The 55,584-nt window shown below is 36.3% G+C and carries 66 protein-coding genes and 1 tRNA gene (2 of these 67 running past the window's edge); 37 read left to right on the plus strand and 30 right to left on the minus strand.

The window, feature by feature from the left end:
• From LQV47_RS05805 to LQV47_RS05815, 3 genes are all read left to right on the plus strand, one after another.
• Window positions 1-1,819 carry the 3' portion of a TonB-dependent receptor gene (locus LQV47_RS05805; protein ID WP_230034801.1) on the plus strand. The gene continues 350 nt to the left of window position 1, outside the view, so 1,819 of the gene's 2,169 nt are visible here — the last part of the coding sequence; the start codon falls outside the window, past its left edge; it ends in the stop codon at window positions 1,817-1,819.
• Window positions 1,820-2,010: 191 nt separating this feature from the next.
• Complete coding sequence (locus LQV47_RS05810) at window positions 2,011-3,285, plus strand: PepSY-associated TM helix domain-containing protein (RefSeq protein ID WP_230034803.1); 1,275 nt, start codon at window positions 2,011-2,013, stop codon at window positions 3,283-3,285.
• Window positions 3,269-4,327 (plus strand): alpha/beta hydrolase-fold protein, encoded by a 1,059-nt coding sequence (locus tag LQV47_RS05815; RefSeq protein ID WP_230034805.1) that lies wholly within the window; start codon window positions 3,269-3,271, stop codon window positions 4,325-4,327. The genes LQV47_RS05810 and LQV47_RS05815 overlap by 17 nt, the downstream gene beginning before the upstream one ends.
• 308 nt (window positions 4,328-4,635) lie before the next feature.
• Here LQV47_RS05815 and LQV47_RS05820 read toward each other — a convergent pair whose 3' ends face one another.
• Window positions 4,636-5,658 (minus strand): hypothetical protein, encoded by a 1,023-nt coding sequence (locus LQV47_RS05820; protein WP_230034807.1) that lies wholly within the window; start codon window positions 5,656-5,658, stop codon window positions 4,636-4,638.
• 295 nt (window positions 5,659-5,953) lie between these two features.
• Window positions 5,954-6,808 carry a hypothetical protein gene (locus LQV47_RS05825; RefSeq protein ID WP_202269563.1) on the minus strand — a complete coding sequence of 285 codons (855 nt, stop codon included), beginning with the start codon at window positions 6,806-6,808 and terminating at the stop codon, window positions 5,954-5,956.
• A gap of 70 nt (window positions 6,809-6,878) precedes the next feature.
• Here LQV47_RS05825 and LQV47_RS05830 point away from each other — a divergent pair, with 70 nt between their 5' ends.
• The 9 genes from LQV47_RS05830 (at window position 6,879) to LQV47_RS05875 (ending at window position 12,583) form a co-directional block, all read left to right on the plus strand.
• On the plus strand, window positions 6,879-7,397 hold the full coding sequence (locus LQV47_RS05830) for a Crp/Fnr family transcriptional regulator (protein ID WP_230034809.1): 519 nt from the start codon (window positions 6,879-6,881) through the stop codon (window positions 7,395-7,397).
• 55 nt (window positions 7,398-7,452) lie between these two features.
• Window positions 7,453-8,001 carry a DinB family protein gene (locus tag LQV47_RS05835; RefSeq protein WP_230034811.1) on the plus strand — a complete coding sequence of 183 codons (549 nt, stop codon included), beginning with the start codon at window positions 7,453-7,455 and terminating at the stop codon, window positions 7,999-8,001.
• 43 nt (window positions 8,002-8,044) lie between these two features.
• Window positions 8,045-8,557, plus strand: coding sequence for a methylated-DNA--[protein]-cysteine S-methyltransferase (locus LQV47_RS05840; RefSeq protein ID WP_230034813.1), 513 nt, complete (start codon window positions 8,045-8,047; stop codon window positions 8,555-8,557).
• 143 nt (window positions 8,558-8,700) lie between these two features.
• Window positions 8,701-9,465, plus strand: a complete 765-nt coding sequence (locus tag LQV47_RS05845) for an isocitrate lyase/phosphoenolpyruvate mutase family protein (RefSeq protein WP_230034815.1) — start codon at window positions 8,701-8,703, stop codon at window positions 9,463-9,465.
• Between the two features lie 2 nt (window positions 9,466-9,467).
• Window positions 9,468-10,511, plus strand: a complete 1,044-nt coding sequence (locus tag LQV47_RS22535; RefSeq protein ID WP_354960383.1) for a methylated-DNA--[protein]-cysteine S-methyltransferase — start codon at window positions 9,468-9,470, stop codon at window positions 10,509-10,511.
• A 29-nt stretch (window positions 10,512-10,540) separates the two neighbouring features.
• Entirely contained in the window at window positions 10,541-11,143 is a 603-nt protein-coding gene (locus LQV47_RS05860) for a DUF2911 domain-containing protein (RefSeq protein ID WP_047485699.1), read from the plus strand.
• 3 nt (window positions 11,144-11,146) lie between these two features.
• A complete protein-coding gene (locus tag LQV47_RS05865; RefSeq protein ID WP_230034816.1) occupies window positions 11,147-11,674 on the plus strand; it encodes a GNAT family N-acetyltransferase in 528 nt (175 codons plus the stop codon).
• Entirely contained in the window at window positions 11,671-12,042 is a 372-nt protein-coding gene (locus LQV47_RS05870) for a cupin domain-containing protein (protein ID WP_230034818.1), read from the plus strand. Before LQV47_RS05865 ends, LQV47_RS05870 begins: the two co-directional genes overlap by 4 nt.
• Before the next feature lie 160 nt (window positions 12,043-12,202).
• Window positions 12,203-12,583, plus strand: a complete 381-nt coding sequence (locus LQV47_RS05875) for a PEGA domain-containing protein (protein WP_230034820.1) — start codon at window positions 12,203-12,205, stop codon at window positions 12,581-12,583.
• A gap of 91 nt (window positions 12,584-12,674) precedes the next feature.
• Here LQV47_RS05875 and LQV47_RS05880 read toward each other — a convergent pair whose 3' ends face one another.
• From LQV47_RS05880 to LQV47_RS05890, 3 genes are all read right to left on the minus strand, one after another.
• Window positions 12,675-13,418: a dienelactone hydrolase family protein gene (locus LQV47_RS05880; RefSeq protein WP_230034822.1), complete on the minus strand. Its 744-nt coding sequence runs from the start codon at window positions 13,416-13,418 to the stop codon at window positions 12,675-12,677.
• Between the two features lie 156 nt (window positions 13,419-13,574).
• On the minus strand, window positions 13,575-14,186 hold the full coding sequence (locus tag LQV47_RS05885) for an HAD family phosphatase (protein ID WP_230034824.1): 612 nt from the start codon (window positions 14,184-14,186) through the stop codon (window positions 13,575-13,577).
• Window positions 14,187-14,324: 138 nt separating this feature from the next.
• Window positions 14,325-14,756 carry a type I restriction enzyme HsdR N-terminal domain-containing protein gene (locus LQV47_RS05890; protein ID WP_230034826.1) on the minus strand — a complete coding sequence of 144 codons (432 nt, stop codon included), beginning with the start codon at window positions 14,754-14,756 and terminating at the stop codon, window positions 14,325-14,327.
• Between the two features lie 7 nt (window positions 14,757-14,763).
• Between LQV47_RS05890 and holA the strand changes: the two genes are divergently transcribed.
• From holA to LQV47_RS05920, 6 genes are all read left to right on the plus strand, one after another.
• Window positions 14,764-15,801, plus strand: a complete 1,038-nt coding sequence (gene holA / locus LQV47_RS05895; protein WP_230034828.1) for a DNA polymerase III subunit delta — start codon at window positions 14,764-14,766, stop codon at window positions 15,799-15,801.
• Window positions 15,802-15,863: 62 nt separating this feature from the next.
• On the plus strand, window positions 15,864-16,754 hold the full coding sequence (locus LQV47_RS05900) for a hypothetical protein (RefSeq protein WP_230034830.1): 891 nt from the start codon (window positions 15,864-15,866) through the stop codon (window positions 16,752-16,754).
• A 268-nt stretch (window positions 16,755-17,022) separates the two neighbouring features.
• A complete protein-coding gene (gene trxB / locus LQV47_RS05905) occupies window positions 17,023-17,964 on the plus strand; it encodes a thioredoxin-disulfide reductase (RefSeq protein WP_230034832.1) in 942 nt (313 codons plus the stop codon).
• Between the two features lie 279 nt (window positions 17,965-18,243).
• Window positions 18,244-18,621, plus strand: coding sequence for a VOC family protein (locus LQV47_RS05910; RefSeq protein WP_230034834.1), 378 nt, complete (start codon window positions 18,244-18,246; stop codon window positions 18,619-18,621).
• A 215-nt stretch (window positions 18,622-18,836) separates the two neighbouring features.
• Window positions 18,837-19,049, plus strand: coding sequence for a glyceraldehyde-3-phosphate dehydrogenase (locus LQV47_RS05915; RefSeq protein WP_230034836.1), 213 nt, complete (start codon window positions 18,837-18,839; stop codon window positions 19,047-19,049).
• A 217-nt stretch (window positions 19,050-19,266) separates the two neighbouring features.
• Window positions 19,267-19,351, plus strand: a tRNA-Ser gene (locus tag LQV47_RS05920).
• 426 nt (window positions 19,352-19,777) lie between these two features.
• On the opposite strand, the gene LQV47_RS05925 is transcribed toward LQV47_RS05920, so the two are convergent.
• A complete protein-coding gene (locus LQV47_RS05925; protein ID WP_230034947.1) occupies window positions 19,778-20,728 on the minus strand; it encodes a transposase in 951 nt (316 codons plus the stop codon).
• 19 nt (window positions 20,729-20,747) lie between these two features.
• The gene (locus tag LQV47_RS05930; protein ID WP_230034838.1) at window positions 20,748-21,101 is read right to left on the minus strand and encodes a transposase; all 354 of its coding nucleotides are present in this window, start codon (window positions 21,099-21,101) and stop codon (window positions 20,748-20,750) included.
• 625 nt (window positions 21,102-21,726) lie between these two features.
• Here LQV47_RS05930 and LQV47_RS05935 point away from each other — a divergent pair.
• The 3 genes from LQV47_RS05935 (at window position 21,727) to LQV47_RS05945 (ending at window position 23,571) form a co-directional block, all read left to right on the plus strand.
• Window positions 21,727-22,629, plus strand: coding sequence for an alpha/beta hydrolase (locus LQV47_RS05935; RefSeq protein WP_230034840.1), 903 nt, complete (start codon window positions 21,727-21,729; stop codon window positions 22,627-22,629).
• Window positions 22,630-22,803: 174 nt separating this feature from the next.
• Entirely contained in the window at window positions 22,804-23,124 is a 321-nt protein-coding gene (locus LQV47_RS05940) for a hypothetical protein (protein ID WP_230034842.1), read from the plus strand.
• Window positions 23,125-23,433: 309 nt separating this feature from the next.
• Window positions 23,434-23,571: a hypothetical protein gene (locus tag LQV47_RS05945; RefSeq protein ID WP_230034844.1), complete on the plus strand. Its 138-nt coding sequence runs from the start codon at window positions 23,434-23,436 to the stop codon at window positions 23,569-23,571.
• On the opposite strand, the gene LQV47_RS05950 is transcribed toward LQV47_RS05945, so the two are convergent.
• Complete coding sequence (locus LQV47_RS05950) at window positions 23,561-23,857, minus strand: hypothetical protein (protein ID WP_230034846.1); 297 nt, start codon at window positions 23,855-23,857, stop codon at window positions 23,561-23,563. The genes LQV47_RS05945 and LQV47_RS05950 overlap by 11 nt on opposite strands.
• A gap of 142 nt (window positions 23,858-23,999) precedes the next feature.
• Here LQV47_RS05950 and LQV47_RS05955 point away from each other — a divergent pair, with 142 nt between their 5' ends.
• The 4 genes from LQV47_RS05955 to LQV47_RS05970 all read left to right on the plus strand — a co-directional run bounded on the left by LQV47_RS05955 (window position 24,000) and on the right by LQV47_RS05970 (window position 27,854).
• A complete protein-coding gene (locus tag LQV47_RS05955; protein WP_230034848.1) occupies window positions 24,000-24,806 on the plus strand; it encodes an AraC family transcriptional regulator in 807 nt (268 codons plus the stop codon).
• Window positions 24,807-24,995: 189 nt separating this feature from the next.
• Window positions 24,996-25,406 (plus strand): hypothetical protein, encoded by a 411-nt coding sequence (locus LQV47_RS05960; protein ID WP_230034850.1) that lies wholly within the window; start codon window positions 24,996-24,998, stop codon window positions 25,404-25,406.
• A 530-nt stretch (window positions 25,407-25,936) separates the two neighbouring features.
• A complete protein-coding gene (locus tag LQV47_RS05965; RefSeq protein ID WP_230034852.1) occupies window positions 25,937-26,695 on the plus strand; it encodes a helix-turn-helix transcriptional regulator in 759 nt (252 codons plus the stop codon).
• 121 nt (window positions 26,696-26,816) lie between these two features.
• Entirely contained in the window at window positions 26,817-27,854 is a 1,038-nt protein-coding gene (locus LQV47_RS05970) for a L,D-transpeptidase (protein ID WP_230034949.1), read from the plus strand.
• Here LQV47_RS05970 and LQV47_RS05975 read toward each other — a convergent pair.
• From LQV47_RS05975 to LQV47_RS05990, 4 genes are all read right to left on the minus strand, one after another.
• Window positions 27,847-28,374, minus strand: coding sequence for a hypothetical protein (locus LQV47_RS05975; protein WP_230034854.1), 528 nt, complete (start codon window positions 28,372-28,374; stop codon window positions 27,847-27,849). The two genes, LQV47_RS05970 and LQV47_RS05975, sit on opposite strands and share 8 nt — an antisense overlap.
• Before the next feature lies 1 nt (window position 28,375).
• Window positions 28,376-29,698, minus strand: coding sequence for a PDZ domain-containing protein (locus LQV47_RS05980; protein ID WP_230034857.1), 1,323 nt, complete (start codon window positions 29,696-29,698; stop codon window positions 28,376-28,378).
• Window positions 29,699-29,938: 240 nt separating this feature from the next.
• Complete coding sequence (locus LQV47_RS05985; protein ID WP_230034859.1) at window positions 29,939-31,261, minus strand: PDZ domain-containing protein; 1,323 nt, start codon at window positions 31,259-31,261, stop codon at window positions 29,939-29,941.
• 114 nt (window positions 31,262-31,375) lie between these two features.
• Window positions 31,376-32,020: an alpha/beta fold hydrolase gene (locus LQV47_RS05990; protein WP_230034861.1), complete on the minus strand. Its 645-nt coding sequence runs from the start codon at window positions 32,018-32,020 to the stop codon at window positions 31,376-31,378.
• 248 nt (window positions 32,021-32,268) lie between these two features.
• Here LQV47_RS05990 and LQV47_RS05995 point away from each other — a divergent pair, with 248 nt between their 5' ends.
• A complete protein-coding gene (locus tag LQV47_RS05995; protein WP_230034863.1) occupies window positions 32,269-32,688 on the plus strand; it encodes a hypothetical protein in 420 nt (139 codons plus the stop codon).
• 53 nt (window positions 32,689-32,741) lie between these two features.
• Here the strand turns inward: LQV47_RS05995 and LQV47_RS06000 are convergent, their stop codons facing one another.
• On the minus strand, window positions 32,742-33,374 hold the full coding sequence (locus LQV47_RS06000) for a response regulator transcription factor (protein WP_230034865.1): 633 nt from the start codon (window positions 33,372-33,374) through the stop codon (window positions 32,742-32,744).
• Window positions 33,364-35,337 (minus strand): ATP-binding protein, encoded by a 1,974-nt coding sequence (locus tag LQV47_RS06005; protein WP_230034866.1) that lies wholly within the window; start codon window positions 35,335-35,337, stop codon window positions 33,364-33,366. Before LQV47_RS06005 ends, LQV47_RS06000 begins: the two co-directional genes overlap by 11 nt.
• 200 nt (window positions 35,338-35,537) lie before the next feature.
• Between LQV47_RS06005 and LQV47_RS06010 the strand changes: the two genes are divergently transcribed.
• Window positions 35,538-35,957 (plus strand): hypothetical protein, encoded by a 420-nt coding sequence (locus tag LQV47_RS06010; RefSeq protein WP_230034868.1) that lies wholly within the window; start codon window positions 35,538-35,540, stop codon window positions 35,955-35,957.
• A gap of 71 nt (window positions 35,958-36,028) precedes the next feature.
• Here the strand turns inward: LQV47_RS06010 and tyrS are convergent, their stop codons facing one another.
• A complete protein-coding gene (gene tyrS / locus LQV47_RS06015) occupies window positions 36,029-37,324 on the minus strand; it encodes a tyrosine--tRNA ligase (RefSeq protein WP_230034870.1) in 1,296 nt (431 codons plus the stop codon).
• A gap of 149 nt (window positions 37,325-37,473) precedes the next feature.
• On the opposite strand from tyrS, the gene LQV47_RS06020 reads away from it, so the two are divergent.
• The 5 genes from LQV47_RS06020 to LQV47_RS06040 all read left to right on the plus strand — a co-directional run bounded on the left by LQV47_RS06020 (window position 37,474) and on the right by LQV47_RS06040 (window position 42,715).
• On the plus strand, window positions 37,474-38,034 hold the full coding sequence (locus LQV47_RS06020; protein ID WP_230034872.1) for an RNA polymerase sigma factor: 561 nt from the start codon (window positions 37,474-37,476) through the stop codon (window positions 38,032-38,034).
• 281 nt (window positions 38,035-38,315) lie between these two features.
• A complete protein-coding gene (locus LQV47_RS06025) occupies window positions 38,316-40,085 on the plus strand; it encodes an aminopeptidase P family protein (protein ID WP_230034874.1) in 1,770 nt (589 codons plus the stop codon).
• Between the two features lie 409 nt (window positions 40,086-40,494).
• Window positions 40,495-41,061 (plus strand): Crp/Fnr family transcriptional regulator, encoded by a 567-nt coding sequence (locus LQV47_RS06030; RefSeq protein ID WP_230034876.1) that lies wholly within the window; start codon window positions 40,495-40,497, stop codon window positions 41,059-41,061.
• 53 nt (window positions 41,062-41,114) lie between these two features.
• Window positions 41,115-42,140 carry a saccharopine dehydrogenase gene (locus LQV47_RS06035; RefSeq protein ID WP_230034878.1) on the plus strand — a complete coding sequence of 342 codons (1,026 nt, stop codon included), beginning with the start codon at window positions 41,115-41,117 and terminating at the stop codon, window positions 42,138-42,140.
• Window positions 42,137-42,715 (plus strand): NAD(P)H-dependent oxidoreductase, encoded by a 579-nt coding sequence (locus LQV47_RS06040; RefSeq protein ID WP_230034880.1) that lies wholly within the window; start codon window positions 42,137-42,139, stop codon window positions 42,713-42,715. The genes LQV47_RS06035 and LQV47_RS06040 overlap by 4 nt, the downstream gene beginning before the upstream one ends.
• A gap of 80 nt (window positions 42,716-42,795) precedes the next feature.
• On the opposite strand, the gene LQV47_RS06045 is transcribed toward LQV47_RS06040, so the two are convergent.
• The 3 genes from LQV47_RS06045 to LQV47_RS06055 form a co-directional block, all read right to left on the minus strand.
• Window positions 42,796-43,518, minus strand: coding sequence for an FAD-binding oxidoreductase (locus tag LQV47_RS06045; protein WP_230034882.1), 723 nt, complete (start codon window positions 43,516-43,518; stop codon window positions 42,796-42,798).
• 82 nt (window positions 43,519-43,600) lie between these two features.
• Window positions 43,601-44,473, minus strand: coding sequence for an AraC family transcriptional regulator (locus tag LQV47_RS06050; protein ID WP_230034884.1), 873 nt, complete (start codon window positions 44,471-44,473; stop codon window positions 43,601-43,603).
• 3 nt (window positions 44,474-44,476) lie between these two features.
• On the minus strand, window positions 44,477-45,112 hold the full coding sequence (locus LQV47_RS06055; RefSeq protein WP_115918461.1) for a LysE family translocator: 636 nt from the start codon (window positions 45,110-45,112) through the stop codon (window positions 44,477-44,479).
• Between the two features lie 207 nt (window positions 45,113-45,319).
• Between LQV47_RS06055 and LQV47_RS06060 the strand changes: the two genes are divergently transcribed.
• From LQV47_RS06060 to LQV47_RS06075, 4 genes are read left to right on the plus strand one after another with little or no spacing between them, the layout of a single operon-like run.
• Complete coding sequence (locus LQV47_RS06060) at window positions 45,320-46,027, plus strand: hypothetical protein (protein WP_230034889.1); 708 nt, start codon at window positions 45,320-45,322, stop codon at window positions 46,025-46,027.
• Between the two features lie 25 nt (window positions 46,028-46,052).
• Entirely contained in the window at window positions 46,053-46,658 is a 606-nt protein-coding gene (locus tag LQV47_RS06065; RefSeq protein WP_230034890.1) for a hypothetical protein, read from the plus strand.
• Complete coding sequence (locus LQV47_RS06070; RefSeq protein ID WP_230034891.1) at window positions 46,628-47,377, plus strand: ATP-binding protein; 750 nt, start codon at window positions 46,628-46,630, stop codon at window positions 47,375-47,377. Before LQV47_RS06065 ends, LQV47_RS06070 begins: the two co-directional genes overlap by 31 nt.
• Window positions 47,378-47,387: 10 nt before the next feature.
• Window positions 47,388-48,068, plus strand: a complete 681-nt coding sequence (locus tag LQV47_RS06075; RefSeq protein WP_230034892.1) for a response regulator transcription factor — start codon at window positions 47,388-47,390, stop codon at window positions 48,066-48,068.
• 63 nt (window positions 48,069-48,131) lie between these two features.
• Here LQV47_RS06075 and LQV47_RS06080 read toward each other — a convergent pair whose 3' ends face one another.
• From LQV47_RS06080 to LQV47_RS06130, 11 genes are all read right to left on the minus strand, one after another.
• On the minus strand, window positions 48,132-48,395 hold the full coding sequence (locus tag LQV47_RS06080) for a RebB family R body protein (protein WP_034697228.1): 264 nt from the start codon (window positions 48,393-48,395) through the stop codon (window positions 48,132-48,134).
• 83 nt (window positions 48,396-48,478) lie between these two features.
• A complete protein-coding gene (locus LQV47_RS06085; protein WP_047433898.1) occupies window positions 48,479-48,736 on the minus strand; it encodes a RebB family R body protein in 258 nt (85 codons plus the stop codon).
• Between the two features lie 84 nt (window positions 48,737-48,820).
• Window positions 48,821-49,078: a RebB family R body protein gene (locus LQV47_RS06090; RefSeq protein ID WP_228451196.1), complete on the minus strand. Its 258-nt coding sequence runs from the start codon at window positions 49,076-49,078 to the stop codon at window positions 48,821-48,823.
• A gap of 81 nt (window positions 49,079-49,159) precedes the next feature.
• Window positions 49,160-49,417 carry a RebB family R body protein gene (locus LQV47_RS06095; protein WP_230034893.1) on the minus strand — a complete coding sequence of 86 codons (258 nt, stop codon included), beginning with the start codon at window positions 49,415-49,417 and terminating at the stop codon, window positions 49,160-49,162.
• Window positions 49,418-49,495: 78 nt separating this feature from the next.
• Window positions 49,496-49,753 carry a RebB family R body protein gene (locus LQV47_RS06100; protein WP_034697220.1) on the minus strand — a complete coding sequence of 86 codons (258 nt, stop codon included), beginning with the start codon at window positions 49,751-49,753 and terminating at the stop codon, window positions 49,496-49,498.
• A gap of 462 nt (window positions 49,754-50,215) precedes the next feature.
• Window positions 50,216-50,443: a RebB family R body protein gene (locus LQV47_RS06105; protein ID WP_230034894.1), complete on the minus strand. Its 228-nt coding sequence runs from the start codon at window positions 50,441-50,443 to the stop codon at window positions 50,216-50,218.
• A 24-nt stretch (window positions 50,444-50,467) separates the two neighbouring features.
• Complete coding sequence (locus LQV47_RS06110; RefSeq protein WP_230034895.1) at window positions 50,468-50,851, minus strand: hypothetical protein; 384 nt, start codon at window positions 50,849-50,851, stop codon at window positions 50,468-50,470.
• Window positions 50,852-50,885: 34 nt separating this feature from the next.
• Window positions 50,886-51,698, minus strand: a complete 813-nt coding sequence (locus LQV47_RS06115) for a hypothetical protein (RefSeq protein ID WP_230034896.1) — start codon at window positions 51,696-51,698, stop codon at window positions 50,886-50,888.
• On the minus strand, window positions 51,695-51,883 hold the full coding sequence (locus LQV47_RS06120) for a hypothetical protein (protein WP_230034897.1): 189 nt from the start codon (window positions 51,881-51,883) through the stop codon (window positions 51,695-51,697). Before LQV47_RS06120 ends, LQV47_RS06115 begins: the two co-directional genes overlap by 4 nt.
• A 38-nt stretch (window positions 51,884-51,921) precedes the next feature.
• Window positions 51,922-52,437 carry a hypothetical protein gene (locus tag LQV47_RS06125; protein WP_230034898.1) on the minus strand — a complete coding sequence of 172 codons (516 nt, stop codon included), beginning with the start codon at window positions 52,435-52,437 and terminating at the stop codon, window positions 51,922-51,924.
• A 17-nt stretch (window positions 52,438-52,454) separates the two neighbouring features.
• The gene (locus LQV47_RS06130) at window positions 52,455-52,670 is read right to left on the minus strand and encodes a RebB family R body protein (RefSeq protein WP_047400697.1); all 216 of its coding nucleotides are present in this window, start codon (window positions 52,668-52,670) and stop codon (window positions 52,455-52,457) included.
• Window positions 52,671-53,184: 514 nt separating this feature from the next.
• Here LQV47_RS06130 and LQV47_RS06135 point away from each other — a divergent pair.
• Entirely contained in the window at window positions 53,185-54,672 is a 1,488-nt protein-coding gene (locus LQV47_RS06135) for a hypothetical protein (protein WP_230034899.1), read from the plus strand.
• A gap of 372 nt (window positions 54,673-55,044) precedes the next feature.
• Here the strand turns inward: LQV47_RS06135 and LQV47_RS06140 are convergent, their stop codons facing one another.
• Window positions 55,045-55,584, minus strand: the 3' portion of a protein-coding gene (locus LQV47_RS06140) for a type II CAAX endopeptidase family protein (protein ID WP_230034900.1). It continues 366 nt past the right edge of the window; only the last 540 of its 906 coding nucleotides appear in the window; the start codon falls outside the window, past its right edge; the stop codon is at window positions 55,045-55,047.

A 55,584-nucleotide genomic window follows, 5' to 3' on the forward strand; every position in this document is an offset into this window, starting at 1 on the left:
CCAAAACCTGAGAGTACAGTCTGAAATTGCTAATATAGAAAGAATAGAAGTAATCAAAGGACCTTCAGGAACGCTGTTTGGAGGAACATTAGCTAATTATGGAGGAGTAGTAAATGTAGTGACTAAAAAGCCACAGGAAAATTTTGGTGGAATCATCAACTATACTACCGGAAGCTGGGGAATGAACAGAATCACTGCAGACATCAATACTCCGTTGAATAAAGAGAAAACAGCTTTAGCAAGATTTAATGTGGCTGCCTATTCTCAGGACTCTTTCCAGGATGCAGGGTACAATAAAGGATTGTTTTTCTCAGGAAGTATTTTATATAAAGTAAGTGATAAAACTACCGTAACATTGGATACCGAATTCCATTCGCCGGAGAAAACACTGAATGCCTACGTGAGGCAGTCTGAAAAGCTGACCTTTCACTCTATGAAAGACCTTGCAGCCATTCATGGCAGATCATTTACAAGCAATGACATAGGATCAAAAAGAACCAATTTTGTTACCATGGCTGAAGTTACCCATAAATTTAATGATCAGTGGACTTCCAGAACCTCTTACCAGAGAGGAGAAGCTAACGAAAACGAATCTATATTTTTAGTATTGAACTATTTAAATGACAATTCTGTAAGCAGAAGTATCCGCCCTTTTGATAATTATAAAATTACCACAGATAATATTCAGCAGAACTTTATTGGAGACTTTAAAATAGGAAAACTGAGAAACCGTCTGGTTGTAGGATTTGATTATTTCCACCAGAATAGTAAAAATCAGTATCCTATTTATAAAGTGGGTAAAAATGATTCTTCCGTATTCGTTCCGTATCCTTTAAACGGAGTCATTGTAGACAAAGATCAGCCTCAGCCTACAGACGTCGTTTTACTGAATGGAACTTCTGACTGGACTTCAATTTCCCGGGATGTAGTGAAGGCACTTCCAAGAAATGGCACCAAATACGAGATATCACAATACAGTACGTACAGTGCCTATGTTTCCGATGTTTTAAATATTACAGATAACTTCCTTGTAATGGCAAGCTTAAGAATGGATCATTACAAAAATGATGATAGTAAAAGAAACGGGGTTCCCGGAAATGACGGGTACAATCAGACCCAGTTTTCCCCGAAATTTGGGTTAGTCTATGAAATCAAAAAAAATGAAATTTCGTTCTTTGCCAACTACGTAAATGGTTTTAAAAATATAGCCCCTTCACCCAACCAGGATGGAGTCCTTACAAAATGGAATCCTGAGCAGGGAAATCAGTTTGAAGCCGGTTTTAAACTGGATTTATTCGGTAAGAAATTACTTTCAACCATTACCTATTACAATATGAAGGTTAAAAACAGGGTGATTGCTGATCCAGGCGGTTTGGGAAGCAGGCAGGACGGAAATATCAAAAACCAGGGGTTTGAAATGGACGTGGTCATAAACCCGGTGAAAGGATGGAATATCGTAGGAGGATACGGGTATAACGATAACCGTTATGATGACAGAGGTAAAGATGCCGGAAAAAGAATTGCGTGGACACCTAAACATGTAGCCAATTTATGGACCAGTTATAAAATTATGGATGGTGCTTATGAAGGCTTAGGTTTCGGAGCCGGGTTCAATTTTGTAGATAAAACTTATATCAATATTACCAACCATTTTATGGCACCTTCATACACTTCTGTAGGTGCTACTATTTTCTATGATAAGAAGAAATACAGAATTGGTCTGAAAATGAATAATGCCCTGAATGAGACTTATTGGAACTTTTATGGCCAGCCACAGAAGCCAAGAGAAGTTCTTGCCAACTTCGCATTTAAATTTTAATTAAAAATAAAAATTATTTAAAAAAGATATAGTTTGTTGGAAAACGCAACGGCGGTTTTCTATAGGAGATGGAATTATGTATTCTTCAAGGAAATCTTGATTTTCAGGCGTCTTAAAAGCTGTATGCATGGTAACCCCTGCGTCTTTTCGTTTTCCAACAATTATAATTATAGAAAACAGGATAATTAGATATGGATAATAAAAAAACTAACCCCAAGAAAAAACAGGGAAAATCCCTGACCAAACGAATCACAGGCTGGCTGCATCTCTGGCTGGGACTTGTTTCCGGAATTATTGTAATGACTGTAACACTTTCAGGAACAGTATTCGTCTTTTGTGACGAAATTATAGATCTGTGTGGTGGAAGTGCCAAATATGTTCAGGTTCCTGCCGATGCAAAGAAAAAGTCTCCTGAAGAACTCCTTGCCCAATTTCATCAGCAGGTTCCGGACCGCAATGCATTTTATTTTGATACCTATAAAGAAGCAGACCGAAGCTTTAGAGTGGCTTCTGCCACCAAACCTCCTAAAGATAAAAATACAGAAAAAGCAGGAAAACCAAAAGGAAAGGGCCGTGGTCCCAGAGGAGTATTCGCCTATCATTACCTTGATCCTTATACCGGAAAAGTGATGGGCTCTACAAAGAGCTATGAGTTTTTCTATGTTGTTGCCCACATCCATGCTCAGCTATTGGCCGGAAAGTTCGGGAAAACGGTGGTAGGAATTGCTTCTATTATATTTTTTATCCAGCTTATCGGTGGGCTTATCCTTTGGTGGCCCAAAAAATGGAATAAAACCACCAGGACAACTGCATTTAAAATAAAATCAGGAACAAAATGGCGCAGGAAAAATTATGATTTCCACAACGTATTCGGTTTTTATTCATTGCTCCCGGCAGTATTTATCACAATCACAGGGCTTATTATGGCTTATAAAGTGCTTGCAGATCTTACACAAACCGTTTTTGGAGGCGTAGCTGATGCCCATAAAATTGCTGAAAAATTTGATCCTAAGTTTGATCCTGAAAAAAAAGCATTGCCTTTTACGGTGTTTATAGATAGAAATTTTAAAGAAATTCCTGAAGCAAAACAGATCAGGATGAGTGTTCCAAGAAATGACTCAGCGACTGTTTATAATGTAGTGGCAGCCCAATTTATCGGCTTAAAAAGTATTACAAACGGTAAAAGCAGGGAAATCAATAAATATACAGGAAATGAAATCATCTATCCGAAAGAAGTTCTGATGCATGAAGCGATTGAACATATGAATTTTGACCTGCATGTCGGCTATTGGGGCGGAATGTTTGGGAAAATCTTCACTTTCGTTATCGGAATCATCTGTACAAGCCTTCCGGTAACGGGATTCCTGATCTGGTGGGGAAGGAAAAATAAATCAGCGAAAAAAACAAAGGAAATCAAAACTATTCATCAACACACAAAAGACGAACATCATGAACAACTGGTTTAAATTTTTATGCCTTTCCCTATTTTTAATTCTTACTTCAAAGGCCAATGCCCAGGAAAAAGTAATAGTGGGAGAGAAGCAGGTTTTATTTTCAAAAATTTTAAATGAAAACAGAGAAGTTTGGATTCATCTTCCTAAAACCTATGACGACATCACAATTAATCCTGCAAAATATCCTGTAATCTATCTTTTAGATGGTGAAATTAATTTTGAATATTATGTCGGGATGACTGATTTTTTAGCCCGGACACCTTATGCTGATATTCCGGAATGTATTGTGGTAGGAATTAAAAATACAGAACGCACAAGAGATCTTACCCCTACAAAAGCGCAAAAGAAAAGTCCGGTAAACCCTAATCTTACCCTTTTTGCCGACAGTGGAGGAAGTGAGAATTTTGTGAAATTCATGCAGGAAGAACTGAAACCTTTTATCAGTAAGAATTACAGAACTCAGGAGTATTCTTTGCTGGTAGGCCATTCTTTTGGAGGACTGTTCGCCATTAATACTTTTCTTACCCATCCCGATTATTTCAATGCCTATGTTGCCAACGATCCCAGCTTATGGTGGGATAATAAGGTGTTGATCTCCAGAACTAAAGATTATATTGAAAAGCATAAGAAATTTCCGGCGAAGAAGTCTCTGTTTGTATCCCAGGCAGATAATGAGGAACAGCAGAAAAACTGGAACTCCGATATGACCCAGGCCATAGAAGAGTTTAAAATAATAGTGGAAAACAATGGTTCGCTGAATTATAAACACCGTTTTTTTGAAGGAGAAGTACATGGCACCGTTTCTTATCCTGCAAATTATGAAGCCCTGAAGTTTATATTTAGAGGCTTCAGAACAGATATTAAACAGCTTGCCAAAAATCCGGAATTGTTGGAAAAAGACTATAAAAAGCTGTCTGACAAAACAGGAACAGACTTCATACCATCAGAATCTTATCTGAATGTAGTGCTTAAATTTATGAAAAGTAATGAGTTCAAAGAATCTGAAACGTATTTTATAGATCTGAGAAGCAGGCTTTATCCTAAAGTAAAATAATGCTGGGCGGATAAGGAATTGAGTTTAAATAATTGTAAAAATAAAAGAGGCCGTCTCACAACTCGTGAAAACGGCCTTTTTTATGAAATTTTCCTGTACCCCTATATGAGAAGGGTTTTCGTTTAAATTATTCTCAACCCACATCGTTTAGTTGTGAGACAGCTTCTTTTGTCATTATTAGATAATTATAATAAGTTTTGGCTAAAGCCGATGGATGATTAATAAAATATAAAACGGGCTAAAGCCCGTTCCAATTGATAAATATGCTGTAATGACAGAATTTCTCATAAATACTGCTGAGTAAATTACTAATGTCTGTTATCACAATTTATTGTAAAATCTTTCTGATTTTTATCTAAAAATGTAATGGAAGGGCAGCCAAAAGACTGTGCAATAAATCCAAAAATTACAGGAGGTTTCTCTTTGAACAGATAGCCGGTCCATTGAGAAGTATTGCCTTCATCATTACTGATTCCATTAAGGGGAGTAAATTCTGCCCCGTCACCACCGGCTGTGGTAATCGTTTTTTCAAATGTTTTTTCATTGCGGGCATTGACTACTACCAATTTGCGCTCCTGAACCATTTCATCCTGAAGATAGTCCTGCAGATAATAGGTGAGATCCTCATATTTCGCCTGATAGGTATCTCCGGGTGTAAGCTTGGAAGGCGTAAAGTATTTCTTTGAAATGTCCGCACTTGCTTTCTTCCATTGAACAGGCTTCATTTTATGCTCAACAAAAGGGTTTTTATTCCCGAAATAGGCAACAGCATTCTCATATTTATTTCTAATATCCGGTTCTTTGTGAGCTTCAATCTGAAATCCTACCATGTATGAAGTACCATCTACTTCTTCACCTTCCATAGAATAGAAATCTAAATAAGCAACTGCTTTAAGCTTGTTTAATGGAAGTTTTTCCAGTTTGTTGAATTGATAATTGTAAAGGTAAAGTGAATCATTCTCTGTAAGATGAAGCCCTTTCAGTATTTTATTTCTGTGCTTTGAATCAAGCTCAATATACTGAAGCTGCTCAGGAGAAACATTTTTCTGATTGCTTAAAGCCTCTTTCTGTATAGCTTGGGGATCGGTATAAATATCTGATACAGAAATAAAAATATCTGACAGCGCATCTTTCTGTCCGGAGGAAATTACAGTGACACTGTAAATATTAAAATTTTTATAATCTATTTTTTCTTCCGTTGCTTTTGGAGTTTTTACAGAATCATTAGTAGCAGTAATTGCTGTTTCGGTGGGCTTCTTTTCATCCTTCTTGCAGCTGATAACCGCCAGTTGGGAAAATAAAAGTGCTGCGAAAATCCTAATCTTCTTCATAATTTTTTATTTGTAATGTTTTAGATCCTGTTTACATTTTATTCAGGAATTCTTATATATTTTGTTGACAAGACTCAATAGGTCAGTTTGAAATTATTTTTTGATTAAAAAGATGAACGCAAAGTTTATGAATAATTTCGCTTTATTTTAAGTGGGCAAAGTGATGCGACTTCGTCGCTGATGAAGATGTATGCTTATCCATACGCTTCGACGAATCAACGAAGTTGATTCTATCCTTTGCTCCCTAAAAATATAGATAATGAAGCTAAAGCTTTGCGTTAGAAAAACACATGTTTTAATTTATTTTATAATAAGGTTCTGAATAATACTTACTTGGCTTGATATAAGCTGTATTTCTGTCTGCGTCAAAGATCCATATAAATCTGCGCAGCATATCAGCACCAAAATAGCTGACATTTTGTGTTTTAAGATTTCCTGAGAAAAAAGCCACGGAAATATCTTTGAAAACAAAGTCTCCTAATTTTAAAAAAGGAAGAATTCCCTGTTTGATAGCTAAATTTTGTGCATTGGAATTTTTAAGTGTTTTTTCTCCTATTATTTTTAATTTTTTTTCCAGTTCTTTCTCTTCAGTAAACTCATTACTATATAATACCCCGCCTGAGTATCCGGATTGAAGAGCAAAATAAGACTCCTGTTGTTTCTCACCATCAACCACATTATCGGCAGCCACGATGAATACACCCTGATCCAGCATAATTTTAAGAGGTTGATAACCTGTAAGATCAGGGTTTTTGTCATAGATTACAAATTGACTGTTGTCATAATCAATTTTAAAAGTCTTTCCTTCAAATAGACTGGTTCCTATTTTTCCGTCCGATTCATAGCCTGAGAGCTGGTTGTCAAAAAATCGGACATCTTTCAGGGTTACCGGGCCAATATCCACCGTATTATGATCACTTATTTCTTCTTTATTGAAAATAATATGGTCTGCTTTTCTCTGCCGTTCCGGAGAAATAGAGCCATCTTTCATGGCAATCTGAAACATCAGGTCCAGTGAGTCTTTTTTGTTGACTTGGGACTTTACAATGATATTATTGTATTTTGTAATTCTGAAAGGGATGGTCTGCTGTGCCTGAATGCCAAGATAGCCGGCAAAAAGAAATAATAGGAGATTTGTTTTTTTGAGCATTGTTAGTAGTGATTGGTGTTAAAACTTTAAATTTACCCATTATCTTTGGATCGGCAAATAATATTGTGAAATGGTTGAAAAATTACTTCAAAGCGGACTTCACTGGGAAAAGAAAGAATTCAGGAGGAATGAGTTCCTGAAAATTGCAGGAAGTACAGATACCCATATCTATTATATAGAAAATGGGAGTGTCCGGATCTTTATGACAGATGAAAATGAAGAAAGGATCATCCGTTTCGGATATACCAGTAATATTATTGTTTCCCTGGATTCTTTTCTTTCCGGAAAGCCATCCGACTTTTATATTCAGGCCCTTAAAAAGACTAAGGTGAAACGAGCCTCAAAACAAGATTTTTATGAAGTTATTCAGTCGGATGAAGAGCATATGAAGATGTGGATACAGGTCCTGGAAGAGCTGGTTTTGCAACAGCTGGAAAGAGAAAAGGATCTGCTGATTAGTTCTCCGCGGGAACGTTATGAAAGAGTTTTAAGAAGAAGCCCCAAGCTGTTCCAGGAGATTCCCAATAAATATATTGCAAACTATCTCAGGATGTCGCCGGAAACATTATCCAGGCTTAAAAAATCTTGAGTTCAATCAAGATTTAAGAACCCAACGATCTGGATATTTGCATAAAAAAATGACTATGAAAATTTCAACTTCACAATTGTTGAATGAATTGAAAAATAAGACCCAACAACATCTTCAGTATGCAGAAATGCTCTTACGGAAAACTGAAGATGAGTTAAATTTCAGGATATCAGCAGATAGCTGGAGTGTCCTTGAATGCCTGGAACATCTCAACCGCTATGGAGAATTCTATATTCCGGAAATCAGTCGTAAAATTTCTTCCTCTGTCACTTCTTCCCAATTAACTTTTAAGCCGGGTATTTTAGGAAATTATTTTGCTAAAACGATGCTTCCTAAAGAAAAAATCAATAAGATGAAAACACTTAAAGCGATGAATCCCATTCATAGTCAGTTGAATAAAAGTGTTATTGACGAGTTTATCAGGCAGCAAAAACAGATGCTTGAACTTTTGGAAAAAGCCGGACATATTGATCTGGAGAAAACAAAAACAGGAATCAGTATTTCAAAATGGATCAGCCTGAAATTAGGGGATACCTTTCGATTTGTTATTTATCATAACGAAAGACATATAATGCAGGCCGGAAAAGTTTTGAAGAACATTTGAAACATTGATTGATGAATTCTAAAAAAGTAGTAATTTTAAACTAATGGAAATCATCTGTCAAAAAACCATACAAACTCCGCTTGGAGAAATGATAGCCTGCGCAGTAGATCAGGGGATCTGTTTACTTGAATTCACAGACCGGAAGAATATTGAAAAGCAGTTTAAATCTCTGTCAAAAGTCCTGAATGCTGAAATAGTAGAAAAGGAACACTTCCATTTCATACAGCTGGAGAAAGAGCTTAAAGAATACTTTGATGGAAAAAGACTGCACTTTGAAGTTCCACTATTCATCACAGGAACGGAATTTCAGGAAAAAGTATGGCAGCTCCTCCGTGAAATTCCAATGGGAGAAATAAGAACCTATAAACAGCAATCCGAATTTTTAGGAAATCCGAAGGCCATCCGTGCAGTAGGAACAGCCAATGGTATCAATAAAATTGCCATTTTAATTCCGTGTCACCGCGTGATTGGCTCTAATGGCGATCTGGTAGGCTATGCGGGAGGAATCTGGAGAAAACAGAAATTATTGGAACTGGAGAAAGCTATTTTGTTTTAAGAATAAAGAATAAAAATGGTTAATAATACTGAGATTTCCTGCTTAGCACTAGTCTTCACATATTTTCTTTGCTTCAAAAATACTTGTTCATTTTTCGGTTGCATACCGCCTGGCAATATTGATACATTTGAAGAAAAATAATAATGATCAGTTTTAAAGAGTTACATCAGGGTGAAGAACCGTTGTTATTAGGCAATGTATGGAATGTACAAAGTGCCGGAATATATGAAAAATCAGGCTGTAAAGCATTGGCGACCTCAAGTTCGGCAATGGCTCTGAGCTTAGGATATGAAGACGGGGAGGAGATGAGCTTCGAAGAGTACTTTTATATCATTAAAAGAATAAAAGAGTCGGTTTCTATTCCTTTATCTGTGGATCTTGAATCCGGATACGGAAATACAGAGGAGATCATTGTATCTAATATAATAAGGCTTCTGGAAATAGGAATTGCAGGAATTAATCTGGAAGATACCTATGTGGTGGATGGTAGAAGACAGCTTTTGAATAGAGAAGTATTTGCAGAAAAACTGAAGAATATTTTCTCAACACTGAAAGATAGAAGGAGTGACGTTTTTATCAATATAAGAACTGATCCTTTTTTGTTGGGAATGGAAAATGCATTGGAAGAAACTTTAAAGAGAGTGAAGCTCTTCGAAGAGCTTAAAGCTGACGGAGTCTTTGTACCATGCATTAGTAATGAAAATGATATAAAGGCAGTGGTAAGCGCTACCCAGCTTCCTGTAAATGTTATGGCAGTACCAGGACTCCCGGATTTTAGTGTCCTTAAAAAACTAGGGGTAAAAAGAATTACTTCCGGAGCTTTTTTAAACAGATACGTTTACCAACAGCTGGAAATAATGAGTGAAAATATTAAGAACAATAAAAGCTTTGCTACTCTTTTTGCTTAATCATGGAAATAACTGATCAAATAATGTATGAGGCTTCTTTTCATAAAGACTCTTCATTTGAAGGGATCTTCTGGATGGCGGTAAAGACCACTGGAATTTTCTGCCGGCCAACCTGTACGGCACGCAAACCCAAATTTGAAAATGTAGAGTTTTTTACCAATACAAAAGACGCTATATTAAAAGGATACCGTCCGTGTAAAGTATGTAAACCACTGGAAAATCCTGATGTAACCCCTGAGCATATAAAAAAACTGTTACAGGAAATTTCTGAGGATCCATCGTTAAAACTTAAAGATTATGATCTGGTGAAAAGAGGGTTGGAGCCTGCAACTGTTCGACGGTGGTTCCTGAAACATCATGGAATTACCTTTCACACCTTTCAAAGAATGTCCAAGCTGAATACCGCATTTAAAAAACTTCAACAGGGGGAATCAGTTACAGAAGTAGCATTTGAAACTGGATATGAGAGTCTTAGCGGCTTCAATGAAAGCTTTAAAAATATTTTCGGTGTATCTCCTAAAAATAACAGAATAGAAAAGATTATTGATCTCAAAAGAATTGAAACCATGCTGGGAACCATGATCGCCTGTGCTGATGAGAAGGGAATCTGCCTCCTGGAGTTTTCCGATAGAAAAGCACTCCCTACAGAGTTGAAAAGTATTTCCAAACATCTTAATGCCAACATTGTACAAGGGGAAAATCCTCATTTTATCACCCTGGAAAAAGAACTTTCCGAATATTTTGAAGGAAAAAGAACCGTATTTACTGTTCCTCTTTCCCCCGTGGGAACCACCTTTCAGAAGCAGGTATGGGATATCCTGCAGACCATTCCTTATGGGATGACAAGGAGTTATCAGGAACAGGCCGATATTTTGGGAAATCCTAAGGCTGTGAGGGCTGTAGCCAATGCCAATGGCTTTAATAAAATATCCATTATCATCCCCTGTCACCGTGTAATTGGAAGCAATGGTCAATTAACGGGTTATGGTGGAGGAATCTGGAGAAAACAAAAATTATTGGAATTAGAGAAAGCTATTTTGTTTTGATTTTCGTAATTTTAAACAAAAATTTACACGTGAAAAAGTTATTAGTTGCACTTTGCATCTCTGTTTCAGCATTCAGTTTTGCACAGGATTATTCCGTACCGGCAGCAAGCCCGCGTCAGAAGGTAGAACAGCAGTTTTCAATGTCTAAGATCTCTATAGATTACGGAAGACCGGGAGTGAAAGGACGTAAAATCTTCGGGGAATTGGTTCCCTACGGACAAGTTTGGAGAGCGGGAGCTAACTCGTCTACAAAAATTACATTCGGACAGGCCGTTAATTTTGGCGGAAAAACAGTTCCGGCAGGAACTTACGGATTATTCATCGTTCCTACAGAAAAAGAATGGAAAGTAATTTTGAATAAGGACTTCCAACAGTGGGGCGCTTATACTTACGACCCTAAACAGGATGTAGTAGATGTTACCGTGCCTGTTAATAAATTAGCAGATAAACAGGAGTGGTTTGAAATTACCCTGAATCCTACAGATGAAAACTCAGGAAATTTAGTGATCAAATGGGACATGGCTCAGGCAGAAGTTCCATTGAAGCCCTCTAAACTGGATACCGTGATTAAAATTTCTGATAAACTGAAGGAAATCAAGAAAATAGAATCAGATTCTACTAAAAAAAGTTAAACTATGAATTTTTCTGTTCAGCCTGTTTTAGAGAATAATGAACTTCAATTAATCCCCTTACAGCAAGGGGATTTTGAATCTTTATATGAAGTAGCTTCCGATCCTAAGGTCTGGGAGCAGCATCCCAATAAAGACCGTTACCAGAGGGACGTGTTTGAAAACTTTTTTCTGGGTGCTATGGAGAGTGGTGGAGCTTTTAAAATCATTGAAAAAGCTACCGGAGATGTGTTGGGAAGCAGCCGCTACTACAACTTTGATGAAAATGACAGTCATATTTTTGTGGGCTATACTTTCTATGGAACAAAATCCTGGGGAAAAGGAATTAATCCGCAGGTTAAAAAGCTGATGCTGGATTATATTTTCCAATACGTAGATAAAGTTCATTTCCATATCGGAAAAGAAAATTTCCGCTCACAAAAAGCATTAGAAAAATTGGGAGGTAATAAAATAGCAGAAGAGGAAGTTGCCTATTTTGCTGAACCTACAAGAACCAACTTTGTATATGAAATCAAAAAAGAAAATTGGACATGAAAAAATATAAAATCCAGCAATCGCCATTTATAGTTCCTACTACAGATGGTAAGCTGATTGAAGAGCACTGGGGGAACTCAACCGGAAATTCCAATGTTTCCATTGCTCATATGGTGGCACCTCCGGAGTGGAGCGAGCCTCATCAGACTCCGGAGTTTGATGAATTTACCTATATTATTTCAGGAAAGAAACAATTTGAAATTGATGGTGAAATTGTAGAACTGGAAAAAGGGCAAAGCATTCTTATTGAAAAAGGAGCAAGAATACGTTACAGTAATCCCTTTTCAGAACCTTGCGAATATCTGGCTATTTGTCTTCCTGCATTCTCTATGGAACTGGTCAATAGGGAAGTGGAAGGAGTAGATTAGAATATAAACACTTAGAATCTAATAAAGCAATCTCAATTTTGAGATTGCTTTGTTTATTTAAATACCTGTTAATGCCGGATTTTTCACAATAGTAGTGCTTGTTATCTCTAATTATTTTGTAAGTTCGCGGACTTAAAAAAATAATAACTATTTAAAATATATGAAAAACAATTTATCAATTGTATTACTGATGGGTATTGCCCTTTCTGCCACTTCATGCGCAAGTATGTTTACCGGTACTAAGGATAAAATCACTTTCAATTCCAGCCCTGAAGGCGCAAAAGTATTCCATAAAGGAGTGGAAAAATGTATGACCCCATGTACTGCTGAAATCTCAAGATCATTGAGTAAGCAAACCGTAACATTTGAAAAAGAAGGTTTTAATAATAAGGAGATAAAACTAACGAAGACTTTTAACCCGGTCACTTTGCTGAACATCCTTTTGGGTGGAGCTATAGGGATTGGAATTGATGCTGCAACAGGTTCCTTGACCAAATATTCTCCTAAAAAATATGACGTTGAACTGGAAGCTAAACCTTAATGAATTAAAATAAAAATAACAAAAGGCAAATTCGAGAGTGAATTTGCCTTTTATATGTACTGTATTAGGTTATTTCTGTTGAACTAATGGTTTACTTCAGGATCTCTTTCAAAAACATCAATGTGTGATTCCATGCTCTTTTGGCCATCACTTCATTGTAATCCGGAGATTTCGGATCTGTGAAAGTATGTTTTGAATGGGCATAAGTGATGATCTGCCAATCGGCATTTCCTTCGTTCATTTCTTTGATCAGGTTATTATAATCATCGGGTGTTACGCTTCTATCATCTGCCGGATTTTCTACCAGAATTTTAGCCGCTAGCTTTTCATTTTTTCTGGTCTGATCTCTTCCCAAACTTCCATGAATAGAAACAACTCCTGCAACAGGTAAATTACCTCTGGCAGATTCTAAAGCTCCTGTTCCTCCAAAACAATATCCAATCACTGCTGTCTTATCGGAAATAGCTCCGTTTTTCTTCAGCTGGTCCAGTGCTAATCCGATTCGTTTTTGATATTCCTTATAATTCTGTTTATAATACCCTGAGCTTTTAGCGGCTGCATCGTTGTCAACAGGGATCTTTCCCTCCCCATAAATATCAGCGATGAAAGCAATGTATCCCTGTTTTTCAAGCTCTAAGGCTGCCGTTTTAGCTTCTTCGTCAATACCTTTCCAGGCCGGAAGAATTAAAACTCCGGGCAGTTTTTTTCCTGCATTGGAAGTGATTAAACCATTCAGTTTTTGGGAGCCGTCCTGATAGGAAATGGAGGCAAGTTTTTGGCTGAAAAGCGTTCCTGAAGCCATAATCAATGTGGTTAATAAGATTGAACGTACCATATTTTATAATTTAGTCATAATATACTTTATAGTGAATTGCGGATTACAAATGAGGCTGTTTCATTATTTTGTTCCTTACAATGTCAATAAAAAAATCCTCAACTAAATTACTTAAAATAACTTAATTGAGGAGATTTATATTTTATTCGGAAGACCTTATAGGGTAACTCCTAAACTGGCAAGTTCCTGTTCCAGATTGGTATCCGGGGTAACATGAATAGTGATAAAACCTAGATCTTTTGCCATTTCGATGTTCTTAGAATTATCATCAATGAAAACAGATTCGGCAGCCTTGATATTATATCTTTCCAATAAAACGTGCCATATTTTAGGATCCGGTTTAATCAGTTTTTCCGTTCCGGAAACGACAATTTTTCCTTCAAAAATTTGAAAGAAATCATAGTTTTCCAATGCGTAAGGGAAGGTTTCTTCAGACCAGTTGGTCAGTCCGAAAAGCTGGTAGTCTGTATTCTTAAGCTTTCTCAGAATTTCTACGTTCTGGGGAATGTCACTTTTCAACATGACGGTCCAGTTATCATAAAACGCTCTAATTTCTTTTTCCCATTCCGGAAATTTCTTCACCTGGATTTCTGTTCCTTCTGAAAGGCTTCTTCCCCGGTCCTGTTCGATATTCCACTCGTCCTGAGCAATGTTTTCAAGGAAATATTCCATTTTTTCATCGTCATTGAAATAATCTTTGAAGAAATACCTGGGGTTCCAATCCATCAGTACGCCTCCGAAATCGAATATAATGTTTTTTATTTTCATATGAATTAATATTTTTGTGAACCTCCGTCAAAGATTCTTTGAATTTTCGCCACCCTTCCAGAGGAGGGGAATTCTCACGATTACAACTGTATTATTCGTGAGGAGGGAGTGATATTATAGTTTTTACGCAGTATTTATCTACTCTGGTTTATAAAACCGATACTGTCCGTCTTCATAATAGGCATTGATGTGTTGAAGCCCATTGGTCAGGATAATTTCTTTGGCTCCAATAACGGAATTGTACCGGGCTGTTTGCTCAAATGTTTTTTCCGTCAATTTAATTTGCGGAGCTTTACATTCAATCAGGATGACAGGCTCTGTTTTTTCTGTAATAAGAAGGTCAATCCTCTTGGTAAGTCCATTTAAAATGATCTTTTTTTCTGTAATAAGGGCTGATGCAGAATAGGCTTTTACAGTGAGATAATAATGTACCCAGTGCTGCCTTACCCATTCTTCAGGAGTAAGGAGAAGATAAGTTTTACGAATCAAATCATAAATAAAAAACTTATCTTTGTCTTTCTTGAATTTAAAATCAAAAGTTTCCTGAAAATTCAGTTTTGGAAGTTCCATTAATAAGATGAAAGAATTAGATTTAATCCTCAAAAATATTAAAAATAAAGAAGTTTTACCTATTTATTTTTTCCACGGAGAAGAAGCCTACTTTATTGATGTTGCTGTAAAAGCCCTTGAGCATAACTTTTTGGAGGAAGATGAAAAAGCTTTCAATCAAACGGTTACCTATGGAAAAGATACTTCTTACCAGGAAGTTCTTTCTCTGGCAAGGCAGTTTCCGATGATGGGAGACAAACAGGTGATCATCGTTAAAGAAGCACAGGATCTGAGGTTGAATGAAGACGAAAACCGAATTCTGGAATCCTATGTTGAAAACCCGGTACCTTCTACCGTACTGGTTTTCGCACACAAACATAAAAAACTGGACAGCCGGAAAAAAGCAGCTAAAGCTTTAGATAAAGCCAAAGTTCTTTTCCTTAGTGAGCCTGTAAAGGAAAATAATCTTCCGAAATGGATTGCAGATGAGTGCACAAAACTTAATATAAAAACAGCTCCCAATATTTCACATCTCCTTGCAGAGTATCTGGGAAATGATCTGTCCAGAATTGCCAACGAGCTGAATAAATTAAAGATCATCCTTAAAGAAGGGGAAGTACTGGACGGAACGATTGTTGAAAACCATATTGGAATCAGTAAAGAATACAATGTTTTTGAACTTCAGAAGGCCTTGGGAACAAAAAATGCCAATGCAGCCTTTAAAATTGCCCATTTTATGGGAAAAAACCCTAAGAATAACCCTTTTGTAATGCTGCTTGCAAGTCTGTATAACTATTTTTCCAACGTTATTATTTATCAGACCATGGCTGGGCAGCCCCCGCAAACTATTGCTTCACAAATGGGAGTTAATCCGTATTTCATTAAAGATTATGCGGAAAGTGCCAGGTTATATCCTTTAAAACATGCCACAAGAGTGATATCTATTTTAAGAGAATTTGATATGAAAGGAAAAGGTCTTGGTGCGGTAAATATGGGGGAAGCAGAACTCATTAAGGAACTGGTGTATAAGATCATTAATGTAGATAAAATTAAGATGAAAGTCTAAATTTTTACGAATTAGGGGAATTTGAATTTTACAGGATATTTTTAGATTTTAAAATATAGGTGATGCGAAAAATTATTTTTCTGATAGTTTTATCTGTGATTTTCCTAAGCTGTACAGCAAAGAAGGTTGAGGGCCAATTTATAAAAGGAGATCATTATGAATTGAAAAAATCTGAAAATCAAAAAGCGGTTTTGGTTTTATTTCCTTGTTTTCCTTGTGATATTGAGCATACAAAGATGGAAGCAGGCTTCCTGAAAGATATAGAGAAAGATGGAATTACAACGCTGCTTTTAGGCTATAATCAGAAGCTCTTTTTAACGGAAGCTGAAAAAGAAGAATACTCAGAAACTTTACTTTCTATATTGGATCAACATAACGTTGATAAGAAAAATGTTTTCATCGGTGGTTTTTCCGGTGGAGGTAATATCGCGTTTTTACTTTCAGGTTATTTAATAAAAAATAATAATTCTGTTCAGCCCAAAGGGATGTTCGTAATAGATTCTCCTATTGATCTGGAACAGCTGTATTATAATGCTCAAAAGGATATTTCAGCTAATATAGATGCTGATGCCGCTGAAGAAGGGAAATTTCTGGTTGAGCTTTTTGAAAAAGAACTGGGGAAACCTTCTGAAAATCAAGGGAAATATAAAACAGCTTCACCTTACCTGATTTCGTCTAATTCAATTGAAAATATTCAATATTTAAAAGGAATTAAAACAAGGTTCTATTGCGAGCCGGACCTGGAATGGCAACAGCAAAATAAAGGTAGAAAATGGGAAGATCTTAATGCGTTTGTGCTTAAAAAAGCTAATGAGTCATTACTCAATCTTGGAAATCAAAAGTCAGAATATATAGAAACCAAAAACCGTGGAATAAGAGCTAACGGAAAAAAACACCCTCATTCCTGGAATCTTGTGGAGCGTGGAGAACTGGTGAGATGGATGCTGCCGTGAGTTGGAAAACAGGACGTTGAAAAAATGGAGAATGAAATTTAACCAATAATTTCTTTAATTAAAATAAATACCGGACATTCTGTATTTTAACTTTGCACTATCAACTATCAACTATCAACTATCAACTATCAACTATCAACTATCAACTATCAATTGACAGCCGATATATCTGTTATTGACAAGTATCATTAAAATAACTTTAAAAAGACCATAAAAATTCCGAAATTAGCAGTCTTAATTTAATTAAATCTTTTCGAACAAGTAAATTATGGAGCAAAACATTTTAGATTGTGTGATCGTTGGATCTGGGCCTTCTGGCTTCACCGCTGCTATCTATGCAGCAAGAGCAGACTTGAAACCTGAATTATATACAGGTTTGGAGCCGGGCGGACAATTAACAACCACTACAGAAGTTGATAACTTTCCAGGGTATCCAGCCGGGATTACAGGTCCTGAAATGATGATGGATCTGCAAAAACAGGCAGAAAGATTTGATACCAAAGTTCATTATGAAATGATCACTAAGGCTGAGTTTTCTAAGGAAGTAGGTGGTGTTCACAAATTATATGCAGGAAACAAAGAAATTCTTGCCAAAACAGTAATTATCTCTACAGGAGCTACAGCAAAATATTTAGGTCTTGATGACGAGAAAAAATATGCAGGAGGCGGGGTTTCCGCTTGTGCTACATGCGACGGATTCTTCTACAGAGGAAAAGATGTAGTAGTAGTAGGAGCAGGAGATACAGCCGCTGAAGAAGCTACTTATCTGGCTAAATTATGCAGAAAGGTAACCCTATTGGTGAGAAAAGATGTTTTCAGAGCTTCAAAAGCAATGATCCACAGAGTGGAAAGCACTCCTAATATCGAAGTGAAGTTCCACCATGAGTTAATCGGGATAGAAGGAGAGAACAGCTTGGTAGAAAGAGCCGTAATCATTAATAACCAAACTCAGGAAATTTCTAAAGTAGAGGTTGAAGGAATTTTCATTGCTATTGGTCATAAACCCAATACAGATATCTTTGCAGGTCAGGTAGATCTTGACGAAAACGGATATATCTTAACTGAAAAAGGTTCTTCAAGAACGAATCTTCCGGGAGTATTTGCTGCAGGAGATGTTCAGGACCATATCTACAGACAGGCTATCACAGCTGCAGGAAGTGGATGTATGTCTGCAATGGATGCTGAGAAATATTTAGCTGAATTACATTAATAGTATTCAGTTTATAAAATACAAAGCGTGCCGTGAGGGTGCGCTTTTTTGTTTGTTATGTGGATTCTTAATATAGAGCGTTTACAAGGATATGGCGGTATCAATTGTATCTGAGATATAATCTTTGCGCCTTTGCGTATTCCAACAATTACTTCGCAATTAATATCAAAAAATTAATTGAATAATAAAATAGGTAATAAAACATTGATATATTTGTGAAACTGCAAAAATATATGAATTTGTATTCCATTTAAAAGAAATTAACAAAAACTAAAAAAAATGAAAAGAGTAACAGCCATCGGAGGAATTTTCTTTAAATGTAAAGAACCGGAACAAATCAATGAATGGTATAAGACCCATCTGGGATTGGAAACCAGCCCTTACGGAACCAAATTCGACTGGAAAGAAGTGGATTCGGATAAGAAAGGGTATACGCTGTGGAGTCCTTTTAAAGAGTCTACCCAATATTTTGAGCCTTCAACAAAAGAATTTATGATCAATTACCATGTGGAAAATATTGAAGCATTGGTAGAAGAGCTGAAAAAAGAAGGGGTAACTGTTCTGGATGAGGTGGTCACCTATGAATATGGAAAATTTGTACACATCCTGGATCCTGAAGGAAATAAAATTGAATTGTTCGAACCAGCAGGAGAGTAGACTGCTTATAGACAAACTTTCCTGATTTGTCATTTGTTAGGAATCCAGCCTGATTGGTTAGGATTTTGAGCTTGATGCTGTTTTTATTAAATAAGTAATAGAATTGTTTAGATTCCTGCAGAATGACAGAATGGAAATGTTGATTTTGTACATACAAACACCTCTCACGTAAAGTAAAATACCTAGATTTGGATTTCAAACTTTAAAAAAATAATATGGACAAAAAGATTATAAAAATCACCCATGTCACAGGGACGTATACTATTAAGATTGCAGAAGGAAGGCTTAATGAAATGAAAGCCCAGTTGGATAAATGCCTGAACGATGAGCAGGCAGCCATTGTAGTGAAGGGAGACGATGGAGATCAGTTTGTATATCCGTCGGATTTTATCAAAAATAGTTTCATTGCCATCGTAGACGGTGAATAAACTCTATACGAAATAAGGCCTGAAGACTTTTAAAGACTACGTTTTTAGTTGTAGAATATAATGACAGAGGTTTTACGGACACAATGAGTGAAAATAATTCACCTGATTTTAAGCTCCTTATTGATTTTTGTTAGAATTTGTGCGGTAAAAGTTTTGCAGAAATTAAAAATCGTTCTATATTTGCACCACTGAAAACAACGGTATAGCCGGGGTTTAAGGAGAGATGGCAGAGTGGTCGATTGCGATAGTCTTGAAAACTATTGACTGTAACAGGTCCGGGGGTTCGAATCCCTCTCTCTCCGCAGAAAAGGGTTAAATCAATAGATTTAATCCTTTTTTATTTTGAGCATTTCATAATCAATGGGATCAGGCTTGAAAACGGATCAGGCGCAAAAGTTGGGGATCATTCTCAAAAGTTGTGGACTAAGCAAATTGGATTAAACTAAAACATCTTGTTTGGATGACATTAAATATGTAATTTTTATATTTTGACATGAAAATAGGATGGAAATAACCTTTTATTCACGCAAAGGAAAAATAATTCGAATGCTCTATTGTAAGAAAGCAAAGAAAGGCGACTTTGTCGCTGAATAAGCGATATAAAAAAGTTAGCTTCATCAAAATCGATTAGAAATCGATTCATTCTTGGCTCACTTAAAATCAAGCATAATAAAAATAGAACTTTGCGTCAAAGAAAGGTGTATTGGATCAGGTGCAAAAGTTGGGGGCTAGGCAAAAAGTTGAGTTAATCTGAACAGAAAGAAAGTTCTATCTTTTACTCCTCTAAGCTGCATCCTGAAGTTTTTAATTTTAGCATTGAATGATTCCGCAGCCGCATTGGTACTTCTTTTATCAAAATAATTTAGAATCTCTCTGTAATGGATCATTATTGTTCTTTTTAAAGTGGAAAATGATTTAAAATCGGCTTCTTCAATATTTCTAAACCAGTGTGCCAGTTTAGTCATAGCTACCGACTTTGTAATTTTCTGATTATAGATCTTTCTAAGGCCATCGGTTAGATGGTAAGCCTTTTCCAGATCAGGATATTGTGTAAAAAGGATGGCCGCTCTGAGTCTTTGAGATTCACTCCATTTTTCTCTACTTTTGTAAAGTAAATAGCGGCTCCTTGCCAAAAGTTGTCTCCGGGTATCTCCATTTTCAAAAGTTTCTATATCTGCCGATGTTCCTTTAGATGACTCTTCAATAGCGTTATTCTCCATTTCAATAGCTTCCCAACGATGTTTGATTCTGATTTCCTGAAGTGCCTCTATGGCAAGCTTTTGAACATGGAAGCGATCTATCACCTGAGAAGCATTAGGGAAGCATCTTTTAGCAATAAGCTTCATCGAGCCGGCCATATCCAAAGTGATTTCTTCAACCCTGATCCGAAGCTTTCTGTCTATTTTTAGAAGATGTTCTATTACAATATCGCTCTGAGTACCTTTTATAATAGCAACAATATTGCCTTTTCTACCTTTTGCTTTTTTAGAGGTAAGAACAGTATAAAGTTCCCCATCTGACAGAGCCACTTCGTCTAAGGATAAAGATTCTGAAAGATTTTCAGGATAAACAACCCAGTCCTCAGCATGAACTCTATATTTCCAGTGTACATATTCACTGAGCTTATTTTTATATTGTCTCTGAAAAGTCTTACCATTAACTCCAAAGAGCTCTGCAATAACCTTCAGTGGAAGAGCCTTAGTATCGGCTAATTTTTTTTAAGAATCCTGCAAAGTCCTTGGTCATACGTGTTCCTTTGGATATAAGCTGCCAATCTCTTTGAAGGATTTCTCCTGATGATTTATCTGTCCATCTTCTTCTTTTCACATGAAGTTTTACAATTTTACCCCTTAATGGGTAGTCATCCACAATAATTTCAGGTAAAAAGCCCTTCGACTCCAATAGCCTTTCATTAAATTCACAGGGAATGCTACTTTTTTCTTCAAAATAAATATGAAGTTCTGCATCATGTTGTTCTGCTTTGGTTATATCAAAGTGTTCAACTAAAAACTCGGGAAGTAATAATTTAAGTAGTTCGTGATCGCTTAGCATAATACAAAGATAAGATTACTAAATATTCCCCCCAACTTTTGCTCCTGATCCGTTAATCTGAACAGAAAGAAAGTTCTATCTTTTACTCCTCTAAGCTGCATCCTGAAGTTTTTAATTTTAGCATTGAATGATTCCGCAGCCGCATTGGCTTAGCCCACGGTTAGCTGAATAGAGATCCATTTATTGATGATGAAGAAAAGTATTACTAAACTTTCCTATAAAATTTCCTGACAGTCTTATTAATTTTTGCTAAATAGTACTATATTTAAAAACCCTGACAAATAATTAACTATGGCTAAAACAACACAAATCATGATCAAACCCTGGAAATAAATGCACGAAAAGCATTAGCAGCAATGGTAGCAACCGCCGGCAACTCGACAAATAAGACACAATAAGGGATTAAAAAGCCCATTGCACAGCAACTTTTTTAGTCCACACTATTGACACATTTGGTTTTGCCAAACACTCAAGCCAGTGTTTTGCAGTTCAAAAGATTCATTCCCATACAGAACAAAACTTAGATAACGCAAAAAGATGAGCTATACAGCAAGTGTTATTTGAGCCATACAGCAAATAATATTTCTGACTTTGTCTTGAACTTTACAGCAATAAAAAAATACAAATGGAAAATTCAATTTCAAAAGAAAAAGTTTACTTCAATGCAGAAGGAGTAAAATTATGTGGTAATTTATATAAGCCGGCAAATTTCGACGATACAAAACAATACCCTTCAATCATTACGCAGGGGTCTGCTTTTTCAATTAAGGAGCAAATGTCGGGAGGCTATGCCCGGAAAATGGCAGAAAATGGATTTGTTGCGTTGGCATTTGATTATCGTACTTATGGGGAAAGTGAGGGACAACCCCGCCAATATGAAAACCCCGAAATCAAAAGAAATGATCTGGAAGCGGCCGTCACCTTTCTGATTTCTTTACCATATGTCAATAAGGTAAATGCTCTTGGCGTCTGTGCTTCAGGCGGCAATGTTGCTCATTTGGCAGCAACCGATGATAGATTAAATGCGATTGCTATTGTAGCAGGAATGGTGGGTGGACCTTCCGAACTTGGAGAAGCAAGAGGAAGTAATGAAGAAGAAATGAATGCCTTAATCCAATTTATTCAACAAGCCAAACAAGATTATGAACAAACAGGAGAAGCTAAAACGGCTACGGGATATAGTAGTACAGACAAAAATGCTTTTTATTATAATGAAGTGGATTATTATGAAAACGAAAAAAGGGGTAATATAAAAGAATTTAAAAATGAATATGCAATTATAAGTCTCGAACCTTTGTTTCAATTTGACCCAATGAGTAAAGCGGAAAATATAAATATTCCTGCCATTGTTTTTCATTCAGACAATTGTGTACTTCCAAATGCATCTAAAAATTTTTACAGCAAGCTAAAAGGCGAAAAAGAATTGGTTTGGGGAACAGAAACACAATTTAATTATTATGATAAACCGGAACTCGTAAATGATGTAACAACTAAGGCTACCGAATTTTTTAAAAAATACTTAAATTGATTTTCACAAAACAATAAAGATGGAAGGGAAAGAAAACAACATTAGCGAATTAACGGCTGAGCAACAGCAAACCCTTATTACTTTTACGAATTTTTTGCCAAGCCAATTCGTACTGAAATTGCCAGAAATCCGGCTGAGTATGGGTTAGCATATGAAGAAGCTAGCTTTCCGGCAATGGATGGAATAGAAATTAAAATGTTGTTTATACCCACTGAATCCGATAAACTCCTTATCGTAAATCATTTTCTTGATGCAAACCGCTATGGCTATCCCGGATACAAAACCCCGAATGATATTGTCGGTTTTGAAGTCAATCAGGTAGCACAGTATAAAACACTACATGATACAGGTTATAATATTTTGGCTTACGATTTACCTAATCATGGCGAAAGCGAATCTGCTCATGATGGTTGCGGGGTAGTGGAGTGTATGAACACATGGATGTTATTGGCTATGTACGCTACGCCAAATCAAGAAAAGATACTGCTCAGATGAAAACTGCGCTTTATAGCATATGCTATGGATGCAATTCTACCTTTGTAGCCTTCAGTAAGCACCCCGAAGAATTCAGCCATATTAAGCAATTGGTTGGATTGCAGCCTGTATCAGTATATATTATGATGGGACAACCTCGGTATTGACAAAAAGGCTGGGGTAGCTTTATCAGAAAAGACGATGTATGACATAACAGGTTTAAATTTCGACCAGTTATCTCCAGTTGAGCACGCAAAATCGGTAACTATACTCATACTTATAGTACAGGTACATAATGATTCAATGGTTTATCCATCAGATATACAAACTATGTTTGACAACTTAGCATCCGAAGATAAAAAACTGTTTTGGATTGAAGATACTTCCAACTGCTTTCACGGCTATACCTATTTTAATGATAACCCGGAACTTTTATTAGAGTGGTTTAACAAATATATCAATGATTAAATTTATTTTTCAAGTGGATTGAAAATATTGTTTGACAGGAAAATTTATTTTCCTTTCTAAAATAAAGCATTTTTTGTGGAAAAATAGACAAGCTATTAGAAAATTCTACGAAATGGTACCATTTCGTTGCAGCATTTTTCGCTGGATTTTTTTTAACCAATGCCATACCGCATTTTGTGAATGGAATATCGGGTGATGCATTTCCATCACCATTCGCTGATCCTCCCGGGAAAGGTATTTCCTCTCCATTGACCAACGTTTTTTTTGGATTATTTAATATTTTCATAGGTTATTTACTTTTTAGAGCCGGAAAAATAAGCGCAAAAATAAATTGGGACTGGCTATCTTTTTTGTTGGAATGATTACCATTCGTATTCTCTGTGCTGCTATCTTTGAAAATGAAGTGAATTGAATGGTCAAATAGTAAAATGGGAGAAAATAAAAATGACATATTTAGCAACCTGCTATTTTCCTGTGCTTGTGAAAAATACAGGTCGGATGAGCAAATTTTGCCTGAACATTTTTTAGCTATTCATCTTTCGGGCGAAACACACATGCAAATAACCGGTAAAAACTTAGTATTCAAAGAGGGCAGTATAATTTTGGTTCGTAAAAACCAATTGTTCAGGGCTGTTAAAATACCTGGAAGCAACGGCGAATACAAAGCAGTTGCCATTTTTTTAAACGAGGATGTATTGCGTAAATATGCATCACTCCATAGAATTCCCGAACAGGAAAGATATATAGGTGAAAGCACAATAATTATCAAAAAAAATCCTTTCATACAAGGTTATTTTAAGTCGTTACTCCCTTATGAAGACAGTACGATAAAAAAAACACATTCGCTTTCCGACATAAAAATTAATGAAGCCATTGAATTACTGTTACAGTACAATCCCGATTTTAAAAAATTCTTGTTCGATTTCAGCAAACTGCACAAAATTGATATTGAAAAATTCATGTTGCAAAATTATAAATCCAATGTTCCCATTGAACAGTTTGCTAAGCTAACAGGACGAAGCTTAGCTTCTTTTAAACGCGATTTTAAAAAAACATTTGGACAATCACCCCGACAATGGCTACAGGGACAACGGCTTACGGAAGCTCACCGATTAATTACAAAGGAAAATCAAAAACCCACAGATATTTATTTAGATCTCGGTTTTGAAAACCTATCGCACTTTTACTTTTCTTTTAAACAAAAATATGGAGTGACCCCTACAGAATTAAAATGAACTTTGCCAACCTACACAAAGGAATGGTTAAAGGATTCCATTGTTAATATTGTTATTCATGTCAATCAAGACTTTTAGCCTCCAGCTCTAAACCCTTTGCTTTCTTAACCGAACGTACGTTATTTAATAAACTGTACATTTTGTACATTCCATAGTTTATGTTATTTTAGTAAAAAATATAGCTCTTTGATGTCAAAAAGAAAATTTATTCTGTTGTCTATACTTAAAACATGGTTTTTTGCTACGTTTATTTCCGTTGTTTTTCTAATCGTGTTTTTAGGTATTACCAGAGAAATCATAGAAGAACCTAGGAATTGTGATATGAGTGGTCTCGCCTATGGCTTTATCATCTTTTGGCTGTTTTTCCTGAGCTTAACTTCCTTGAGCAGCTTATTTTCTTTTTTAAAACAATTCCAGGGAAAAATACAAGTAGCTTTGTGTTGGTTTTTACTTCCCGTTATTGCTTCAGCTTCTTCATTTTTTTTCATTTTAGATAGGGAAATTGATGGGCAGGAGATTATGGTTTTTCTGATTATTAATCTACCCTGGCTGGCCCTATGGTTACTTTATTATTATAGATTTAATTCTTTATTCAGGTAATTGTATTATAAAAATATAAAAGTATATCCCGGAATTTCCGATTTCTTCAATCCAATTCAAAAAAAATCATTACCAGGCAAGACCGTAATAGAGAAATATCAATGACACGGAGCTTCGATCAGTCTGGAGCTTTTCATAAGCTCAGCTTGTAATGTTGCTTTAAAACGGATTTTTGAAGGCTGCTCTAATTCGGCCGTTGTTTTAATATTTTCAGTCTGAATAATCCTCCATTATCCGAGGCGATTACGATAAAAACTTCATTGTTGAAATCTACTTTTTACGATGACCGAATTGTTTTGGCAGCTTCTTTATATCATGGTTATTGATAACAGTAAAGGAGTTTTTTGATAGTTTCTTTAAAGCTATCTTCAAACCCATCTTGTATCGATCTTCTAAAATGGTACAATCATGAAAATCTTTTCGCAAAAGTAAATCACGGTATTTTGAAAACTGCTACACTTTTGTGTAGATTTGTGGTACCAAAGCTAAAACTACTCCTTTGTGTAGTGTGTAGATTTGTATTTAAACCTATGGAAGATATTAATAGATTTTTTAATGATAAAAATGAAGTCGGTAAAGATGCGGATATCGACTTCAGCCAGTCCGGAGATTATCTGGAGGCCGTAAAAGCATTGGCAAGAACCACTTATCAGAGTCTATACGTTATTAATTATCAAACGAAAGCATTTGAATATGTTTCTGAAAATCCTCTTTTCCTGTGTGGAAAAAGCTCTAAGGAAGTAAAGGAGCTGGGCTATGCTTTTTATTTTCAGAATGTAAAACCTGAAGATGTAGAGATGCTGATTAAGATCAATAAAGCCGGATTTGATTTCTATGAAACCATTCCTGTAGAGGAAAGGAAACTGTATTCCATCTCTTACGACTTTTATCTTATCAACGGTAAAAAGAACCTTATTCTTGTCAATCATAAACTTACCCCGATGTTTCTTACAGAAGAAGGGCAGGTGTGGAAAGCTTTATGTATCGTTTCACTCTCTAACAGCAGCTCTTCCGGGAATGTTGTCCTTAGCAAAGAAGGATCGGATACCCTATGGAAGTATGATTATATAACAGATATCTGGGAAAAAACCGAAAAAATAAAACTCTCCTCCAGGGAATATGATATTTTAAGTCTATATGCAAGTGGTTTGACGATTAATGAGATCTCTGAAAAACTTTTTATTACTGCCGATACCGTGAAATTTCACCGGAAAAAGCTTTTTGAAAAAATTGGGGTAAATAATATTGCGGAAGCGTTAACTTATGCTAAAACCAATAAATTGTTGTAAAAAATATACTTTATTACCGTTTTTTTACGGTATTTTCTATAATGTCTTTTTTGATTCGATTTTAGGTCTGATATTTGTACTGGGTAGTCAAACTAAGTGACCTAATTTATTTATGAAGAACATGTCTGTGAAAAAATTATTTCTATACGCATTCTTATGCGCAGTATTTCTTGTTTCCTGTAAAAAAGAAGTAGAAAAAATAAGTGATACTTTTAAAGATACAGTTTCTTCCGTATCGGGAAATCCTGACGCGGAGACTGATTCCATCAAGAAAGATTCCGTACCGGTAGTTAAGAAAGAATCTGTACCACCGGTGATGCAGGAAAATGGATTCTACAATGCTTTCGTTATTCCAAAAGATAAAAAAATGAGGGATTCCCTCTATGCGGAATTCAGCAAAAAATACAACGAAAAAGAACGTACCGCTATTTTAGCCTTAAACAGATTGGATTCTAAAAGTAAGTGGAATGCAGATACCTTAGTGGTTCCTGCAAAAATAGATACCACCCTGATGGCTTATTCACCTTTTCCTATGCAGCTTGATGTATTAAGCGGTGTAAAGAAATTTGTCATCTTTTCATACCCTATACAGGCTTATGCTGTCTATTCTAACGGAAGTCTGGTGAAATGGGGCCCTACAAGTATGGGGAAAAAAGCAGCGCAGACAACAAGAGGACTTACTTTTGCCAATTGGAAAAAGAAACTCTCTATTTCTACTGTCAGCACTGAATGGAAACTTCCTTACAATTTTAATATCCATAATATTGGAGGAATCGGATGGCATGAATATACGCTTCCGGGATATCCTGCATCACACTCATGCTTACGGTTATTGAGAAAAGATGCCCAATGGTTGTATTCTTATGCAGATACCTGGATATTGAATCCGGGAGGTGCTACCACAAAAGCCAAAGGAACGGCAGTAATGGTATTTGGTGACTATAATTGGGGAGGAAGAAGACCTTGGAAGAAACTACTGGACGATCCCAATGCCAATAATATTTCTGTAGAAGAGCTGACCAAATTATTGGAACCGGATGTGCCCAAAATGCTGAAAGAACAAAGCAACAGAGAAAAAGTAGCCGATTCTATCAAAGCGGCTAAAGCAATGGCGACTCCGGTTGATAATGAAAGTCCTGTAGAACCCGAATCTAATTAATCTTTTTTTCAAACTGTAACGTAGATTCTTCAGCGAATCTTCTCAGTTTAAGCATCTCTTCTTTTCCTTTATGCTGCCCGAATCTCGCTGCAGCATAGGTAAGCAGAATAAAAAATAACATAACAAAAGAAGCGCTCAGTGCCCACGGGTATTCGGCGCTTTTTATTTGCTTTTCTACATAATACATTGTAAAGAAAGTCATCCACAGAATGGAAAAAGAGAAATAAAGAAACATGAAAAATGTCCAGACTGCTGAGCTGGGACCAAATACTCCACGGATTACCGTATGGTCATCTTCCATTTCTACCCGCAAAGACAGGCGTGGTTTCCAATAATTGTCATATTCTGTTTCTACACAGATGGTAGCAACCTCTTTGTTAATGTTTCCGGAAAATTCATCCTTATGTCCGGCAAGGTATGTTTTTAAATTTTCCGCATATTCTTCTTTGGTAAGATGTGTAAACATTTTAAATCTCGGCCGGGTTCTTATCCTGTCTAAAGTAGTTTCTTCTGTTTTCATATTAATCTTGATAAGGTATTGGATCTTCTAAAGTGAAACTTATTTTTAATGTTTCATTTTTTCTTTGAACAACAATGGTAATATCACGGCCTTCAGAAGATTTCATTAATTCAATAATTTTTTGTAATGTCATATTTGATGCATTTTTACCGTTGATGCTGATAAGTCTGTCATCTGTTTTTAAACCTGCCTTATAGGCGGGAGAGTCTTTTCTGACCCCTGCAATTGAAAAAAGAGGTTTTAAACTGAAATTATACTGAAACGATTCTGCTTTATAGGTTTCATTCATAGAACCGGCATAAGGTTTGGGTTCAATTTTTACTCTTTCTTCAGCCCATTGCATACCGTCTTGCTTGAAATCAAGTCCGCTCATATTAAAATGAAAAGGATCATCAAAATTTCTATTTTTTTTAAGGTATAACTTTTTATTATTATAATCAAAAAAAATGGTAAAACGACGCATAATTTCTCCACCTATAGATCCTTTCCGGTCTTTTACAAGATTCACATGCTGGACAGAAAACTCATCGGGCATTGCAGTCAATGGTTTTTCAAACTGAAATTTTCCAATATAAAAATTATGAATTCTGCTTCTCTTACCATAGATATCTCCATTAAAGCCACGCCCCAGGAAATCATCAATATTGGGTCTGTTATAAACAAAGTTTTTAATGAGAGAAGGGAATAGCCATATGGCATCGCTGTTTCCGAGGTCAATTAATAATTTTGAACTTTTCTTTTCATTGGTCATCTCTATATCGGTATAGAGATAGGGTTTATCTTTTTCTATGGTAATCGGAAGTTCTTCAAATTTTTTGATTTTCTTTTTAAACAGGCCAGTATCTTCATATACCGTTAGTTTCTTAGCCAGATAATCTATTGAAACCGGATGGTTTTTGAAAAAATGGTACCCAATCACTCCGTTTACAGGGATCCCTACATGGGGTGAAATGTTGAATTCTTCATTGGTAACAATATAAAGAGACATAGAGGTATTGATAATAGCATCACCTATTCTGGCAGTATTGCGTTCAGACTTGAATCCATCAAGGCTTAAACTTCCGCCCAGGCCTGAAAACTTTATTTTTTCAACGTTTTCAAGCTTTATTTCCTTGTTTTCCAGACTGAAAAGCATGGTTTCAGACACTCCCGTATCTACTAAAAAAGTAAGCTCTGCCCCATTGATATTAATAGGAATAAAGATCAGATTATTGATAAGTTTAAAAGGAATAACCGCTTTTTTAGCGTTGATTAATTCAAAAGAATTCTGTGCATTACCTAAAATGCCAAAGAAAAGAAATAATAAAATAAATTTTAATTTCATTTACTGAATTTAACGAAATTATCTTAATTGTAAATAAAAACATTCCAAATGATGAATATCTACAGGGATTCAGAGCTTTTTATTTGTTTTCTACATAATGCATCGTAAAGGAAGTCATCCTGAGAATGGAAAAGAGAAAAAGAAAGGTGTGATTTACCTGCTTTGCTGGTACTTCCGGAAACTCATCCTTATACCCGCATATTTTTCTTTGGTGAGAGGTGCTTCCCCGGTTTTTATATATTAATCTTGATAAGGTATTGGATCTTCTAAAGTGAAACTTAAGGTTAGGGTTTCATTCTTTCTCTGAACAACAATGGTGATACTTTGCCCTTCGGATGATTTCATAAGCTCTATGATGGCCTCCAGGGTCATGTCGGAAGCTTTATTTCTGTTGATGCTGATTACTTTATCATCTTTTTTGAGACCCGCTTTATCGGCTGGGGAGTCTTTTCTTACTCCTGAAATTGAAAAGAGAGGCTTCAGAGTAAATTTATATTGAAAAGAATCCCCTTTATAAACCGAATTTGTACTGGTAGTGGATGAATGAGTTTCAATTTGTACTCTTTCATGTCCCCATTCTAACCCATCCTGTCTGAAATCTAATCCACTCATATTAAAATGAAAAGGATCATTGAAATTTCGGTTTTTCTTTAAAAATAATTTTTTGTTGGCATAATCAAAAACAATACTAAACCTCCGCATAATTTCTGAACCCACAGAACCTTTTCTATTATCCACTAAATTAACATGCTGGATAGAAAATTCATCCGGCATAGCAGTCAGTGGTTTTTCAAACCGAAAGTCTCCAAGATAAAAATTATGTATCCTGCTTCTTTTACCATAGATATCTCCATTGAATCCGCGGCCCAGAAAATCTTCAATATTAGGTCTGTTATATACAAAATTTTTGATAAGAGTAGGGAAGAGCCATATCGCATCGCTGTTCCCAAGGTCAATCAAAAGTTTTGAGCTATTCTTTTCATTGGTCATCTCTACATCAGCATAAACATAAGGTTTATCTTTTTCAATTGTGATAGGGAATTCATCATATTTTCTTATTTTCTTTTTTAGCAGGTCTGCATTTTCATAGATGGTAATTTTCTTTGCCTGGTAATCTATAGAAATAGGATGATTTTTAAAAAAATGATATCCAATGACTCCATTTACGGGAATTCCTACATGAGATGAAATATTAAACTCTTCATCAAGAATAATATAAAGAGACATCGAGGTATTGATGACTGCGTCACCAATGCGGGCTGTGTTACGCTCAGATTTGAATCCATCAATACTTAGGCTTCCTCCAAGACCTGAAAATTTTATTTTTTCAACATTTTCGAGCTTAACCTCTTTGTTTTCCAGGCTGAAAAGCAGTGTTTCCGCTACACCCGTATCCACCAGAAAGGTTAATTCTGCTCCATTAATGGTGATAGGAATGAAGATAAGGTTATTGATAAACTTAAAAGGGATAACAGCTTTTTTGGTGTTGATCAGCTCAAATGAGTCCTGGGCATTTATAAAAATGCTAAACAATACACCCAGTAAAAGAAGCTTGAATTTCATTTACTGAATTTAGCGAAATTATCTTGATTGTGAATGAAAAAACATTCCAAAAGCAGGAATGTTTATATAAACTACAATAATGTAGTGTTTATCTTGAAATTATTTCAAATAAGATTATGCGTTTTTTGAATAAAAATCCATAAGGTCCATATAATTTTTTTGATTGACACCGTGTCCGCTCATATACTCCCTGAAAGTAAAATAACAGCTTAGATCATACAACAGGTCGGCAGCTTTTCTTCCCCATTCTAACGGAATGACCGCATCATCTGTTCCATGTGATATGAAAAAACGTAATTTTTCAAGTTTCTTCTTATCTTTTACAATACCATCTAACAGTTTCTCTTCCGGATATGAACTGAGACAGGCAATATTATTAAATAATTCAGGGTGCTTCAACGCCAGGGCATAACATAATATTCCTCCCTGGCTGAAACCACACAAATGAACCTTACTTTCTGTAAGACCATAATGATTGATAATTTTCAATATACTTTCCAATGCACCATCCAATGATTCTTTAGCCTGGTCCACATCAATGAAATTTTCTGGGTTGTTGAAGTCAATATCAAACCATGAATACCCTTCAAATTGGGTGTCTCTGGGTGCTCTGAAACTTATGATAAGCCAATCAGCAGGTAATGTTTCTCTGAAACTGAAAAGATCCTGTTCGTTGCTGCCATATCCGTGGAGCATAAAAAGAATAGGAGTACTGGCTGTAATATTCTCTGGTTCTCTTACTAGATAATCTAAATTCATACAGCAAATATAATTAATAAATCACATTGTAATCCTACCTTTTATGATTCGTTTGGGCAACTTATCAAAGAATATATTGTATGTGTAATGATTAGCTGGTTGTGCTGTATTATTACGTTTTACAGATTTATTTTAGTTTTTATTGATTTGATATTATTTACAATTTTTTATTGGAAATTTTTCATAAAAGTTATTTTTATATTAATAAAAAACTTATATTTGAAACATTAAAAAATCTATTTGAAGAAATGAAGCAATTTTACAAATCAAAAAGTTTACTTAGACTTTCTTTTTTATTCGTTTTATTATTTTCTGTGATTACCGTTGTAAGTTCTTGTAAAAAAGATGACGATGATGAATTTCAGGATCATGTGGTTCAGTTCGAAGTGAAAACAACTACCGGAGGAGTACTTAAAACTATTGTAACACAGGTGGGTACTAATAAAACCGATATTTTTGATCCAGTAGGAACCTCATGGAAAAGCGAAGAGTTTTTCGTGAATTCCAGTCAGGCACAATTGAATCTGGATGCCAATGCGTTACTTCCCGAAGTGGATTCAGAATTGACCATCAATCTTTGGATAGACGGCGAAATTGTAAGAACCAGCAAAAAGAAAGGAAAAGGAGTTTTAGTAGCTTCTATTGATTACAGCTTCTTAGAATTGTAAATAAAAATATTTAATATATCATTTAAAACCGCTTTTAAAGCGGTTTTTTATTTTCAGATCATATTCTGCTGTACAGCAATATTGATAAGTTCGGTAGAATTTTTTGCCTGAAATTTCTGTAATAGATTTTTACGGTGGGTATCTACAGTAAGAGGACTCAGAAACAGTTCATCGGCAATCATCATGCTTGTTTTTCCTTCTGCTACCATCTGCAGGATCTGTTTCTCTCTTTTGGTAAGTCTGGGTATAGGATGGTCATGTTGAGAAGGTTTACTGATAATCTGTCTGGTTTCATTACAGAAAACAATATTTCCTGAGTGGGCTCCCTGTATACAAACCACCAATTCATCAATCGAAGTATTTTTAAGAATATAACCACTGGCACCGTTTTGAAGGGATTGCATAATGATGCTTCTCTCAGAACGGTTACTGAACATAATGACTGAAGTATCGGGGGATATTTTTTTGATTTCCCTGCAGAGCTCCGTCCCATTAGCATCAGGCAGCGTAATGTCTAAAAGGATAATATCAACTTTATGAGATCTTATAAAATCAATAATTTCCGAACCGGAAGTAAAACTTTCTGAAACTGTAAAATGCAGCTGATTGTTCAGCATCATTTTCAATCCTTCAATAACGATAGGATGATCATCTACAATGACAATATTTATTTTTTTATTCTCCATCAATATTAAGTTCTATGTTTATCGTTGTCCCTTGAATATCTGAACTTACCTCCATTTTTCCTCTCAGGTAATTGACCCTGTTTTTTAGATTCAGGAGTCCCATACTTTTACTGGTCTTTTCTATATCTTTTTCAAATCCTTTTCCATTATCCTCAATAGTGATCAAAAAGCTCTTCCCCGATTGTGAACATTGCAGCAAAATATTACTGGCTTCAGCATGTTTAATGGCATTAGCCAATAGCTCCTGAACAATACGGTAAATATTAAGCTGAATCGTTACTGGCAGATTTTTTTCAATACCAATAGCCTGGAAATCAATTTCGAGGTCTTTCCTGATATAAAACTCACAAAGATCCTGTAACGCGGTTTCCAACCCAAAATTAAGTAAGGATTCCGGCATTAGGTTTCTTGCCACATGGCGGAGTTCACTCACAGAGCTATCTAATTGTCCCAGAATTCTATAAAACTCCTGATCTTTTTCAGCATCTAAATGGCTGGATGACCACGTGGAAAAATTAATTTTAACGCCGGCAAGCATGCCGCCCAAACCATCATGAAGATCTCTTGCAATACGTTCCCTCTCTCTTTCTTCACCATCCAGAATGGCTTTGGTGAGTGATAGTTCTTCCTTTTGTTTAATATCGTTGATCTTTTGCTCAGATATTTTTTTGTTTTTTCTGAATAAGATAAAAAAGAAAATTAAAAGACTTAACGCTAATGCCAGGATGAGACTCAATCCCCATAAGTAGGAATTTTTCTTATTTACTTCTAATTCTTTTTGTTTTTTTTCAGCGTTTAACGTGGCTATTTTTCTTTCTTTTTCAGCCGTATTAAATTTTGATTCAATCTTATTAATCTCAAGCTTTGTATTTTCGGTATTCAAACTGTCACTAAGACCGGAATATCTTTGTTCCCATACCAGCGCTTCCTTCGCATTTCCCATTTCTTCACTGAGTATGGAGAGCTGCTTATAAATAGTCTTTCGGTTATTAAGGTCAAGAGCAAGTGATTTTTCTGTTAAAATACCTTCCAGTACATTTTTAGCCTCATTGTATTTCTTTAATTTTCTTAGAATATCATATTTGTTGAAATAGAACATTTGTGCCAGCAGATTCTGATTGAATTTTTTCGCATAAAGAATGCCTTTTTCAATCACAGGCAGTGCTTCAGTATTTTTTTGTTTGGTAATGCAATACAGTGTTTTGCTGTAATAATAAAATGCATTGACGGAGGATTCCGGATAAGGGCTGATCAGCTTTTCGGCTTTATCCAAACATTTCTTTGCTTCATCTCCATTAATCTGGTAGCAGAAATTGTTGGCAGCATTGAGATAGGTGAAAAATAGTTCTGAAGAATTCGGATAATTTTTTTCAAGAATTTCTAACGCTTTAGTATTATAATTTTCAGCTTTTTTTAATTCGGCATTATACATGAGAACGACGGCAAGTTGTGTATATAGAAACCCGAGACTTCGGCTGTTTTCATATTTTTTAGCCAGCGGAATGCTTTTTTCAAGGATAATCTTAAGCAGGAAAGGGTAGCCCTTTTTATCTTTTTGTGCTACTCCATAGCTATACCATGCCGAAGATTGAAGGAGATCCGTTTCTTCAGTCCTGAACTTCGATAATCCTTTAATGGCCTGCTGATAAAAAAGAGCTGCTTTTCCCTTATTACGGTCCAGGTAATATTGCGCTTTATAAAAATCATATTTTGCCGAAAGCAAAGCATTGTTTTTGATGAATGTTTTCCCGTTTTCCAGGTACTTTCTGCTCAGAAGAGAATCAATATTCCTGTAATAATTGGACAGCAGAAAGTAAGCATCGGCTTTTGGAATATGGGAAGTCTGAGTTTTTGTAATGTTTTGCAGACTGTCTAAATAAGGTTGTTCATGAAGAGGAATAATTTGCTGTGACCGTAAACCGAAAGACAGGAATAAGCTTAATAGGATAAGTAATCTCTTCATGATGGAGCAATTCTGTATAATATTTTAAAAAATGCTCAATTTAATTAAAAATTTCAGCAAAAAAAATACCTGAATTTAGGTAGAAAAAATTACTCATTTTTCAGGATTGATAAAGTTTAGCGACTCTAATAGCTTTGCAGTTATCAAATCAATGATCATAGAATATTAAATATAGTAACTAAAATTTAAACAAAAAGATTATGAAAAAAATGAGAATGAGTCAACTGTTGAGAGGTACATTCGTGGTATTATTGGCAACCATGTTCATCGGTTTTGTTTCATCTTGCAGTAAAGATGATGACGACGATAATGTTCCTGGAAGTGGGAAAAGCCATAAAGTGGTTTTTAAAGCGATTGCTTCTACAGGAGCTGACATTGATGTAGCGGTATACGGAATAGATGGTAATCCTACAACGGCTTCAAGTCTTAGCGGTACAACCTGGACAAGTCCTGAAGTAACCTCAGAATCAGGAGCTTATAATGCTAATGTTGCAGTAAATGCCATTGGGGCAGATGCTTCTTCAACGTTGAAAGTTCAAATCTGGGTAGACGGAGAATTAAAAAAAGAAGGTACTTCCAGCGGCCAGTATTTATCGGCTTCTGCAAGCTACACATTTTAAAATCAATTATTTTCGAACGAAAAACGGCGCTGAGATAAAATCTCAGCGCCGTTTTAATAGTATATTCAGCATTAAATTACTTTTACAATAAAGTAGCTTTTTTTACCTTTTTGAAGTAACAGGAATTTACCGTCAATAAGGTCGCTTTCGCTAGCTGCAAAAGTATCATTTACTTTTTGTTTGTTTACAGAAATAGAATTTCCTTTTATTTCTCTCTGTGCTTCACTCTTAGATTTTAAGAACCCTGATTTTTCAGAAAGAAGATCAATGATGTTGATTCCCAATACCTCTGCCTTAGCAACTTCTTTTTGTGGAACACCTTCAAAAACCTCAAGGAAAATTTCTTCATCAAGGCTTACAAGATCCTCAGCGGTAGAACGTCCAAAAAGAATTTCCGAAGCTTTTAATGCCTTTTCATATTCTTCTTTTCCGTGTACCCAAATAGTAACTTCTTCAGCTAGTTTCTTTTGAAGTTTTCTCTCATGGGGAGCTGTTTTGTGTTCTTCAATTAAAGCTTCAATTTCTTCTTTTCCTAAGAATGTGTAGAATTTAATGAATCTTTCAGCATCCGTATCAGTAGCATTCAACCAGAACTGATAGAATTTGTAAGGTGAAGTTTTCTTTTTATCCAGCCAATAGTTTTCTCCACTTTCAGATTTTCCGAATTTAGAACCGTCAGCTTTTGTAATCAAAGGAACGGTTAATGCAAATGCTTCACCCTGCGCCTTTCTACGGATCAGTTCTGTTCCTGTAGTGATATTTCCCCACTGGTCAGAACCTCCCATCTGAAGTTTTACATTATTGTTTTGGTACAGGTGAAGGAAATCATATCCCTGGATCAGCTGATACGTAAACTCAGTAAAGCTCATTCCGTCTGCACCTGCTTCTCCTGAAAATCTTTTCTTTACAGAATCTTTAGCCATCATATAGTTGACCGTGATATTCTTTCCGATATTTTTAGCAAAATCAAGGAACGAAATATTCTTCATCCAATCATAGTTGTTGACTAATTCTGCTTTATTAGGTTCGTTTCCATCAAAATTTAAAAACCTTGAAAGCTGGTTCTTTAAACAGTCAACATAATGTAAAAGCGTCTCTTCATCTAAAAGATTTCTTTCTGCAGATTTTCCTGATGGATCTCCAATCATACCTGTGGCGCCTCCTACAAGAGCAATAGGTTTGTGTCCATGCTGTTGGAAGTGAGCAAGAATTTTTATCTGGATAAGACTTCCGATATGTAAAGAGTCAGCTGTCGGATCAAAACCAATATATGCAGTAGTTACCTCTTTATTCAGTTGTTCATCGGTTCCGGGCATCATATCGGCATAAAGACCACGCCATTTAAGTTCTTCTATAAAGGAATTCATTGATTTTTTCTTTAAAAATTTTACGGGGCAAAGATAGTAAATTCAGAAGTATGAAGGGGCAAAAGGGGAAATTTGCTGATTGATATATTTACCAATTCAGTTTTCCTCTCTCTTTGAATTTTCATCCAAATATGCTATATTTGTTAGTAATGAACGACGAACAGCTATTTCTGCTCATTCAAAAAGCCAAGGACAAGGACCAAAAGGCTCAGACTAAACTCATTAATGTTTTTTGGGTGGATGTTTTCTCTTTTGTGATGAAAAAAGTAAAAGATGAAAATGATGCTGACGAAATTACCGTGAACGTCTTTTCCAAAGTCTTGTCGAAGCTGGATATGTTTGATCCTCATTTCCAGTTTAAAACCTGGGTGCTTACCATAGCACAGAATACGGTCATTGACTTTTGGAGAAAAAGAAGCCGTGAAAATGAGGATGCCGTTGAAAACCTTGATGAGGTTAAAAATCAATATGCGAAATCTCCTGAAGAGCTGATGATTTCCAATGAAGAGCAGAAAAAGATTATTAAGACTATAGAATCTTTAGATGCCAACTACCAGGATATTATTAAGCTGAGATTCTTTGAAGAGAAAAGCATTAAAGAAATTGCGGAAGAACTTGGCATTTCTGTTGCCAATACCAAAGTGAGGGTGATGCGTGCCAAGAAAGTATTGGCCGAGCTGCTTAAAAATAATGAGTTTGACGACAACTAAACGCTATCTGTCTTTTTAAGAATAAGTAAATTAAATATTTCAATTATAAATTACCCATTCCTGAACTCGGAGTGGGTTTATTGTGATAAAATATAGTGAGAAACTCCTCCTGAAGACTTAATTCATTGAAAAGGCTTATGGTATATTATAAGATTCAATATGTAATGGCTGTTTATTGGGAAATTAAGTAATAATAACAGATTATTACGGAAAATAGACGGTGGAATTGATCCTTCGGGTTCTATTTTTTCGTAACTTTCGGTGTTTTAAAAATGAAAAGAATGACTTCAAAGGAAAAAGTTGCTGCGCTTCGTGAAGAAATGCAGAAAAATAATGTTGATGCATTTATAGTATATTCTGCAGATCCCCATATGAGCGAGTATCTGCCCGAAGAATGGCAGGAGAGAGCCTGGTTGTCAGGATTTCTTGGTTCTGCCGGTTTTGTGGTAGTAACCAAAGATAAAGCGGGACTGTGGACAGACGGAAGATATTTTACACAAGCTGTGGATGAACTGGAAGGCTCGGGAATCGAACTTTTTAAAGACGGAATAGAAGGAACTCCTAATTATATAGATTGGATCATTTCGGAAATTCCTGCAGGAGGTAAAGTGGCCGTCAATGCTTTAGCAGCTTCTCATGCTAACTGGGAACTACTTTCTCAAAAATTTAATTCAAAAAATATTGTACTGGCTGATATTCCTCTTTTAAAAGAAGTTTGGAAAGAAAGGGGTACACCATCAAAAAATCCAATCTTTGTACATCCTGTAGAAAGAGCAGGCCAGTCTGTAGCGGATAAAATTTCTGCTATCCGTCAGAAAATGGAGGATCAGGATGCAACTGTTCACATTATCTCAAGTTTGGATGATGTAGCATGGACTTTAAACCTTAGAGGAAGTGATGTACAGAGCAATCCTGTATTTTTAGGATATATTGTGATCACTAAAAATGATGCGGTTTTATTCACAGACCTTGATAAAATGGAAGTTGCTGCCAGAAAGCAAATGGATGACTCTTTTGTGAAAATGATGCCTTATGAAGAATTATATAATTATCTGAAAGCATTCAAAAATGAAAAAATACTGGTTTCTCCAAACACAAACCAACAGATTTTTGAAACTTTAAAAACAGATAACCAGTTTATCAAAGCTCCCGTTCCCGGAAATCTGATGAAGGCTCAAAAAAATGAAACTGAGCTGGAAGGTTTCAGAAAAGTAATGGCGAGAGATGGAGTCGCTATGGTGAAATTCCTTTACTGGCTGACCCATAATGCAGGAAAAGAAGCCATGAACGAATATTCTATCGGTGAAAAACTGAGAGGCTTCCGTGCGGAAGGAGAAAATTTTGTGGGCGAAAGCTTCGGTTCCATTATAGGGTATAAAGGTAATGGTGCTATCATTCACTATTCTGCAAAGAAAGAAGGAAGCAAAGACGTGACTAATGAGGCAAGTATCCTGGTAGATTCAGGAGGACAGTATCTTGAAGGCACTACAGATATTACAAGAACTTTTGCTTTAGGAACTGTTTCCGAAGATTTCAAGAGAAATTCAACATTAGTATTACAGGGGCTGATCCGTTTATCCATGGTAAAATTCCCGAAAGGAACCAAAGGTGTACACCTTGATGCCATTGCCAGACTTCCGCTATGGATGGATGGTAAAGACTACAACCACGGAACAGGACACGGTGTGGGAAGTTTTATGAATGTTCATGAAGGACCTCAAAGTATCAGAAAAGATCTGAATCCACAGGATCTTCTTCCGGGAATGGTATGTTCCAACGAACCAGGATATTATCTTGAAGGAGAATACGGGATTCGCCATGAGAATCTGATTGCCGTAAAAGAAGCAGAAACAACAATTCACGGGACTTTCTATGAATTTGAAACACTGACATTCTGCCCGTTCTTTAAAGATACCATAGTGAAAGAAATTCTTTCAGAAAGTGAAATTGCATGGTTAAATAGCTACCATAAGACCTGCGAGGAAAAGATCGCTCCTTATTTGGAAGGAGAAGTTAAAGAATGGTTCCTGCAGTTGGTAAGCCCTCTTTAGAAATTTGTGTTGATAAGGAATAGCCTTCAGCACAGCATTTAGCGTTAACAGAATAATTGTTAGATACATTTAAAGTCCTGTAATTTTGTTACAGGGCTTTTTTCTTTTATACAACCGTATTTTTACGGATAAAACTTTAGTGATTCCCCTGATAGAAGGCAATGAAGAGCTGCCTATATTTGCATCAACATAAACATCATATCTTCATATACATAACTCAATCAGTTTTTAAACGGTAGTAAAATCATTCCAGGATGGAATGGTTTTACTTTTTTGTAAAATATGACGATTCATAATGGGAGTTCATTTTATTTTTCTTTATAGTTTGTAGTCCGGTAATTTTATTTTCATCCTGTTTTTATTTATTTTCGCTGTATTCAAGTGGGAGTGGCAATAATTTTAAAAAACTATGATACAGGATTATTTTCGAATGTTTAATATATTTTCAGAAAATGAAATTGAAGAGGTGTTACATCTTTTTGAAATAAGAAAAGTAGAAAAGAACGAATGTTTTGTTCGGGAAGGTGATAACTGTAAAGAAATAGCATTCATAGAATCCGGAATTTTCCGTTCGTATTATATTTCTGATGACGGCAAAGATACCACTTACTGTTTCAGGTTTCCCAACGACCTGATGGCTTCCTATTCCTCATTTATTTCAGGTGCTCCAAGTATGGAAACTATGCAGGCTATCTCCAATGCCGATCTGCTTATTTTGAGAAAAGATAAAATAGAAGAACTGGTTCGTAATAATCCGAATTGGACATTATTTTTAAAAGCAATAGCCGAGCAGGAATATATGGAGCTTGAAAGAAGATTCTTCCAGCTACAACGCAATAATGCTGCCCAGCGGTATGCTGATTTACTTAAAAACCAACCGGACTATATCCAGAATATTCCCCTGCAGTTCCTTGCTTCTTATCTTGGCATTACTCAACGGCATTTAAGCCGTATCCGAAAGGAGATTTCTTTTTAGACATTTGTCCTGTTTATTGATTCGTAAGCTCTATAATTTTGTAAAAAAAATAGATGGAGCATAATATTCTGATTATCGGTGGAACCGGATTGGTAGGCAAGACAATTGCCCGTATTTTAGAAAAAAGAAATCCTCATTTCAACATTTTTATTGGAGGACGTAAAGGAGGAAAAACTGATAAAGATTTAAAGATTGATGTCACAGATCCTGGTTCTTTTAAAGTTATTTCTGAGAAAAAAATTAATCTCATCATTCTTTCTGTGAATGATAAAACGGATCAGGTTCTACGGTTTGCCATTGACAATAGTATTGATTATTTAGATATCACCAAACCTACTCCTGATCTGGTAAAAGCATATGATGTGGCAAAGAGTAGTAAAGTCAATAACAGGATTGTATTCAGTTCAGGATGGATGGGAGGAATTGTCCCGGGATTGGCAAATACACTTTCAGATGGCACGGAAGATATCCGGGAGATCAAACTTTTTGTCTATTACTCTATTAAGGATCTGGCCGGAGAAAGCTCTGCTCATTTTATGGCAGAAAATGTAGCGGTTCCTTTCAGCCACTATAAAAATGATAAACCTGTTTCTATCAGACATTTTTTAAATACTGAGGTTTTTGATTTTTCTTTTGGAATAGGAAAACGGAGTGCTTATAATTTTGATGTTCCTGATCTTTATATTTTAAACCGGGTAGAAAGAGTTCCTGATGTCAGTGTAAAAATGACTTACAATTCAAAATTTATTACCTGGCTGCTTGGTTCTTTTCAGTACCTGAGGATATTCAGTATCTTATCTTTAAAAGAGAGAAAGATGATCTTTGGATCCAGTGGAAATGGGGACCAGTCTGTTTTTGAAATTGTGGTAAAATACAAGGGAAAGTACAGGAAATTAAGCTTGCAGAGTACAAAAGGACAAGCCGAACTGACTGCCTTATCAGCGGTTCTGCATACGGAAGAGCTCTTGAGGAACCCTCATGAAAATAAGGTTTATTTTGGACATCAGCTGCATGAACCCTTATCATTACTGGCTCAGCTTAATGCCTATGAAACCATTACTATAAACGTAACGCAATGAAAAAAATAGCCATTATCAATGGGCACCCGAATAAAGATTCGTTCAATTTCGGAATTGCTGATGCGTACAGAAACGGAGCAAAAGAAGCAGGGGCAGAAATACAGGATATTACAATTGCCGATCTCCATTTTAATCCTAACCTGCAATTCGGATATCAAAAAAGAATGGAGCTGGAGCCGGATTTACTGAAAGCCTGGGAAACCATCCAATGGGCAGATCATTTGGTATGGATACATCCTGTTTGGTGGGGTGGTCTGCCCGCCATAACAAAAGGCTTTATAGATAGGCTTTTCTTACCCGGAATGGCTTTTAAATATAGGGAAAACTCTGTATGGTGGGATCGGTTTCTGAAAGGAAAAACAGGACATATTATTACAACCATAGATCAGCCGGGCTGGTATTACCATTTGTTTTTCGGTAGGCCCAGCGTTAACCAGCTTAAAAGGTCTACTCTGGAATTCTGTGGTGTGAAGCCGGTAAAGGTGACTTATGTTGGAGTAATCAGGGGATCCAGGGAAGAACAACGGCACCAATGGCTGAAAAAGGTTAGAGTACTCGGGGAAAGACTGAAATAGAAACGTTGCTGCTGTTCCCATATTTTAATTTTATCTGACAATTATAGACTCTAATTGTCAGATAAAATTTTGAGCAGGACTTATAATCCTTTCTTTCCTTCTATCCAATATGCCTGTGACCTGATGCATCTTGGAGGTATTCCTTTTGATTTTAGGAATTTTCTGATGAGTGTCATTGTATTTCCGTTTCCTGTTAAATAGAAAATAACATTATCATTATATATAGCCTTTTTTTCTTCCCTTAAAAAATCAGTTAAGGATTCAATAATGACCATGATATTATTCTTTGGAGCATGGTACCCATATAAACCCAGGATTTCCAGCGCTGAAGGATCTTCCAGTTCATGGAGGCAGCCAAATAAAACGTTGTTTTCTTCTGCAGCTTCCTTAATGGCAAGAGAACTTCCCAGGGATGTTTCATCACCAATTGAGAAATGCATTATCGCATCGGGATCAAAAAAGCGTTTTCCCCTGGGGATTAAAATTTTTATTGAATCTCCTGCTGAAAGCTTACTTATGAAATTACTTCCCGCAGCTGCTGTATCATGAATATGAAAGAGAATGTCAAATGTACCTGCCTCTCTGTTGAAATTAAAAGGTGAGTAGTTACGGAAATCCCTGTCGTTTACCCTTATTCCTATGGCATAGGCCGGTTCGTAATGAACATCCTGCAAATCTGTGGCAAAGCGTATACAGTGAAGCTCATCAGTAACTTTCTTTTTATCGATAACAGTACAGTCTTTAAACTTTGAAGACCATACATTTTCTACAGTATCATTGATCCATTTTGGTAAGCTTGGCATACATAATTTTTATAGCAAAGGAAGCTGTAAAATTAAAATATAGCGATAGCTGTTTCAGGGAATTAGTTGGATTATTCGTGGATTACTTTCCGTTTTTATTTTTATCCCGAAATTCTGACGGGGGTTGGCCTGCCAGTTTTGAAAATAAACGGCTAAAATAAGTGTGATCACTATATCCCAATTCATAGGCAATTTCCTTTACTGTGAGATGGGTAAAGGCTAATAATCTTTTTGCTTCTATGATAATTTCCTGATGGATCCAGTATTGTGCGGGCTTTCCGGTCACTTCCCGGATAACTTCAGTGAGATATCCTCTTGAAATATTCAAAAGTTCAGCATATTCTGATGGACTTTTCGTGGTTTTATAATTTTCCCTTACCCTAATTCTGAAAGCTCTTGCCAGCTGTAAAGAACGGTTTTCACCGGATGCTTCAGAGGCTGTTTCACGGGAATATATAAAAGCAAACATGCCTACAAAAGCATTCAATAAAGATTGAATAATCAAAAGCCCTTCTTTAGAGGTAAATGTTTCTTCAGTAAAAGAAGTCTGAAGCATAGCGGCAGATGCATTTATTTTTTCTATCCAGTTTTTATCAATTATAATGGGTTTCACCTCTTCCAGAGATTCTTCAAAAACAGCCCGTACGGTATCCGGAACCCAATCTGCCTTTACGGCTACAAACCAACCGTTCACGTCTTTCATTAAGAGTCCCTGATGTACCTGATTGGGTAGTATACAGAAAATGGATGTATCCTGAGATTCTATAATTTTAAAATCAACCATCATTTTTACATGGCCGCTTTCCATACAGGTGAAAATATAATGACTGTCACGGTGGATTCCTTTATCAAAAAGAAGATTTTCCGGATGTTGATAATGCTTATCCATTCTTTTAATAAAAAAATGGTGCTCAGAAATATCGCTTAAGTCATAGGTGGGTATGGTATGCTTCATCTTTTATTTTGCCTTCGAGAATGCCATCTTTATGGCTAAACAGGTCAGTACACTTGCCATAAACCACTTTTGTACTCTTATCCAGGCGGGGTTGTGGGCAAAGAATAAAGCCACTCTTGCCGCAGTTAATATGATTAAAAAGTTAACGCTAAAACTTACCAGAACCTGTATAACACCAAGCTCCAAACTCTGGATCAGTACTGATCCATATTCAGGTTTGATAAACTGTGGAAAAAGGGATAGGTAAAAGACAGCTACCTTAGGATTGAGCATACTGGTTAAAAAGCCTATACTGAAAAGCTTTTTAGGACTGTCATGAGATCCGTTTTCATCTACTTCAAAAATGTTTTTGCTCTTAGGTTTAATGGCTTGATAAGCTAAATACAAAAGATAAATAATTCCTACTGTTTTAAGGACGGTATAAGCGATGGGGACCGCAAATAATACGGCGGTAAGCCCAAAAGATACCATAACGATGTGAAACAGAAATCCACAGACTACCCCAATCAATGAAATAAACCCTGACTTTTTCCCCTGCGTTATTGATTTGGATATCAGATAGATCATATTGGGCCCCGGGCTGATTACAAGAACAAGTGCAGCCAGGATAAAGAATAAAAGCTCGTGGAATGGGATCATAGTTTAAAGAAGTTTTAAATGAGATCGTTTTGTAGTACAAAGATACATACTGATTGTCATGTTTTTTGAAAAAAAATAGATGGATATTAATTTTAATTACGTTGTATTATGTTTTCCACACAAAAGTGATTTAAAAATAAATAGGAGTGTGTTTTTTTTGTAAATTTCAACACATAAAATAATTATCATTCACAAATAGCTATTATCATGACGACCGAAAACATCTTTGAAGCCATTAAAAAATGGCAAAATCTTATTGATTCTTACAAAAATGGAAATGATAAGGATGGAGAAGAAATTTTGAATTATTTAAATCAGGGAACTCATTTCAGTGTTTCAGGAGCAGAAATTGAACACTGGAAAAGAAATCTTACAACAGAGCACAAAAGAATTCATGCTTACGTAGGTATTCATGGGGAGCAGCTGAAGTTTTTTCTGATTGATTCTAAATGTGATAAAGACGCTGATTTTAATTCAATTTTTATTAAAGAATTTTCCCGTGGTTTTGCAGAAGAGAAAATGGAAAGCAGTAATGATACTGAAGTAAACCCACCTTCCATTACTTCTGAATCGGCTATAAACCGAAACTTCAGATGGAATATGTTTGGTACTGCCTGGCTACAGGCTCAGCAACCTGAAGATTTCTTTCAATTGATTTCTATTCCATTTTCAGATTACGAAAAAATGGGGATTACAGGAAGTCAGACGTGCATTTGTTTCTTTGGGCTTACGGATAATTTAGAAAAAAAAGATTCTGATTTTCCTTATCATATAGAAATTATTACTGTAAAAAGTTTAGCAATTAATCACATGAGCGAAACTGCAGAAAATTATTCTACGCCACGGCCTCCATTTACTGTTGATAGTCTCAGTGATTATCAACTTTTGAAGCAAAGCACCGGTGTTTTCGTATAACAGCCTATCCCTGTATTTGCAAATTATGATTAATCTTGTTTTACTGACAGGGTTGATTGTACTGATAAAAGAAGGGATAAAAACAAAGTTTCCTGTGATCCTACTGCTTTCAGGAGAACTGATACTGGAGATGACGGACTTAACTGGCCGGCTGATGAAATTAAACACCTTCAATACCTATAATTATGCACTCAGCCAGTTTTTTGGTTTGGTGGCCCTTACGGCAGTTTATAGCAGTTATTATATTCAGCTTTCCCGCGAAATCAGATGGATAGTCTATTGTTATGCAGGGATATTGCTGATCGGTAATATATTATACATACAAAATGGTACATCGGTTACTTTCTATTCTAATATCATAAGCAGCATTATTATTTGCAGCTATGCAGCTTCTTATTTCATGAAAATCATCAGAGAAGGAAGAGTTGAAAAGAGTATGTTTATTGTAAACATCATTGTTTTTTTATTCTTTTCTGTTGAATGTGTGATCTCTACTACTTTTAATTTTTTAATCAGCAACCATCTGGGTTGGGTAGGGCCCATCTGGCTTTTTAGAGGCGTTTTGTTATTGGCTTTTTATATTGCTTTTATTAATCTGGGATGTGGCGTTGGGAAAATCAGAATCAGGTAGTTGTATGGATATGGATCGGTATCGGACTATTTTTTTTAACAACATTATTCATCACGTTATTGATTATCAATTATTTAAAAAGTATAAAAAAAAACAAAAAGAAAGTGGCGGCACTCGTCCGGAATACAAAAAAAGAATATGGAGAAAATATGCTGAGTTTACAGGAACAGGACAGGGAGCGCCTGGCAGAAGAACTTCATGATAATATTATCTCACAGCTGAATATTATTCGTTTGACTATCAATGAGAAAAGTACGGAAGAGCTTAGTATCGATTTAAAGAGGTCTATGCAGCTGGTACGGGAGCTGTCTCATAATCTGACTCCTCCTGATCTCAGTGAGATTGACCTGGCGGATTTAATTGCTGATTATCTCAAACAGATAAATAAAAATATAGAAATAATTTTCCGTCATATTACTGTAGAAATACCGATCAGTAATCCCGTAAAACTGAATCTCTTTAGAATTGTTCAGGAATTAATTACCAATATTCTGAAACATGCTGAGGCCAGCAGGGTTGATGTTTCCCTGAGGATATCTATAAATTACCTGATGCTGACCATAGAAGATAATGGTTGTGGTTTTATCGTAAGCAACCATTCAGGTGGTATAGGGCTGAGAAATATTCAGTCAAGAGCACAAAAAATTAAAGCAATTTATAAACTTAAAACACAGCCTGAAAAAGGAACAAAATTTATAGCCTGCATGGCAATACAATAAAAAAAATAAAATGGAACATTCAAAAATTAAAATAGGTATTGTAGATGATGACCTGCTGTTTGTACAGCTTTTAAAAAAATATATAGAAAGTTGTGACGATTATCAGGTAGTCCTGACATCTACAGGGGGATATCATTTTCTGAGTAAACAGGAGACAGTAGCCTTAGATGTTCTGATCCTAGATTTACGGATGGCGAACGGAGATGGTATGGATGTAATGTCTGCCTTGCTACAGCGAAAAACAGAAACTAAAATCGTGGTACTATCCAGCTTTTATCGACGTTCCTTTATGGGGCAGATGCTGAAAATGGGTGCCCATGCTTTTTTATCCAAAGAGATTGAACTGGAAGAATTATTGAAGGTCATCAGTACAGTTTATTACACAGGACATTATTTTTCCGACGACCAGCTTGATATAATGAGAACCCAGCTTTCCAATAAGCTTCCGGAATTTCATGCACTCTCCAGGAATGAGCTCACCGAAAGAGAGATTGATGTTTTACGATTGGTCTGCCAGCAGTTAAGTACTAAGGAAATTGCAGATTCACTGTTTATTTCTCCCAAAACTGTAGAAACGCATAAAACCAATCTTATGATCAAAACGGGAGTTAAAAATATGGCAGGGCTTGTTATTTATGCTGTACAAAATAAGGTCATAGATGCCAACGAAATTGTATTATTTGATAAATAACTCTGATATAAAGAATCAGGGAGCACAAAGATGTACTCCCTGATCACAAGAAATCTAAAAACACTATAATTTAGGATGCAATATCTTAGCAATAGAAACGGCATCTGCTACCGTATCCAGGCTGTAGATCTGGATAACCCCCTGTGTAGTGGCTGCCTGACCTAAGATGTTCTGTTGGTTTTGTGCATTTACCGCATTTTCAAACATAATTCCTGTAGAATGTGCAGCAGATTGGTATACGTTGGCTAAGGCCATTGCAGGAGATTCTCCCACTACTTTTACGTTCGATTGCGTTACTGCGTCTGTGATTTGTTCGTTTACTGGCATAATGATTATTGTTTATTTTGTTTAAAAAACAACCGGATTTTCCGGTTGCTTGAGTCATGTAGGTAAGCTGTCCGCAAAAAAGATTACGGATTAAGAATTTTAGCAATAGAAACGGCATCTGCTACCGTATCCAGGCTGTAGATTTGGGCAATACCTTGTGTGGTAGCTGCCTGGGTAACAATATTCTGTTGGTTTTGGGTATTCACTGCATTTTCAAACAGGATTCCTGTAGAATGTGCTGCTGATTGATACACGTTAGCTAAAGCCATTGCAGGAGATTCTGCTACTACCTTTACGTTCGATTGTGTTACTGCGTCTGTGATTTGTTCGTTTACTGGCATAATGATTATTGTTTATTGGGTTTAAAAACAACCGGATTTTCCGGCTGTTCGGATAATGGTATGTAAGCTGTTCGCAAAAAGAGATTACGGATTAAGAATTTTGGCAATAGAAACCGCATCGGCTATCGTATCCAGGCTATAGATTTGGGTTACTCCCTGTGTAGTAGCTGCCTGAGTTACAATATTCTGTTGGTTTTGGGTATTTATAGCATTTTCAAACATAATTCCTGTGGAATGTGCTGCAGACTGATATACGTTGCTTAGCGCCATTGCAGGAGATTCTGCTACTACTTTTACGTTCGATTGCGTTACTGCGTCTGTTATTTTTTCGTTTACTGGCATAATGATTATTATTTATTTTTGGTTAGAATAACCGGATTCCGGCTTTATAAAATTGATTTATTCTGCGGTCTGCAAAATGGATTAAGGTTTAAGGGTTCTGGCAATAGAGATAGCATCAGCGATGGTATCTTTGCTGTAGATTTGAGTAATACCCTGAGTAGTCGCTGCCTGGGTAACAATATTATGTTGGTTCTGAGCGTTTATCGCATTTTCAAACATAATTCCTGTGGAATGTGCTGCGGATTGATACACATTACTTAACGCCATTGCAGGAGATTCTGCTACTACTTTTACATTAGACTGCGTTACCGCGTCTGTGATTTGTTCATTAACTGGCATAATGATTACTGTTTATTGGGTTAAGGACAACCGGGCTTTCCGGATGAGGTCGTTACTTTTATTAAAAAAGTTTAAAAATTAAGGCTTTAGGATCTTCGCGATAGAAACTGCATCGGCTACAGTGTCAAGACTATAGATTTGAAGGATTCCCTGAGTAGTGGCTGCCTGGCCTAAAATATTCTGTTGGTTTTGTGTATTGACAGCGTTTTCAAACATAATTCCTGTTGAATGTGCTGCAGATTGATACACGTTAGCCAAAGCCATTGCAGGAGATTCTCCTACTACTTTTACGTTCGATTGCGTTACTGCGTCTGTGATTTGTTCATTAACTGGCATAATTGTAATTTGTTTTTGTTGAGATCTGATCTCGGTTAATAATTATTGAGGTAAACTAGTTTTACATTTTAATTTTAAACTCACTACAGATCCTGCAGATGAATACCTTTCAAAAGCATTGGTATAGACAGGTAATGAATAATTGGATCTGAAGGGTGGCTCTGAATACAATGGTTGAAATACCATCTGTAAAATCTGCATGAGTTTAAATCATATCTTTTGATAAAAGGATGCGGCCATTTTTAAGATCTGTCTTAAAAATAAATTTCTGCTGTAGGTATACCGGCAATGCTGAACTCCTTCGGGCTGGAATATGGATTCTGAATAATTGCTTCTGTACATTGACGGCATCTGAAAGACGGTGCAAAAAATAGATGTTGGCTTGATTGTATATATGTTGAGGGCATCGGATTTCATCTTTACAGAGAAAATAAGCCGCATCCGTAGTTTGTAAGAGCTGTATTAAAAACGTTCTTTTTTCAATATTTCCAACTCTTTGATTTTTATATTTTTGGGACTCATCTTTTTTAAGCCCATGACATAATTACTGATTCCGGCCATGGCATTCCTTTGTTGGTTTAAGGCAGAATTCATCTGCATTAATCCTGTGGAATGTGCACTTACCTGTGTAGAAATAGCTTGAGGTACAGCGGTAGACATTCCGGTAATGAGTACATTGATTTCGTCCATACGGGTTATATTTTGTAGTTTGTATTATGAATGGATATTACCCAATCTTGAATTCAGCTTATTCATGCGTTCCATGATTTTGAGTTCTTTCTCTTTCACTTTTGCCGTTGAGGCTTCCTGAAGTTTTTTCAGCTGTTCTTCATAGTTCATCACAGGCGTATCAGGAGGCGGTGGCGCAGCAGCAGGCATTGGGGCAGCTTCTTGCTGTTTAACCGCTTCTTCCAGTTTTTCCAGTAAAGGAGCAAGAGATTTCATTGTTTCCTTAACTGCTTTGTCCTTGATATAATTAATAATCTCATCTTCATGTCTTAATACAAAAGGCATGATCTCTTTTCCGATGGATTCTGGCTCTGACACTGGTGCTTGAGAATTGGGAGCGGGGGCTTCTTTACGGATTCTTCTGCGCATACATGTTGTTTATATTTAGAAGTTAATGCTACGGTTAAAGCAGATTATTAATAAATGCAGACGCATTCCTCCAGTCCCGGTTGATATCCCTTACTACATTATATCCTGTAATCTCCAAAGCAATACAAGCTGAAATAGCACTGGCTGACAACATTTCTTTTAACTGGTTGGGAGGAAGGGTCAGGATATAATCATCCGGAATTACCAGAGACTTACCATTTGGAGGGTTTTCATTTACAATAATACTCAGGATTTCCTGGAAATAATGGGCAATAAGTTTGGAAGCCTGGAATTCCAGTTCTCTTTTCAATTCAATTATTCTATCCTGGGTTACCAATTCAGAAATAGATGCTACATCCACATCATGTACAGAGTACAGAGCTTCTCCCGTATCAGATGCCGTGATCGTAATATCCGCTTTGAGTGTCCATTTTGATTTTTCAAGATTGATGGTAAGAAGCTTTGAGTCAAGATCCGGAACAACAATTTCGCTTAAAGTTGTAAATGGTAAAATTCTCACATTACAATAAAAGGCTTTCGGATCGTCCAGCTTGATCATTATCACGGCTATTCCCGTTGATTTATCTTTAGGTTCCACAACGAAAGACTGGAAATGATTATATCTTTTATTTCCTCTGTTGATACAGTTGACCAGTCTTATAGATGGCTGAATATTAATGTCTGATGTCTGAAGATTAAATACAATACGTTCTGCATTATGATCCGTCTTTTTGGTTTCCAGATAGAGAGTATCGCTGCTTCTGGTCAGGTAAAGTCGTTCATTTAAATCATGTAAGCTTTCTAGATTTAAAATTTTGGCGGGTTTGGTTACTGAAGAATAATTCATCTTTTATTTATTTTAATTTTTTCAATGAGTTGGGTTATTATTGTTTTCTTCTTTGGTTGTACTTCAGGTTCTGCTGAAGGGATTACGGCTTCTTTAATTTCTGGTTTTACGAGTGGCTGTGTCAGTTTTATCGACTTTAATACTAATTTTCCCCCATGATCAGCCGAGATAAAGTTTTTTCTCATATCTTCCTTTTCTGAGGTTTCTTCCGGAATTGCTTCTGCTATTCGTTTTTTTTTTCAGAATCTTCAGTCTCAGCGGAAACCTCCGTAAATGAGGGAGAAGGGGGAAAGTCATTGGAAACCGGAGGCGTGTTGACATTATAGATCGTATTGGAAATTTTAGCTTTCACTTCAGCATAGTCACTTACCATTTTGAATAAGTCTTTCATCATTTCATTTCCTTTTCCTGCATCCTGACTTTGTGGCTGCTCTGCCATCATACCGGCCGTTTCTTTACTGCCCGGCGCCGGGCCGAAAGTTGTTCCATAGGTCAGTAAATTATTGGCAAGCCTGCTTAATGCAATAAGACCTACCTGCTCAAAACCTTTTAAAAAAGACTGTAAATCCTGAACCATCATTCCTGTAGACTGTTCTATCATTACTTTTGTTACTCCGGTCATTGGGGAAGCTTTAGGCGGAGCCAATACCTCACTGTTCACAAATACTACAGCTTTCTCCGCCGGAGTGGTAGCATTTGCTGCCTGGGATTGTTGGGTTTCACTGTGGTTTTCACTCATGATGGTAATGTTTTATATTATCCTTTTAAAATTTTAATGGCATCAGCAACAATCGCAGGGTTAAGTTGATTTAAGTTCTGCTGGTTCGTTACCGAATTCTGAATGGAAATTCCACTGGCGTGTGTAGCCATCTGGTAAAGCATACTCATGGCCTGTGCGGGAGATTCACCAAGCACGGTAACATTCGTCTGCGTTACTGCATCTGTAGTCTGGTTGTTTACTGTATCTGCCATATTCTGGGTTTAATTTGGTTACTGTTATTTTACTTGTCATATATCTTCTTTCAAAGATTTTCTTTCGACCCAACCTCTATATTATTTTTGATTGAATCTCAACGGTAAGATTGTTTGTCTCTTTTGTCTGTTACAAATGTCATCAAACAGAATAAGTCTTCATTAAGGGAAAAAACTGAATTTTAAAAAATAAGGGAATTCTCCTATGAGTGAAATGTGGAGGAGGTGAGTTGTATTGATGTGTAAATTATGAGTTGCGAGTTATAAGCTGGTTATGAGTTATGAGTTATGAGTTTTGGAAAATAAAGGGTGGGTATGGAAATTTAAATTATGAAAATATCGCATGATGGGTATTCAGGATTATAGACCGGTGAATACATGAATATACAAATACATCATTGGCCGATACGGGTAAACCCTGAATTTCTGAAAATGGGTAGATCCCCTCTATACTGACCGCAGCTTTACCCTGAAATTTGTCTTTTAACCCATTGAAACATTAAAAAACCATAATATGAACCAAGAAGACGAAAGATATTTACCGGAAAAAGCTCCTATTATCATTGTGCAGCCAGGCTATGCCACCGGAGATATGTTTGCTATTGCTGCAACAATGATAAACAATAAAAAATATCATGTATTGATATCAACCACGATGGATAATGATGGAAATGCAAAAGACCCTTATGATAACAGCAAAGCGATCATAGAATTCTACAGGAGTTCCGGTATACATCAGGACAGGATACATCCGGTTTCCGTTGACGGAATGAGAAGCCCAGGACAGGCAAGCCTGCTGAAGAAACAAGCTATAAGCCTTGTAAGGCCCTATGGTATCCCGGTAGGAGAAATAACCAGAAACTATTATAAGCCTGTAGGGGAGGGAACCCAATATATAGCCAGAAATTTTTCTGAGACAATGAGAAGTGAATTAAGAAATGCATGGGACATAAACGAAAGCCAGGATAAAGCGATAAAAATATGGCTGGAAACACAGGGAATACCGACAAGCGGAAAGAGTTTGCTGATTTTATGGTCCCGTTTCAGCGGGAAAGGAGGAGATATCCATATAGAACATGATACGAGTTACTGGGGGATTAGACAGATTATACACAGGGTGGCTGATATGTATGATGCCATCATTATTACCGGAGATAAAGGATATGTGAAAGAAAGAGCATCTAAATATGATGAGACGGCAAATCTGATTAATAAATACTACGAGTCCGGAAAAGTATTTAATATTACAGAATTCTGGCGGGGAGACTCTCCCAAACTGAAAGCATGGGGAGGGAACACCCGGTTGGGGCAATTTAAGTTGTACGATTATTTTCAGAGGCACTTTGATCATGTAAAGCATCTGGGATTCCGAAGCGGGAACCTTGAAGTAATGGCCATGCTGGGATATAAGGTCCGGTATATGGAAGAAGAAGGAAGTGAAAGTGGAAGCAGAATGACGATATGGTTCAATAAAGGGGACGGTGAAACAGTGGAAGGCGGTAAAGCAACCGGATATGAAAGGCTTTTATTAAGAGAACCTCCTACAAGGTCCGGTAAATATATTCAATACCAGATTAACGAAATAAATAGAAACACAAATGAGAAAACAAGGCCACTGGCGGAAGAACTTAATACCTTAAAAAACAACGGTGAAAGTCCTGAAAGCCTTTCGCGTATCAAAGAACTGGAGAAAAGAATAAAAGAAATAAACAACGAAGGTGAGGCCCAAAAGAAAAAATATGCCGGATCTGACCTGGCCCCCTACCGTAAAGATGACAAACCTCCGGCACCTATATCAAAAAAAGATAAAAGCATTTATTCAGTGGGGTTTAGTGATGTTGATATGGAAACTATTGTGGAATATTTACGACCTGCAGGTTGGGTGGAAATACCAATGAAATATGAGCGTAGAATTCCACAAAATAAGAAAGAGTATCAAGAACGGTTGAATGACACTGAAAGCTCATATCGGGATGACAGGGATAAGTGGATGAAAAATTAGTATTTTAACCCTTCCGGTTTTCAGAAAATATAATCTGAACTGGTTTACACTTTTTATTTTAACCACAAATCGAAGATTCGACGTAGTCAAAAATCACAAGTTTCTTGGAAACTTTAATTTAATAAAGCTGTGAAAATAATCTCACTAAAGCTCACGTAAGGTTAAAAAAAAAATCAAAGATTTTTTGCTTACGTGTACTTTTATTTTCAATCCGTTTAAACTTAAAATAAACTAAAGTGTTTATAGCGTTTCACTCAGCTTTTGTGACTCAATTTTTAATTAGTTTAAACAGGCTTATCTATAAAGAATAATAAATTTTTTAAAAAAAACAGAGCGTTATAATCATATAGCACTCTGTTTTTTTTATGTTAATTATGGATTGGCGGTAAGGAGATTGGAATCTGCAATTTTCTGTTCCGGCAACTCCTTTCGTTTTCTCCAGAAGAAGTACGCTACGATAGCTGTAGCGATGGGAAGAGCAATACCAAACTCGTCGATATAATAATTGGTATGCCCTTTGTCTACCGTAAGAGGTGTGAAAATAGCCTGAATAAAAAGGTTATGGCTGGCATGTAAAATAGCCGCCGTCCAAAGGCTTCCTGATTTTAAGCGCAGCCAGGTGAAGATAAAACAACATGCAAATATCATAACTGTAAAACAGGTTAATGCAAGCCATTTGGGTCCGCCTGTATTGTAATTGGAAAAAAGAAGAAGAGGATAATGATAAAGTGACCAGATCACTCCCATCCATAAGGAAGTTGCTGTATAGGAGTTTATTTTCGCTAATTGTGGAGTCAGAAGTCCCCTCCAGCCAATTTCTTCGCCCAGGGCAGAACCAACAGAACGTACCATTCCAAAACTGCTCATCAGGAGAATATACAGGATAATGGTTACTCCATCAGGAAGGTTCCA

The sequence above is a fragment of the Chryseobacterium sp. Bi04 genome (assembly GCF_918698085.1).
GTDB lineage: Bacteria > Bacteroidota > Bacteroidia > Flavobacteriales > Weeksellaceae > Chryseobacterium.

Bases quoted from the DNA above. Each gene is read 5' to 3' on its own strand.
- LQV47_RS06070 (WP_230034891.1), top strand. From the start codon at position 46,628: ATGTGGCGTTGGGAAAATCAGAATCAGGTAGTTGTATGGATATGGATC.
- LQV47_RS06055 (WP_115918461.1), bottom strand. From the start codon at position 45,112: ATGATCCCATTCCACGAGCTTTTATTCTTTATCCTGGCTGCACTTGTT.
- LQV47_RS06020 (WP_230034872.1), top strand. From the start codon at position 37,474: ATGAACGACGAACAGCTATTTCTGCTCATTCAAAAAGCCAAGGACAAG.
- LQV47_RS05995 (WP_230034863.1), top strand. From the start codon at position 32,269: ATGAAGCAATTTTACAAATCAAAAAGTTTACTTAGACTTTCTTTTTTA.
- LQV47_RS05830 (WP_230034809.1), top strand. From the start codon at position 6,879: ATGGTTGAAAAATTACTTCAAAGCGGACTTCACTGGGAAAAGAAAGAA.
- LQV47_RS06030 (WP_230034876.1), top strand. From the start codon at position 40,495: ATGATACAGGATTATTTTCGAATGTTTAATATATTTTCAGAAAATGAA.
- LQV47_RS05880 (WP_230034822.1), bottom strand. From the start codon at position 13,418: ATGGTACGTTCAATCTTATTAACCACATTGATTATGGCTTCAGGAACG.
- LQV47_RS06045 (WP_230034882.1), bottom strand. From the start codon at position 43,518: ATGCCAAGCTTACCAAAATGGATCAATGATACTGTAGAAAATGTATGG.
- holA (WP_230034828.1), top strand. From the start codon at position 14,764: ATGAAAGAATTAGATTTAATCCTCAAAAATATTAAAAATAAAGAAGTT.
- LQV47_RS05820 (WP_230034807.1), bottom strand. From the start codon at position 5,658: ATGAAGAAGATTAGGATTTTCGCAGCACTTTTATTTTCCCAACTGGCG.
- LQV47_RS06125 (WP_230034898.1), bottom strand. From the start codon at position 52,437: ATGAGTGAAAACCACAGTGAAACCCAACAATCCCAGGCAGCAAATGCT.
- LQV47_RS05875 (WP_230034820.1), top strand. From the start codon at position 12,203: ATGAAAAACAATTTATCAATTGTATTACTGATGGGTATTGCCCTTTCT.
- LQV47_RS05915 (WP_230034836.1), top strand. From the start codon at position 18,837: ATGGACAAAAAGATTATAAAAATCACCCATGTCACAGGGACGTATACT.
- LQV47_RS06060 (WP_230034889.1), top strand. From the start codon at position 45,320: ATGACGACCGAAAACATCTTTGAAGCCATTAAAAAATGGCAAAATCTT.
- LQV47_RS05960 (WP_230034850.1), top strand. From the start codon at position 24,996: ATGTCAAAAAGAAAATTTATTCTGTTGTCTATACTTAAAACATGGTTT.
- LQV47_RS06110 (WP_230034895.1), bottom strand. From the start codon at position 50,851: ATGCGCAGAAGAATCCGTAAAGAAGCCCCCGCTCCCAATTCTCAAGCA.
- LQV47_RS05930 (WP_230034838.1), bottom strand. From the start codon at position 21,101: ATGCTAAGCGATCACGAACTACTTAAATTATTACTTCCCGAGTTTTTA.
- LQV47_RS05975 (WP_230034854.1), bottom strand. From the start codon at position 28,374: ATGAAAACAGAAGAAACTACTTTAGACAGGATAAGAACCCGGCCGAGA.
- LQV47_RS05900 (WP_230034830.1), top strand. From the start codon at position 15,864: ATGCGAAAAATTATTTTTCTGATAGTTTTATCTGTGATTTTCCTAAGC.
- LQV47_RS06100 (WP_034697220.1), bottom strand. From the start codon at position 49,753: ATGCCAGTTAATGAACAAATCACAGACGCAGTAACGCAATCGAACGTA.
- LQV47_RS05985 (WP_230034859.1), bottom strand. From the start codon at position 31,261: ATGAAATTCAAGCTTCTTTTACTGGGTGTATTGTTTAGCATTTTTATA.
- LQV47_RS06080 (WP_034697228.1), bottom strand. From the start codon at position 48,395: ATGCCAGTAAACGAACAAATCACAGACGCAGTAACGCAATCGAACGTA.
- LQV47_RS06035 (WP_230034878.1), top strand. From the start codon at position 41,115: ATGGAGCATAATATTCTGATTATCGGTGGAACCGGATTGGTAGGCAAG.
- LQV47_RS05990 (WP_230034861.1), bottom strand. From the start codon at position 32,020: ATGAATTTAGATTATCTAGTAAGAGAACCAGAGAATATTACAGCCAGT.
- LQV47_RS06065 (WP_230034890.1), top strand. From the start codon at position 46,053: ATGATTAATCTTGTTTTACTGACAGGGTTGATTGTACTGATAAAAGAA.
- LQV47_RS05970 (WP_230034949.1), top strand. From the start codon at position 26,817: ATGTCTGTGAAAAAATTATTTCTATACGCATTCTTATGCGCAGTATTT.
- LQV47_RS05885 (WP_230034824.1), bottom strand. From the start codon at position 14,186: ATGAAAATAAAAAACATTATATTCGATTTCGGAGGCGTACTGATGGAT.
- LQV47_RS06005 (WP_230034866.1), bottom strand. From the start codon at position 35,337: ATGAAGAGATTACTTATCCTATTAAGCTTATTCCTGTCTTTCGGTTTA.
- LQV47_RS05845 (WP_230034815.1), top strand. From the start codon at position 8,701: ATGATCAGTTTTAAAGAGTTACATCAGGGTGAAGAACCGTTGTTATTA.
- LQV47_RS05950 (WP_230034846.1), bottom strand. From the start codon at position 23,857: ATGAAAATATTAAATAATCCAAAAAAAACGTTGGTCAATGGAGAGGAA.
- LQV47_RS05865 (WP_230034816.1), top strand. From the start codon at position 11,147: ATGAATTTTTCTGTTCAGCCTGTTTTAGAGAATAATGAACTTCAATTA.
- LQV47_RS22535 (WP_354960383.1), top strand. From the start codon at position 9,468: ATGGAAATAACTGATCAAATAATGTATGAGGCTTCTTTTCATAAAGAC.
- LQV47_RS06090 (WP_228451196.1), bottom strand. From the start codon at position 49,078: ATGCCAGTAAACGAAAAAATAACAGACGCAGTAACGCAATCGAACGTA.
- tyrS (WP_230034870.1), bottom strand. From the start codon at position 37,324: ATGAATTCCTTTATAGAAGAACTTAAATGGCGTGGTCTTTATGCCGAT.
- LQV47_RS05835 (WP_230034811.1), top strand. From the start codon at position 7,453: ATGAAAATTTCAACTTCACAATTGTTGAATGAATTGAAAAATAAGACC.
- LQV47_RS05980 (WP_230034857.1), bottom strand. From the start codon at position 29,698: ATGAAATTAAAATTTATTTTATTATTTCTTTTCTTTGGCATTTTAGGT.
- LQV47_RS06010 (WP_230034868.1), top strand. From the start codon at position 35,538: ATGAAAAAAATGAGAATGAGTCAACTGTTGAGAGGTACATTCGTGGTA.
- LQV47_RS05940 (WP_230034842.1), top strand. From the start codon at position 22,804: ATGGATGGAATAGAAATTAAAATGTTGTTTATACCCACTGAATCCGAT.
- LQV47_RS05910 (WP_230034834.1), top strand. From the start codon at position 18,244: ATGAAAAGAGTAACAGCCATCGGAGGAATTTTCTTTAAATGTAAAGAA.
- LQV47_RS05935 (WP_230034840.1), top strand. From the start codon at position 21,727: ATGGAAAATTCAATTTCAAAAGAAAAAGTTTACTTCAATGCAGAAGGA.
- LQV47_RS06025 (WP_230034874.1), top strand. From the start codon at position 38,316: ATGACTTCAAAGGAAAAAGTTGCTGCGCTTCGTGAAGAAATGCAGAAA.
- LQV47_RS05825 (WP_202269563.1), bottom strand. From the start codon at position 6,808: ATGCTCAAAAAAACAAATCTCCTATTATTTCTTTTTGCCGGCTATCTT.
- LQV47_RS06050 (WP_230034884.1), bottom strand. From the start codon at position 44,473: ATGAAGCATACCATACCCACCTATGACTTAAGCGATATTTCTGAGCAC.
- LQV47_RS05870 (WP_230034818.1), top strand. From the start codon at position 11,671: ATGAAAAAATATAAAATCCAGCAATCGCCATTTATAGTTCCTACTACA.
- LQV47_RS05815 (WP_230034805.1), top strand. From the start codon at position 3,269: ATGAACAACTGGTTTAAATTTTTATGCCTTTCCCTATTTTTAATTCTT.
- LQV47_RS06135 (WP_230034899.1), top strand. From the start codon at position 53,185: ATGAACCAAGAAGACGAAAGATATTTACCGGAAAAAGCTCCTATTATC.
- trxB (WP_230034832.1), top strand. From the start codon at position 17,023: ATGGAGCAAAACATTTTAGATTGTGTGATCGTTGGATCTGGGCCTTCT.
- LQV47_RS06130 (WP_047400697.1), bottom strand. From the start codon at position 52,670: ATGGCAGATACAGTAAACAACCAGACTACAGATGCAGTAACGCAGACG.
- LQV47_RS06105 (WP_230034894.1), bottom strand. From the start codon at position 50,443: ATGGACGAAATCAATGTACTCATTACCGGAATGTCTACCGCTGTACCT.
- LQV47_RS06075 (WP_230034892.1), top strand. From the start codon at position 47,388: ATGGAACATTCAAAAATTAAAATAGGTATTGTAGATGATGACCTGCTG.
- LQV47_RS06115 (WP_230034896.1), bottom strand. From the start codon at position 51,698: ATGAATTATTCTTCAGTAACCAAACCCGCCAAAATTTTAAATCTAGAA.
- LQV47_RS06085 (WP_047433898.1), bottom strand. From the start codon at position 48,736: ATGCCAGTAAACGAACAAATCACAGACGCAGTAACACAATCGAACGTA.
- LQV47_RS05945 (WP_230034844.1), top strand. From the start codon at position 23,434: ATGTTTGACAACTTAGCATCCGAAGATAAAAAACTGTTTTGGATTGAA.
- LQV47_RS05955 (WP_230034848.1), top strand. From the start codon at position 24,000: ATGGGAGAAAATAAAAATGACATATTTAGCAACCTGCTATTTTCCTGT.
- LQV47_RS05890 (WP_230034826.1), bottom strand. From the start codon at position 14,756: ATGGAACTTCCAAAACTGAATTTTCAGGAAACTTTTGATTTTAAATTC.
- LQV47_RS05965 (WP_230034852.1), top strand. From the start codon at position 25,937: ATGGAAGATATTAATAGATTTTTTAATGATAAAAATGAAGTCGGTAAA.
- LQV47_RS06120 (WP_230034897.1), bottom strand. From the start codon at position 51,883: ATGAGAAAAAACTTTATCTCGGCTGATCATGGGGGAAAATTAGTATTA.
- LQV47_RS05810 (WP_230034803.1), top strand. From the start codon at position 2,011: ATGGATAATAAAAAAACTAACCCCAAGAAAAAACAGGGAAAATCCCTG.
- LQV47_RS06000 (WP_230034865.1), bottom strand. From the start codon at position 33,374: ATGGAGAATAAAAAAATAAATATTGTCATTGTAGATGATCATCCTATC.
- LQV47_RS06095 (WP_230034893.1), bottom strand. From the start codon at position 49,417: ATGCCAGTTAATGAACAAATCACAGACGCGGTAACGCAGTCTAATGTA.
- LQV47_RS06040 (WP_230034880.1), top strand. From the start codon at position 42,137: ATGAAAAAAATAGCCATTATCAATGGGCACCCGAATAAAGATTCGTTC.
- LQV47_RS05840 (WP_230034813.1), top strand. From the start codon at position 8,045: ATGGAAATCATCTGTCAAAAAACCATACAAACTCCGCTTGGAGAAATG.